This is a genomic window from Humiphilus diazotrophicus (assembly GCF_059726315.1).
Map to the genome: position 1 here is coordinate 1,830,146 of NZ_AP040870.1, position 57,671 is coordinate 1,887,816.

The 57,671-nt window shown below is 51.5% G+C and carries 46 protein-coding genes, 1 tRNA gene and 2 pseudogenes (1 of these 49 cut by a window edge); 27 read left to right on the forward strand and 22 right to left on the reverse strand.

Features of this window, described 5'->3' with window-relative positions:
* The first annotated feature begins 43 nt into the window (after positions 1-43).
* Positions 44-1,531: a DUF1593 domain-containing protein gene (locus tag AC6I7T_RS08740; protein ID WP_497792977.1), complete on the forward strand. Its 1,488-nt coding sequence runs from the start codon at positions 44-46 to the stop codon at positions 1,529-1,531.
* 96 nt (positions 1,532-1,627) lie between these two features.
* On the opposite strand, the gene nuoH is transcribed toward AC6I7T_RS08740, so the two are convergent.
* The 6 genes from nuoH to AC6I7T_RS08770 form a co-directional block, all read right to left on the reverse strand.
* Entirely contained in the window at positions 1,628-2,803 is a 1,176-nt protein-coding gene (nuoH, locus tag AC6I7T_RS08745) for an NADH-quinone oxidoreductase subunit NuoH (RefSeq protein WP_497792979.1), read from the reverse strand.
* A complete protein-coding gene (locus AC6I7T_RS08750; RefSeq protein ID WP_497792980.1) occupies positions 2,800-3,405 on the reverse strand; it encodes a 4Fe-4S dicluster domain-containing protein in 606 nt (201 codons plus the stop codon). The genes nuoH and AC6I7T_RS08750 overlap by 4 nt, the downstream gene beginning before the upstream one ends.
* Positions 3,406-3,454: 49 nt before the next feature.
* Entirely contained in the window at positions 3,455-4,615 is a 1,161-nt protein-coding gene (locus tag AC6I7T_RS08755; RefSeq protein WP_497792981.1) for an NADH-quinone oxidoreductase subunit D, read from the reverse strand.
* Positions 4,616-4,617: 2 nt separating this feature from the next.
* Positions 4,618-5,223 carry an NADH-quinone oxidoreductase subunit C gene (locus AC6I7T_RS08760; protein WP_497792982.1) on the reverse strand — a complete coding sequence of 202 codons (606 nt, stop codon included), beginning with the start codon at positions 5,221-5,223 and terminating at the stop codon, positions 4,618-4,620.
* The gene (locus tag AC6I7T_RS08765; RefSeq protein ID WP_497792983.1) at positions 5,220-5,855 is read right to left on the reverse strand and encodes an NADH-quinone oxidoreductase subunit B; all 636 of its coding nucleotides are present in this window, start codon (positions 5,853-5,855) and stop codon (positions 5,220-5,222) included. The genes AC6I7T_RS08760 and AC6I7T_RS08765 overlap by 4 nt, the downstream gene beginning before the upstream one ends.
* A gap of 111 nt (positions 5,856-5,966) precedes the next feature.
* A complete protein-coding gene (locus tag AC6I7T_RS08770; RefSeq protein WP_497792984.1) occupies positions 5,967-6,335 on the reverse strand; it encodes an NADH-quinone oxidoreductase subunit A in 369 nt (122 codons plus the stop codon).
* A gap of 291 nt (positions 6,336-6,626) precedes the next feature.
* Here AC6I7T_RS08770 and AC6I7T_RS08775 point away from each other — a divergent pair, with 291 nt between their 5' ends.
* The 9 genes from AC6I7T_RS08775 (at position 6,627) to AC6I7T_RS08815 (ending at position 19,183) form a co-directional block, all read left to right on the forward strand.
* Entirely contained in the window at positions 6,627-7,130 is a 504-nt protein-coding gene (locus tag AC6I7T_RS08775; RefSeq protein ID WP_497792985.1) for an NADH-quinone oxidoreductase subunit J family protein, read from the forward strand.
* A complete protein-coding gene (gene nuoK / locus AC6I7T_RS08780; protein WP_497792986.1) occupies positions 7,127-7,438 on the forward strand; it encodes an NADH-quinone oxidoreductase subunit NuoK in 312 nt (103 codons plus the stop codon). Before AC6I7T_RS08775 ends, nuoK begins: the two co-directional genes overlap by 4 nt.
* Before the next feature lie 114 nt (positions 7,439-7,552).
* Positions 7,553-9,610 carry an NADH-quinone oxidoreductase subunit L gene (gene nuoL, locus AC6I7T_RS08785; RefSeq protein WP_497792987.1) on the forward strand — a complete coding sequence of 686 codons (2,058 nt, stop codon included), beginning with the start codon at positions 7,553-7,555 and terminating at the stop codon, positions 9,608-9,610.
* On the forward strand, positions 9,607-11,151 hold the full coding sequence (locus AC6I7T_RS08790; protein ID WP_497792988.1) for a complex I subunit 4 family protein: 1,545 nt from the start codon (positions 9,607-9,609) through the stop codon (positions 11,149-11,151). Before nuoL ends, AC6I7T_RS08790 begins: the two co-directional genes overlap by 4 nt.
* 28 nt (positions 11,152-11,179) lie before the next feature.
* Positions 11,180-12,688, forward strand: a complete 1,509-nt coding sequence (locus AC6I7T_RS08795) for a complex I subunit 4 family protein (RefSeq protein WP_497792989.1) — start codon at positions 11,180-11,182, stop codon at positions 12,686-12,688.
* Positions 12,688-14,181 carry an NADH-quinone oxidoreductase subunit N gene (locus AC6I7T_RS08800; protein ID WP_497792990.1) on the forward strand — a complete coding sequence of 498 codons (1,494 nt, stop codon included), beginning with the start codon at positions 12,688-12,690 and terminating at the stop codon, positions 14,179-14,181. The genes AC6I7T_RS08795 and AC6I7T_RS08800 overlap by 1 nt, the downstream gene beginning before the upstream one ends.
* 131 nt (positions 14,182-14,312) lie before the next feature.
* Positions 14,313-14,918, forward strand: coding sequence for a TetR/AcrR family transcriptional regulator (locus AC6I7T_RS08805; RefSeq protein WP_497792991.1), 606 nt, complete (start codon positions 14,313-14,315; stop codon positions 14,916-14,918).
* A gap of 182 nt (positions 14,919-15,100) precedes the next feature.
* A complete protein-coding gene (locus tag AC6I7T_RS08810) occupies positions 15,101-16,297 on the forward strand; it encodes a hypothetical protein (RefSeq protein ID WP_497792992.1) in 1,197 nt (398 codons plus the stop codon).
* Between the two features lie 45 nt (positions 16,298-16,342).
* Positions 16,343-19,183 (forward strand): TonB-dependent receptor, encoded by a 2,841-nt coding sequence (locus AC6I7T_RS08815; protein ID WP_497792993.1) that lies wholly within the window; start codon positions 16,343-16,345, stop codon positions 19,181-19,183.
* 75 nt (positions 19,184-19,258) lie between these two features.
* Here the strand turns inward: AC6I7T_RS08815 and AC6I7T_RS08820 are convergent, their stop codons facing one another.
* Together AC6I7T_RS08820 and AC6I7T_RS08825 are read right to left on the reverse strand one after the other, a co-directional pair.
* The gene (locus AC6I7T_RS08820; protein WP_497792994.1) at positions 19,259-19,807 is read right to left on the reverse strand and encodes an SAM-dependent methyltransferase; all 549 of its coding nucleotides are present in this window, start codon (positions 19,805-19,807) and stop codon (positions 19,259-19,261) included.
* Between the two features lie 471 nt (positions 19,808-20,278).
* Positions 20,279-20,671: a bactofilin family protein gene (locus AC6I7T_RS08825; RefSeq protein ID WP_497792996.1), complete on the reverse strand. Its 393-nt coding sequence runs from the start codon at positions 20,669-20,671 to the stop codon at positions 20,279-20,281.
* Between the two features lie 427 nt (positions 20,672-21,098).
* Here AC6I7T_RS08825 and AC6I7T_RS08830 point away from each other — a divergent pair, with 427 nt between their 5' ends.
* From AC6I7T_RS08830 to AC6I7T_RS08840, 3 genes are all read left to right on the forward strand, one after another.
* Positions 21,099-21,962, forward strand: a complete 864-nt coding sequence (locus tag AC6I7T_RS08830) for a hypothetical protein (protein WP_497792997.1) — start codon at positions 21,099-21,101, stop codon at positions 21,960-21,962.
* 407 nt (positions 21,963-22,369) lie between these two features.
* Positions 22,370-23,764, forward strand: coding sequence for a glucuronate isomerase (gene uxaC, locus AC6I7T_RS08835; protein ID WP_497792998.1), 1,395 nt, complete (start codon positions 22,370-22,372; stop codon positions 23,762-23,764).
* Between the two features lie 270 nt (positions 23,765-24,034).
* Positions 24,035-25,441: an oligogalacturonate lyase family protein gene (locus AC6I7T_RS08840; RefSeq protein ID WP_497792999.1), complete on the forward strand. Its 1,407-nt coding sequence runs from the start codon at positions 24,035-24,037 to the stop codon at positions 25,439-25,441.
* Between the two features lie 83 nt (positions 25,442-25,524).
* On the opposite strand, the gene AC6I7T_RS08845 is transcribed toward AC6I7T_RS08840, so the two are convergent.
* The 5 genes from AC6I7T_RS08845 to mazG all read right to left on the reverse strand — a co-directional run bounded on the left by AC6I7T_RS08845 (position 25,525) and on the right by mazG (position 30,658).
* Positions 25,525-26,448, reverse strand: a complete 924-nt coding sequence (locus AC6I7T_RS08845; protein ID WP_497793000.1) for a DUF2076 domain-containing protein — start codon at positions 26,446-26,448, stop codon at positions 25,525-25,527.
* Positions 26,449-26,896: 448 nt separating this feature from the next.
* A complete protein-coding gene (locus AC6I7T_RS08850; protein WP_497793001.1) occupies positions 26,897-27,652 on the reverse strand; it encodes a Bax inhibitor-1/YccA family protein in 756 nt (251 codons plus the stop codon).
* A gap of 191 nt (positions 27,653-27,843) precedes the next feature.
* Positions 27,844-28,968 (reverse strand): o-succinylbenzoate synthase, encoded by a 1,125-nt coding sequence (gene menC / locus AC6I7T_RS08855; RefSeq protein ID WP_497793002.1) that lies wholly within the window; start codon positions 28,966-28,968, stop codon positions 27,844-27,846.
* Positions 28,958-29,770: a GNAT family N-acetyltransferase gene (locus tag AC6I7T_RS08860; RefSeq protein ID WP_497793003.1), complete on the reverse strand. Its 813-nt coding sequence runs from the start codon at positions 29,768-29,770 to the stop codon at positions 28,958-28,960. Before AC6I7T_RS08860 ends, menC begins: the two co-directional genes overlap by 11 nt.
* A 6-nt stretch (positions 29,771-29,776) precedes the next feature.
* Positions 29,777-30,658, reverse strand: coding sequence for a nucleoside triphosphate pyrophosphohydrolase (gene mazG, locus AC6I7T_RS08865; RefSeq protein WP_497793004.1), 882 nt, complete (start codon positions 30,656-30,658; stop codon positions 29,777-29,779).
* 71 nt (positions 30,659-30,729) lie between these two features.
* On the opposite strand from mazG, the gene AC6I7T_RS08870 reads away from it, so the two are divergent.
* Complete coding sequence (locus tag AC6I7T_RS08870; RefSeq protein WP_497794578.1) at positions 30,730-31,566, forward strand: prepilin peptidase; 837 nt, start codon at positions 30,730-30,732, stop codon at positions 31,564-31,566.
* A gap of 1 nt (position 31,567) precedes the next feature.
* Here AC6I7T_RS08870 and AC6I7T_RS08875 read toward each other — a convergent pair whose 3' ends face one another.
* On the reverse strand, positions 31,568-32,242 hold the full coding sequence (locus tag AC6I7T_RS08875; RefSeq protein WP_497794579.1) for a tetratricopeptide repeat protein: 675 nt from the start codon (positions 32,240-32,242) through the stop codon (positions 31,568-31,570).
* Positions 32,243-32,345: 103 nt separating this feature from the next.
* Between AC6I7T_RS08875 and AC6I7T_RS08880 the strand changes: the two genes are divergently transcribed.
* The 6 genes from AC6I7T_RS08880 (at position 32,346) to AC6I7T_RS08905 (ending at position 38,719) form a co-directional block, all read left to right on the forward strand.
* On the forward strand, positions 32,346-32,891 hold the full coding sequence (locus tag AC6I7T_RS08880; RefSeq protein ID WP_497793006.1) for an SET domain-containing protein: 546 nt from the start codon (positions 32,346-32,348) through the stop codon (positions 32,889-32,891).
* 42 nt (positions 32,892-32,933) lie between these two features.
* On the forward strand, positions 32,934-33,194 hold the full coding sequence (locus tag AC6I7T_RS08885) for a hypothetical protein (RefSeq protein WP_497793007.1): 261 nt from the start codon (positions 32,934-32,936) through the stop codon (positions 33,192-33,194).
* Between the two features lie 205 nt (positions 33,195-33,399).
* Positions 33,400-35,010 carry an ABC-F family ATP-binding cassette domain-containing protein gene (locus tag AC6I7T_RS08890; protein ID WP_497793008.1) on the forward strand — a complete coding sequence of 537 codons (1,611 nt, stop codon included), beginning with the start codon at positions 33,400-33,402 and terminating at the stop codon, positions 35,008-35,010.
* Positions 35,011-35,016: 6 nt separating this feature from the next.
* On the forward strand, positions 35,017-36,825 hold the full coding sequence (locus tag AC6I7T_RS08895; protein WP_497793009.1) for an ABC-F family ATP-binding cassette domain-containing protein: 1,809 nt from the start codon (positions 35,017-35,019) through the stop codon (positions 36,823-36,825).
* A 574-nt stretch (positions 36,826-37,399) separates the two neighbouring features.
* Entirely contained in the window at positions 37,400-37,981 is a 582-nt protein-coding gene (locus AC6I7T_RS08900) for a phospholipase D-like domain-containing protein (RefSeq protein ID WP_497793011.1), read from the forward strand.
* A 300-nt stretch (positions 37,982-38,281) separates the two neighbouring features.
* Positions 38,282-38,719: a nuclear transport factor 2 family protein gene (locus tag AC6I7T_RS08905; protein WP_497793012.1), complete on the forward strand. Its 438-nt coding sequence runs from the start codon at positions 38,282-38,284 to the stop codon at positions 38,717-38,719.
* Between the two features lie 16 nt (positions 38,720-38,735).
* Here the strand turns inward: AC6I7T_RS08905 and AC6I7T_RS08910 are convergent, their stop codons facing one another.
* Both AC6I7T_RS08910 and AC6I7T_RS08915 read right to left on the reverse strand, forming a co-directional pair.
* Entirely contained in the window at positions 38,736-40,337 is a 1,602-nt protein-coding gene (locus AC6I7T_RS08910) for a sodium:solute symporter family transporter (protein ID WP_497793013.1), read from the reverse strand.
* An 80-nt stretch (positions 40,338-40,417) separates the two neighbouring features.
* Positions 40,418-41,455, reverse strand: a complete 1,038-nt coding sequence (locus AC6I7T_RS08915; protein ID WP_497793014.1) for a glycoside hydrolase family 43 protein — start codon at positions 41,453-41,455, stop codon at positions 40,418-40,420.
* Positions 41,456-41,870: 415 nt separating this feature from the next.
* On the opposite strand from AC6I7T_RS08915, the gene AC6I7T_RS08920 reads away from it, so the two are divergent.
* The 3 genes from AC6I7T_RS08920 (at position 41,871) to AC6I7T_RS08930 (ending at position 46,968) form a co-directional block, all read left to right on the forward strand.
* The gene (locus AC6I7T_RS08920) at positions 41,871-43,775 is read left to right on the forward strand and encodes a heparinase II/III domain-containing protein (RefSeq protein ID WP_497793016.1); all 1,905 of its coding nucleotides are present in this window, start codon (positions 41,871-41,873) and stop codon (positions 43,773-43,775) included.
* A gap of 397 nt (positions 43,776-44,172) precedes the next feature.
* Positions 44,173-46,602 (forward strand): putative bifunctional diguanylate cyclase/phosphodiesterase, encoded by a 2,430-nt coding sequence (locus AC6I7T_RS08925; protein WP_497793017.1) that lies wholly within the window; start codon positions 44,173-44,175, stop codon positions 46,600-46,602.
* A 289-nt stretch (positions 46,603-46,891) separates the two neighbouring features.
* Positions 46,892-46,968 (forward strand) — tRNA-Asp (locus AC6I7T_RS08930).
* A gap of 212 nt (positions 46,969-47,180) precedes the next feature.
* On the opposite strand, the gene AC6I7T_RS08935 is transcribed toward AC6I7T_RS08930, so the two are convergent.
* Positions 47,181-47,330 carry a hypothetical protein gene (locus AC6I7T_RS08935; protein WP_497793018.1) on the reverse strand — a complete coding sequence of 50 codons (150 nt, stop codon included), beginning with the start codon at positions 47,328-47,330 and terminating at the stop codon, positions 47,181-47,183.
* A 68-nt stretch (positions 47,331-47,398) separates the two neighbouring features.
* Between AC6I7T_RS08935 and AC6I7T_RS08940 the strand changes: the two genes are divergently transcribed.
* The gene (locus AC6I7T_RS08940) at positions 47,399-47,683 is read left to right on the forward strand and encodes a hypothetical protein (protein WP_497793019.1); all 285 of its coding nucleotides are present in this window, start codon (positions 47,399-47,401) and stop codon (positions 47,681-47,683) included.
* 396 nt (positions 47,684-48,079) lie between these two features.
* Positions 48,080-48,505, forward strand: coding sequence for a hypothetical protein (locus tag AC6I7T_RS08945; RefSeq protein WP_497793020.1), 426 nt, complete (start codon positions 48,080-48,082; stop codon positions 48,503-48,505).
* A gap of 351 nt (positions 48,506-48,856) precedes the next feature.
* Here the strand turns inward: AC6I7T_RS08945 and AC6I7T_RS08950 are convergent.
* A pseudogene (locus AC6I7T_RS08950) lies at positions 48,857-48,969 on the reverse strand (IS630-like element ISCARN69 family transposase); the annotation flags it as partial.
* Positions 48,970-49,155: 186 nt separating this feature from the next.
* Complete coding sequence (locus AC6I7T_RS08955; RefSeq protein WP_497793021.1) at positions 49,156-49,644, reverse strand: hypothetical protein; 489 nt, start codon at positions 49,642-49,644, stop codon at positions 49,156-49,158.
* 446 nt (positions 49,645-50,090) lie between these two features.
* Between AC6I7T_RS08955 and AC6I7T_RS08960 the strand changes: the two genes are divergently transcribed.
* Entirely contained in the window at positions 50,091-51,323 is a 1,233-nt protein-coding gene (locus tag AC6I7T_RS08960; protein ID WP_497793022.1) for an IS110 family RNA-guided transposase, read from the forward strand.
* 20 nt (positions 51,324-51,343) lie between these two features.
* On the opposite strand, the gene AC6I7T_RS08965 is transcribed toward AC6I7T_RS08960, so the two are convergent.
* Positions 51,344-52,306, reverse strand: coding sequence for a TIGR03435 family protein (locus tag AC6I7T_RS08965; RefSeq protein WP_497793023.1), 963 nt, complete (start codon positions 52,304-52,306; stop codon positions 51,344-51,346).
* A gap of 250 nt (positions 52,307-52,556) precedes the next feature.
* Positions 52,557-53,596 (reverse strand): annotated as a pseudogene (locus AC6I7T_RS08970) (TIGR03435 family protein).
* A 635-nt stretch (positions 53,597-54,231) separates the two neighbouring features.
* Between AC6I7T_RS08970 and AC6I7T_RS08975 the strand changes: the two are divergent.
* Positions 54,232-55,116: a hypothetical protein gene (locus AC6I7T_RS08975; protein ID WP_497793024.1), complete on the forward strand. Its 885-nt coding sequence runs from the start codon at positions 54,232-54,234 to the stop codon at positions 55,114-55,116.
* 58 nt (positions 55,117-55,174) lie between these two features.
* Here AC6I7T_RS08975 and AC6I7T_RS08980 read toward each other — a convergent pair whose 3' ends face one another.
* Positions 55,175-57,671 carry the 3' portion of a transporter substrate-binding domain-containing protein gene (locus tag AC6I7T_RS08980; RefSeq protein WP_497793025.1) on the reverse strand. 473 nt of this gene lie beyond the right edge of the window, so only the last 2,497 of its 2,970 coding nucleotides appear in the window; the start codon falls outside the window, past its right edge — the gene reads right to left on this strand; its stop codon occupies positions 55,175-55,177.

Consider the following 57,671-nt stretch of genomic DNA (forward strand, 5'->3'; position numbering starts at 1 on the left):
TTTCCATTTCTCTTTGTCTGCACAACGAAGCTTTTGGCTCGCCGTGTCTGCAGGAATTCTCTTCTTCAGCAGCTCTCTCCTGGGACAAGATCAGCCTCAGCTGAAAATCGACGATTTTGCAGGGCATCCTCGAGTCATCGTGCTCAGTGATATCGGCAATGAACCAGACGATCAGATGTCTCTCGTTCGTTTTCTACTTTATTCAAATGAATTCGACGTCAAGGGACTCATCGCTTCAACATCTACCTGGCAAAAAAGTGCAATCCATCCGGAAACCATGCATGCTCTGATCGATGCCTACAGGAAGGTGCGTCCTAACCTTTTGCTGCATGCAAAAGGTTGGCCTACCGCTGAACAGCTCGATCATCTTGTCTGGGCTGGACAGCCTGGATACGGCATGGCAGCAACCGGAGCGGATAAAACGTCTCCCGGTTCCGACGCAATTCTCCGTGCTGCAGACCGTGATGATAACCGTCCGCTATGGATATGCATTTGGGGAGGCGCCAACACTCTGGCGCAAGCACTTCTTCAACTGCGTACGGCGCATACTCCTGAAGAAGTAGACAGGGTCGTTTCCCGCTTACGTATATATTCCATCTCCGATCAGGACGATGCAGGAGCTTGGATTCGGAAGGAATTTCCGAAGCTCTTCTACATCGTAGAGCCCTCCACTCAATCGAGTGATGAATACTATTACGCAACCTGGACGGGAATCGCAGGAGACATCTATTACCGCAACGGAACTGGAGCAAATACCACTGTTGTCACAAATGAATGGCTGGATACGAACATCCGCAACAAAGGGCCTCTCGGAAAGGTGTATCCCAAATTCGCCTTCATAATGGAGGGAGACACACCATCGTTCTTGGGCTTAATCGACAACGGCCTGAACGCATACCGTCGCCCCGATTGGGGAGGCTGGGGAGGTCGGTACATCTACCGGCAACCGTATGGAGAATCGCATGCTATCTGGACACAAGGTGGCGGGGTCTTCGACCGGAGAACATCGCAGGACACAGTCACGGGCACAGATGGAAAGCCGTACACCTCAGATCAGGCCACTATTTGGCGTTGGCGGGAAGCCTTCCAGAATGATTTTGCAGCACGCATGGATTGGACAATCAAAGATTATGCCAACGCCAATCATAACCCTGTACTAGAAGTTAATGGCCAGGCAGGAACAGCGCCAATCACGATTGACGCCGAAGTGGGTAAGGCAATAATTCTCGATGCCAGCCGGAGCTCCGATCCCGACGGACAGCATCTGCGTTATCACTGGTTCCACTATGCAGAGGCCGGTGCAAACGATACAAACAACTCTTCTGTAACACTCACCGATGCTGATACATCCAGGGTCACTGTGACACCTACAGCTGTATGCCGCGAACCCTGGCTTACGTTCCCTTCCTATCGCTGTGAAGGTACGGGAACAGCTCATATCATTCTCGCGGTCACCGACGCTGGTGCTCCACGCCTGACTAGCTATCGAAGGATTATTTTGAATGTACATCCCAAGGCTCAGGGACAATAGGGCATTTCGATACTACGGCTGTGACGCGCTGAGAAAGGGCACAGCGGAAGCTGTGCCCTAAAGTTTCTAACTTGCGATGGACAGGATTTTCAGCTCTTATTCTGCAAATCGATAAACGCGCGATTCAAGCTTCTTCCCATGCATTAGGCCCCGCCCCAGTAAGACATACGGAATAACAACAACAAGGCCACAGACAACCCAGCGCACAATACCGGTTGGCAGAAATCTCCAGAGACCTGTATTCACCAGATTCAGCAGTGCCATCGGCAGCATAAACTTCCAGGCAAAGTTCATCAGCTGGTCCATGCGCAACCTTGGCATGGTGCCGCGGATCCAGATGAATCCGACGATCATCATGAGCAATTTGCCAAAGAACCAGAGATACGAGGGGACCCACGTAAGGAACGCAAAGGGAGCTGACCATCCGCCAAGGAAAAGAGTAATGGCCAAACCGCTGATCGCAAACATACCCAGATATTCACCGAGGAAAAACAAGGCGAACTTGAATCCCGAATACTCGATGTAGTATCCGGCAATGATTTCAGATTCACCTTCGGGAAGATCGAAGGGAGAACGATTCGTCTCTGCCAGAGAAGAGATCATGAACAAGATGAATGCGGCAAATCCCCAGGGGGTAAAAACATTCCAATGCGCTATGCCACTGGTAAAGACCGTCTGCTGTTCAACGATACTCACAGTCGATAATGTGCCCGCAACCATCAGAACCGGAACCGCCGAGAGAATCAGCGGCATCTCGTAACTGATCATCTGCGCAATGGCACGCATAGCTCCAAGCAAAGAATACTTATTGCGGCTGGACCAGCCAGCCATGAAGACTCCCAACTCGGTCAGCGAGCTGATCGCAAAATAGAACAACACACCCGCATCCAGATTGGTCAGCACCATATTGCGGCCAAAGGGCAATACGGAATAGGCCAGGAACGCAGCCATCACGATCACTAGCGGCGCCATGAAATGCACCAGCTTGTCTGCAGATCGGGGTACGATGTCCTCTTTGATCAGCGCCTTTACCCCATCGGCCAGAGGCTGCAGAATGCCCCAGGGGCCAACACGGTTCGGACCGTAGCGATTCTGAATTCGGCCCAACCCCTTGCGCTCCAAGATCGTAGTAATGGCAAACAGTGCCGGAAAGACAGCAAGAATAGGCACCACTGAAATCAACAAAGAAACCAGCGTCTGCCACGACGCCGGAACATGCATCACAATCCAGTGCTTAAAGATGACGAAAATCTGATCTATCGTTCCTATCACTTTTCCGTTGCGCCCCCGCTCGCTGCCGCGGCTGCAGCTTTAACCTTTGCTTCTGCAGCAGCCTTTGCCTTGGCCTCCGCCTTTGCTCTTTCTGCAGCAAGTGCCGCATCGACTTGAGCAGCTTCCAAAGGATGAATCTGGTGGTAATAGTTATTCGATTTGGCTAATTGGGACTTCGTCAGCAACAACCCACCGAAACGATCCTCTGTACTTAGCTCAAACTCGTTGTCCATCTTGATTGCATCGAAGGGGCAGACTTCGACACAGATCTGGCAACTCATGCAAACGGAAACGTCAATGTCAAAGACCTCCGGATAGAACTGCGGTTTCCCGACAGCATCGATCTTCTTATCCTTGCTCTTGACGATATGAATGCATTGCGGAGGACACTCCTTCTCGCAGATTTGGCAGGAGACACAACGAAGCCCTTGCTGCCACTCATTTCCGTCGTAAACCAAAAATGGAAAGTTTCTGGAGCTCTCTGCACGAGGAAGCCTCTCCTCGGGAAACTGCACGGTCGTTAACCGTTCTTTGCTGACGAAGCTTCCCAGAAAGTTTCGTGCGGTCTCCGATAATCCTTTGATAATTCCTTCGCCAAGCATTGGCTTTAGCCCTCTACTACTTCAATTCCTGTTAAGTGCTTCGACAGATCTAGCGATCAACCTCACCCAGAACGATATCGACGCTGCCCAGAATAGCTACAACATCGGCAACGTCATGCCCCAGGCACATATCTTCCAAAATCGTCAGATTGATCAAGCTTGGTGGACGCACGCGATAACGATACGGACGAACCGAACCGTCACTGATGACGTAGAATCCTAGCTCTCCTTTCGGAGCTTCGATCCTTCCATAGCATTCCCCCGCCTTGGGACGGAAGCCGCGGCTCTTCGTCTTCGGATCGACAATCGGTCCCTCTGGAATGTCGTTCATCGCCTGGTTCAGAATCTTCAAAGATTCGTGCATCTCCAGCAGGCGAACCATAGCCCGATCGTAGACATCCCCGTGCTCGCCTATCGGCACCTTGAAATCGAAACGATCATAGATACCGTACTTGTCTACCTTCCGGATGTCGTAATTTACGCCCGAGGCACGCAACATGGGACCGGTAACTGAGGCCTGAATCGCCAACTCTCGGGGCAAAACGCCGATTCCCTGTGTGCGAGCCATCAGAATCTCATTCGTCGTTAACAGGCGCTCGAACTCATAGAGAAACTCCGGAAAGCCCGCAACAACTTCTTTCGCCTTATCCAGCCATCCGGCGGGAAAATCTACGCGACATCCACCGAAACGCATGTAGTTACACATCATGCGTGCACCGGTCAGCCACTCGAAGAGATCGAGAATCTTTTCCCGCTCGCGGAAGGCATACATCAACGGCGTACCGCTTGCGCCAAGATCCTGTACAAGGAAACCTATCAAGCAGGCATGGTTCTGTAACCGTGTCAGTTCTGCCGTAATGACACGCATATATTCGGCCCGCTCGGGAACCTCGATTCCGGCGAGTTCTTCAATCGTCAGAGCATAGGCCCAGTTGTTTGTAATCGAGCAGAAATAATCGAGACGATCCGTATAAGGCATTGAACCCAGATAACTGGTGTTCTCGCCAATCTTCTCGTGATTGCGATGCAGATAGCCAAAGACAGGCTTCAGCTTGATCACGCGTTCGCCATCCAGCACCACATCCATGCGGAAGACACCGTGGGTTGAGGGGTGATGCGGCCCCATCGAAATCTCAAGCAGATCCCCCTCCTCTTCACCTTCAGAAGAAGAGGCCTTTTTTAGAAGGGACATTTCACTTGTCATGCTCATCGTTATGCCCTCCCTTCAGGAGTAGCCTGCAATGTCTCGGGTTCCGGTTCAGTGTTTGGATTCACGTAATCCTTACGCATGGGGTAATCGGTAAACCCCTCCCACATAAGCAAGCGACGCAGGTCAGGATGCCCATCGAAGATAATCCCGTATAGATCGAAGACTTCCCGCTCCTGCAATTCGGCGCCCCTCCATACCGGAGTTAGAGAAGGTAGATGCACCTGGTCTGTCCTGTTCACCGTACGCATCCGCAAAATGACAGGCCCATGCTTCTTCTCCATCGAGTAGAGATGGTATACAGCCTCCAGATAACCGGGAACCCTGGTCTTCCTAATCTCCTCGGCCTCCTGTTCCTGGCCGTCGACTATCTTTTTGACTTTGACCTTCTCGGAGGTTTCGCTGTCAAGCCAATCGACCCCTGTAACATTCGAACAGTAATCAAGCTGTAATTCAGGATGGTCTCTCAAGACTTGGGCAACATTAACGGCATGATTGCGATCGATCAAAAACGAATACTGACCACAGGGACTTGCATTCGGCACGATAACCGGATTACTGCCAGGAACGGCAGCCTCTATCTCTGCTTGAATCTGTTCCATCGTCATCATTGCTGACTCGAATTCTCCGTTCCGACATTTCCGGTTAAAGAAATCTGGTAAAGCTTTGTATTTTTGGTCGGAACCAGGTCGTGCTCGCCGCATTCGGGGACGATGTACTCACTTGGTACTTCGGGAACCAAATGCCGTGGCTTTCCCTCACCCGTCAGGTGCTGAGCAGCGATCTTTTTCTGCAACTCCATAAATCCATGAATTAATGCCTCCGGCCGTGGAGGACATCCGGGGATATGGATATCGACAGGAATATATCGGTCAATTCCCTTCACGACGTTGTAGCCGTCGCGAAAGGGTCCACCGGAGATGGCACAGGCCCCCATGGCGATAACGTACTTAGGCTCCGGCATCTGGTCATACAGACGCACTACCTGAGGAGCCATTTTCTTGGTAACTGTCCCGGAAACGATCATCAGATCAGCCTGACGAGGGGAAGGACGAAAGACTTCGGCTCCAAAGCGAGCCAGATCGTATCGAGCCATCGTGGTAGCAATCATCTCAATAGCACAACACGCCAAGCCGAAGGTTAGAGGCCACACCGAATTCTTACGCCCCCAGTTATAGAGCTCTTCGAGAGTAGTTGTAACCACCCCTTGCTTGCCCAACTGGATTTTGAGTTCCTGATCCATAAATGGAAACCTTCTAAAACTGTTAGATGAGCGCCTTACTACTGAGGCCTCCCACGAAGGCCTGCTGTCTTTTCTTCGGGAGAACTCGCGGCAGGAATTCCCCTTTCGTCCTCAAGCCCAGGTCAAGATGCCTTTATGCCATGCCCACACCAGTCCTTCGACCAGGAGGAACAGAAAGATCAACATGGCAACGCAGGCGCCTACAGGTAATCCCGTAAATGAAGCAGCAAAGGGGAGCATAAAAATAGCTTCTACATCAAAGATGAGGAAAACAATGGCGTACAAGTAGTATTCTGCCTTGAACTGAATCCAGGCATCCCCGGTCGCTTCCAGACCGCACTCGTAAGTTGAGTTCTTGGTAGGTCCGGGTTTGCGCGGCGAGTAACACTTTGACCAAATCCAGGCCAGAGCCAAAGGGGAAACTCCAAAGCCGATGGAAGCCACCAGCAATAACAGGATGGGTAAATAGGAACCGGTCATGGTTAACTCTTTCGAGTGCTTTGCACTGCGAACAAATCGCCCTCTGCTATATATCACCAGGAGAGGTCGGTTGTGGCGTTTGTTTACGCCTGATCGAAACGATCACACCCCACCCCTGGCGTTCCATTTGGAAATCAGATTTAAGGTACTCACTGGATTCTACGCATACGGTGATGCAGATCACCTCTATGCACAATATAAATATGAAATGGTGTGACCTGTTACCGGCCGGTTTCAAAGCTCGATACAGGCCCCGGTTTTGACAAGAAGATTTGGACCGATTCTGGGATCATGACTCTATCTTTCGTAGTCCTGTCCGTACTCACGATTGCCGGAGCCGTAGCGGCGGTAAGTCTACGGAATCTGGTACATTGCGCACTTTCTCTGACCTTGGCGTTTGTCGGCCAAGGGGCGTTCTACCTGTACCTGGATGCTCAATTTGCAGGACTTGCCCAAGTCCTGGTCTATAGTGGCGGAGTCGCCATCCTGCTCGTTTTCGCCATTCTCTTGACCCGGGGGACAGAACCAGGCACTACAACCGCACCCTCTTCCTCCGCGATTACCGGAGCCGTGGTGGCACTCATGGTCTTCGGAATACTGGCCTGGGCCACAATCCACAGCAAAATAACCCAATCCTCTCTCCCGACGCCGTCGCAACCAGGGATGAAGCAGGTCGGAGATGTTCTAATGGGCAGATTTGTCCTACCTCTCGAGGTAGTGGCTCTTCTGCTTACAGTTGCCCTGATCGGAGCCGTCATCCTTGCAATGCCTGAGAAAAAGCAGGGGGTAAAATGACCTCCTTATCGAGCTATCTTCTTCTTTCGTCTCTATTGTTCTCTGTTGGTGTGGCTGGCGCATTGATGCGCCGCAACGCAATTATGGTGCTGATCAGCATTGAGTTAATGCTGAATGCCGCCAACCTGAACTTTATTGCCTTCTGGCGCTATCGCCCCAATCCAGAGTTGCTGACCGGAATCATTTTCACGATGTTCTCTATTGCTATTGCCGCCGCAGAGGCGGCCGTCGGATTGGCCCTGGTCATTGTCGTTTACCGACATTACAAGACCACTAACCTGGATCAAATCAATGAGATGAAAGGTTAGACGGGCAATGCCACAGACTTCCCCGACTCCGACCCCTTTCTCCGCCCTGAAGCGTCCCATTGCGGACCGGGCTGGAGAGCTTGCTCTGAACTTTAACTGTATCGTTGAGCTCTCATGACCTGGATCGTTCGTAACCTTTGGCTAATCCCAGCACTGCCCATTTTGGCTGCCGGTCTGAGTGCCTTGGCAAAACAACGCCACCGGCTGTTTTCCGCCTCGCTGGCCATTGGGTCCATGGTGCTCTCGCTGCTGCTTTCACTCTGCGCCTTCTCTCATGCCCTTCTGACTTCCGGGCAGGGAGAAACAAATCGCGAGGTCTTCAATTTTCCCTGGCTGCAGTTCGGCAATGAATGGCTCAAGCTGGGTTGGGTTCTCGACCCGCTCACGGCCATCATGCTGGTCATGGTCACCTTTGTCGGCTTGCTGATTTTCATCTACAGCACCGGTTACATGGCCCATGACGAGAACTTCACCCGCTTCTTCTGTTTCCTGTCGCTCTTTGCAGGAGCAATGTTAGGAGTGGTGATCGCCAACAGCCTTCTCCTCTTCTTCATGTGCTGGGAGTTAGTCGGACTAACTTCCTACCTGCTGATTGGCTTCTGGTATCACAAGCCCAGTGCCGCAGCAGCTGCCAAGAAGGCCTTCATCACTACCCGCATCGGAGACATTGCCTTCCTTTTGGGAATCCTGTGGCTCTATTCGAGAACAGGAACTCTGATTTTCTATGACCAGGGTGCCGGCTGTCTGGAAACTTCCGCATTGGCAGGACTTGTCGCTCACGCGACTATCGCCGGGATGACCGCCGCTACCGGTATCGGATTATTGATTTTCTGCGGAGCGGTAGGAAAATCCGGCCAGCTTCCCTTACATGTTTGGCTTCCGGATGCCATGGAAGGCCCCACGCCGGTTAGCGCTTTGATTCACGCTGCAACCATGGTGGCAGCCGGAGTCTTCCTGGTAGCCCGCGTCTATCCCCTGATGTCCGCATCTGCGGTGGCGGGTAGTTCAACCGCAGCCCTTACGGTCGTTACCTGGGTTGGAGCCTGTACGGCAGTCTTCGCCGCCAGCATCGCTGTTGCACAAAACGACATCAAGCGGATTCTCGCCTACTCTACCGTCTCCCAGCTGGGCTACATGATGTTGGGAATTGGCGTAGGAGGTGTGGCGATTGGCATGTTTCACCTGATCACCCACGCATTCTTCAAGGCACTCCTCTTTATGGGAGCAGGCTCGGTGATCCACGGATGTCATGAAGAGCAGGACATCCGCCACATGGGAGCAATTCGCAAGTACATGCCCATCACCTTCGGGGCCTATGCCATGGGTATGCTGGCACTTTGCGGATTCCCGCTCTTCTCCGGATTCTGGAGTAAAGATGAGATCCTGCATTCGGCACACAACTGGAACATCTCGCATGTGCCGTTCTATCTCGGGCTCATAGGTGCTTTACTGACCGCGTTTTACATGACGCGTCAAGTGGCAGTTGTCTTCTTTGGCGAACTACGGCTGAATCACAGTGAGCACGAGCATCACGGAGAGCCGCACGAAAGTCCAGCCAACATGACTATGCCGCTTGTCATCCTGGCGGTCTTTGCTGTCGGGTTAGGTTTCGTCGGAACTCCGGCCTGGCCCTGGTTCCATGCCTTTCTTGAGGGAGCCGTTCCGACCTTCAGCTTCACCAACCTATTCGCAAATGGCACCGCGGTCATGATGCTGGCCTCAACGATTATCGTTTTCGCCGGACTCACCTTAGGCTGGGTGCTCTATGGGAATAAACCGGTCTTTCAAAATAACCAACCCGACCCTCTCGAAAAGATTCAACCGCAGGTCTTCCGTCTTCTACAGAACAAGTACTTCATCGATGAACTATATGAGGCCACGGTGCTTCGCTTGCACGCGTGGATGACAATCCTGAGCGACTGGTTCGATCGCTGGATATGGAATGGAGCGGTTCAGATCATCTCTTATTTCGTAATTGGGCTCTCCTGGTTCAATCGCGGCTTTGACAACTACATCGTTAATCTCGGTTTCGATAGCAGCTGTCAAACCGTACAACGAAGCGGAAAGATTCTCTCCCACCTGCAAAACGGATACGTCCAAAATTATTTGCGCATGATTGGTATTGCATTGGCGGCATTGGTCCTGTTCTTGATCTGGGGAGGCACGCGATGAACTCCTTCCCGTTCCTGACTGCTTTGACAGCCCTGCCGATCCTCGGCGGAATTGTTACCGCTTGTGTTCCCAAATCAAAGGGAAGGATTGCCCGGACTCTGGCTCTATTTTTCAGCTTTGCAGCGCTGGCGTTTTCCCTAGTCCTCTGCGGACGGATGAATCACGGCTCCGGAGTTCTGCAATGGGAGGAACGGCATACGTGGGCTCCCTCGCTGGGTATCGAATACCATACAGCGGTTGACGGCCTCGGAGTGCTGATGCTGCTCCTTTCAGCAATTCTTGTACCGATGGCCATTGCCGCTTCATGGAAGGTCAAGGAGCGCCAGGGACTCTATTTCTCCCTGATCCTTTTTGTTGAGGCCGGACTCTTTGGAACCTTTACGGCACTGAATTTCTTTCATTGGTTTCTCTTTTGGGAGCTTAGCCTGATCCCGGCCTTCTTCCTCATCCTGCTATGGGGAGGACCTAAACGAGCAGCCGCAGCAACACAGTTTTTCGTCTACACAATGGTCGGTAGTGTTGCCTTACTACTCTCGTTTGCGGCTCTCTATCTCGCAGTCAGAACCTTCGACTTTGTAGATCTGGCAACGCTGGCGCATAACGGGCAACTGCTGCCTGCCCTCGGAAACAAGCTGGGATGGCACCACTTCAGTGCCGAGCAGATAGGGCTGATTCTTTTCTTCGGAGCCTTCCTCGGCTTTGCCGTTAAGGTCCCGTTGATGCCTTTTCACACATGGTTACCGATCACTTATGCAGAAGCGCCCACGGGCACATCCATGCTGCTGACCGGGGCAATGTCAAAGATGGGTGTCTATGGATTCTTGCGTATCCTCTTCCCCATCTTTCCTCAAGAGATGCAGTGGATGCGGACACCGCTTCTATGGCTTGCAATCGTCACCATCGTTTTCCCTGCCTTTGCTGCCTTTGCACAACGGGATTTGAAGAGAATCATCGCCTACTCCTCGATCAACCACCTGGGCTATTGTCTACTCGGACTCTTTGCCGTCACCTCCAGCTACGGCAGTAATCCAGCTTTGATGAACGAACAAGCTGCCGCGCTGAACGGTGTTATCTGGCAGATGTTCAATCACGGCATCACAGCAGCAACACTCTTCTGGTTTGTCGCCATCTTCGAAGAACGCTTTGGTGGGTTGCGAGGACTGGATGACTTTGGCGGACTGAGAAAGGCCGTTCCTGTCTGGACTGGCTTGATGGGAATAGCCGTCTTCTCCTCACTTGGCTTACCTGGACTGAATGGTTTTGTCGGTGAGTTCCTGATCTTCAAAGGAGCCTTCTCCTTGGCGGGATGGGCTGCTTCCATCTCAATCCTCGGGCTGCTCTTGACGGCAATCTTCCTGTTGACGATTCTGCAGCGCGTCTTCTCCGGTCCGTTGAATGAGAAGTGGGCTGGAGTGCCAGATCTGTCGTGGACAGAGCAACTGGCCTTTGCACCTCCGATAGCGCTAATGTTTCTGCTCGGAGTTTATCCCCAACTTCTGCTGTCGTTAATCAACAGCACGGTCATCCAGATGGTGAAGTAACGATGAAGGAACCCTTGGTGTTTTAACTATGCTCGCTTGGACGATCTACATTTCCTTCTTCGGGGCCTTATTCCTGGCTATCTTGCCGAAGAGCAAACCGACGGTTGCCCGCATTGTCGCCCTCACGGCTACAGTTGCGAGTCTGCTCATCGTGCTCCTGAGTATGGGGCATGGCAGCGAAACTATCCGGACGGTCACACGAATTCCCTGGATTCCCTCCCTGGGGCTTGAATACCACCTGGCCACAGATGGAATCAGCATGATACTGCTCCTGCTGACTGGAATTGCAGCGGTAGCGGGAGTACTGTTCTCCTGGGATATCGATCATCGCACGAATGAGTTCTTTGCCTTCTTTCTGGCGTTGATCGGCGGAGTCTACGGCGTCTTTCTGAGCTTCGATCTCTTTCTGCTCTTTGTCTTCTACGAAATCGCTATCGTTCCGAAGTATTTCCTGATTGCGATCTGGGGATCGACCCGACGCGAATACGGAGCGATGAAGCTTGCCCTCTACTCCTTCGTCGGTAGCGCAATGGTGCTGATCGGAATGATGGCAGCCTATGTCGTCTCTGGAATGAAGACGATGAGCCTCATCGAGTTAAGCCAGTATCCCTTTCCCGTCAGTTTTCAGATGTGGGCCTTCCCTTTGGTCTTCCTGGGATTCGCGATTCTTGCAGGCCTGTGGCCTTTCCATTCCTGGGCGCCAACCGGCCACGTTGCAGCTCCTACAGCAGCGTCTATGCTGCTCGCCGGAGTCATCATGAAGCTTGGCGCTTACGGATGCTTGCGTGTGGCCATGAGCCTTTTCCCACACGGTATGGACCCATGGAGATTTCATGTCCTGGGCCTCGGTTCGTGGAGAGATGTTTTTGCGCTACTGGCGATCATCGGCATTGTTTATGGCGCAATGGTGGCCTTAGTCCAGAAAGACTTTAAGTTTGTTATTGGCTTTTCCAGCGTCAGCCACATGGGTTTTGTCCTGCTTGGACTCATGACGCTGAATCAGATCGGAATGGATGGCGCGGTACTGCAGATGTTCTCCCATGGAATCATCGCAGGGCTGCTCTTTGCTGTGGTTGGACGCATGGTCTATAGCCGCACCCACACCCGTGATTTGACGCAACTGCCGGGCTTTCACCTGAGCAAGACTATTCCCTTCGCGGCCTTTACTTTCGTAATCGCCGGAATGGCATCCATCGGATTACCTGGCTTTAGTGGGTTTGTTGCAGAACTTCAGGTGTTGATTGGCACCTGGCGTTCCTTCCCTGGCTTCGCCGTTCTCGTTGGTGTTGGCATCGTAATCGGCATTGCATATACATGGCGGGCCTTACAGAAGGCGTTCTTTGCCGAACCCGATCAGGCCGCCCAACAAGAAGAGCATCCTCTACCACCTATTTCCATTGCAGAAAAATTAGGCGCCGCACTCCTGATAGGAACAAGCGTTGTAGTTGGCCTCTATCCTAAGGTACTTCTAGATCTCATCATGCCAGCCTTGAACTCTCCCTTATTCGATGGTCTACGGAAAGGAGGCTGGCAATAATGTCAATCAATTACACATTGCTCTTCCAGCTAACGATTCCGCAGACGATTCTCGTTATCGCGGCATTGGTAACACTGGCAGTCGATCTGATGGCTCTGCGGCACAAAGAGATAAAGCATCGCTTCGGTATTGAAGCTCTCATCGCTTGCCTCGGGTGCGTACTCTCAATTGCCTGGATCTGCTTTCACCCGCAGCACGTCAACGTCCTAAATGGGATGCTGGTATTGAATCCGCTTATCCAGCTGGTACAGATGGCACTGCTGGTATTGGCAATTCTGACCATCGGACTTTCTGTATCCGCTACCTTTACAGATCATATTGGGGAATACCTACTCTTCGTATTGCTGGCGACAACAGCCATGCTCTTCCTGGTGGGCACGCAGGACATTTTGTTGATCTTTGTGTCTCTCGAATTGCTGAGCTTGTCGCTGTATACGATGACGGCTTTCAATAAGCGAAATATCCGATCCGCTGAAGCAGCTATGAAGTACTTCCTCTACGGAGGAATGTCCGCAGCTTTTCTGCTCTTTGGCCTTAGTTTCCTTTATGGAGCCTCCGGCTCAACCAATCTGGTAGATATCGCTCGCTCCATTCAGGGTTCCCCTCTCGATCCCTTGGTGATGGTTGCCATCGTCACTACTATCATTGGATTTGGCTTTAAAGTGGCGGCCGTACCATTTCATCTTTGGGCTCCCGATGCCTACGAAGGAGCACCAACACCAAGTGCGGCATTTATCGCCTCAAGCTCCAAAGTAGCAAGCTTCTTCATCTTCTCTCAGGTCATGATGATTGGGTTTGCCAATGCACAAGGAAGCAATTCTCTGCATGACCGCACCGCGGGATGGGTCCTAACACTTGGCATTCTTGCGATCGCATCGATGGTACTGGGCAATCTGGTCGCGATTGTTCAAAGCAGTGTGCGGCGGTTATTGGCCTATTCGGCGATTGCACACGCCGGATACATGTTGCTTGGCATCATGGCCCACACTCGGCAGAGCATTGGCGGACTGATCTATTACGTCATTACCTATGCGCTAACTACAGTAGGAGCCTTCGGCGTAATCGCGATCGTGGAACAAGCTACCGGGAGCGACAAGCTTTCGAACTTTGCAGGCTTCAGCAAACGCGCTCCCATTCCAGCCTTCTGCATGTTCATCTTCCTGCTCTCCTTGGCTGGGATTCCTCCGTTAGCTGGCTTCTTTGGCAAGTTCTACCTCTTCACCGGAGCACTTGGTTCCAGCTTTGGAAGGTTAGGCTTTCTCTGGCTGGTAATTCTGGCTATCGCGATGAGCGCGGTTTCCCTCTATTACTATCTGCAGGTTCTGAAGAAGGTTTACGTGGAGGCGCCGCCTGAGGAAGCAGCAGAGGTGCGGGTCCCCTTTCTCACCCAATGCATTCTGTCGTCTATCGCGTTGGCAGTGATTCTCCTCGGCTGCACACCGAATCTGCTACTGAATCCGATACAGAAGGCACTTCCCATTCTCGGTTTCTAAAATTCCTTATCACGTTTGATATCCAGGGCCTCAGTTCGAGACCCTGGAGGGCCTTCCCTCTCCCTTAACCAACACTTGATGCCTAATAAACAGGTGACGCCCATCTAACACATCCCTGGTAAAATATTGATGTGGTGAATTTCGACATTGGAGAAGAGAAGCTAGATCCTCGAATTCGTCGGACCCGGCAGATGTTGCGTGCGGCTCTGGTTAGTCTCCTGAAGGAGAAGCCTTTCGACGATATCTCAGTTCAGGACATCTCTGAGCGATCGACGGTGAACCGTGCGACCTTTTACGACCATTACACCGACAAATCTGCTCTTGTAGAGGATCTCGTTCGCCAGGAGTTCGTTGCACTTTTGCGTGCACGCAATATCCACTATGACGGAAGCTGCCCGTCTGCAATTCGTACCCTGATTCTTGCGGTATGTGACTTCCTTGTTCAGATTCATGGCAACTGCCAGCAGAAGCAGCGGCATCTGGAACCCTTCATTGAATGCATCATTCAAGACTATGTGGAGAAGATTCTGCTTGAAGGACTAAGCAAGGTCCCGCTCAAAGAAGAAACAGCACCGGGCTTGTCTGCAACCGCGGCTAGCTGGGCAATTTACGGAACCGCCCAGGAGTGGCTGCACCGAGAAAACCGCCCTGACGCAACAGCATTCTCTAGCTCGGTCTTTTCTCTGATCCTCCCACTGCTTGGGACAGCAGATTCATCGAATTCTCCGAATAGCTGAATTACTCCTCTGAAATTTCAGGCAATTCAGCCTGGAAATATGCAAAAGCGGGAACGCCTGTTCTCCGCATATCTCCCTGGTGAAACTTTTCTTCAAAGTACGACGTCTGAGCCAGAAGACATCCTCTCGATTTCTATGTTCCTGAAACGGGAGTTTGTAGCGCTATTACGAAAAGAAAGAACATGAACACTGCCGCAAAAAGTGTCTTAGCCATAACCCTCGGTATCTATGTTGGTGCAACTGGCTCTCAAGCTGGTCTGGCATCTGTAACTCTTGAGGCTTCGCAGGACACGCAGCAAGCGGGCAAAGCTGCATCCCGCCTGATTGGAACGGTTACCGCCGTCCAGGGAAATAGCATCACGATCAAGACCGATACAGGTGAAACGGCAACTCTTGTTGTTAACGATCAGACCCGTATCGTACGCACACTTCCCGGCCAGAAGAGTCTTTCCGGAGCCGCTGCAATTGCAGTAAACGATATCCAGGTGGGCGACCGCATCCTCTCGAAAACAACGCCTTCCGATGACGGAAAGTCTTATCTTGCTTCCTCCGTTATCGCAATGAAGCAAGCCGATATCGCGCAAAAGCAACAGCAAGAAAGAGAAGATTGGCAGCGCAACGGTATTGGCGGCTTGGTTCAGTCTGTGGATGCTGCAGCCAACACCATAACGGTCACGAGCCATCAATCGGGCGTCATGGTGATTCAGATCACCCCAAATACAATCCTGCGCCGCTATGCCCCCGATTCAATCGAATTTAACGACGCAAAAGCTGCGCCACTTAGCGCAGTCAAGCCAGGCGATCAACTGCGGGCACGCGGAACTCGTGGAGATGAGGGCAAAGCATTTTCTGCCACCGAGATCGTCTCAGGAACATTCAGGAATCTGGCAGCCACCGTTCAGGCTGTCAACGTTGCGGATAACACCTTGATCTTGAACGATCTGATCACCAAAAAACCTGTATCGCTGCACCTGAATGCCGATTCGCAACTTCATAAGCTTCCGCAGGAAATGGCTCAAATGCTTGCCATGCGCCTCAAGGGTGGAGCACCCGGAGCGGCACAAAGACCAGCTGCAGGTGGACCACCCGCCGGAGCAGCACCTGCCGGTCCTCAGGCCGAGGGGATGAGACCTCCAAGACAGGGCGGCGATCTGCAACAGATGCTGTCACACGCACCAGCGATTTCTCTTGCTGAACTCAAAAAGGGCGATGCACTCATGATTGTCTCCACAGAGGGATCAGCAACCAAGCCCGCTTCGGTGGTCATGCTTGTAGCGGGGGTGGAACCAATGTTCCAGGCGTCAACCAGTGGCAGCCAAAATTTGCTTTCCGGCTGGAATCTTAGCTCCAGTCAGGGCGGCGGAGCTGACGCGCAGTAAATCCACCTGAACTCGAATTTGTATTCATTAGTTGTTGGGAGAACTGTGAAAACACACTCAATCTCGCTTTATCTTTTGTTGTTCTTTCTGCTGGTTCTCTGCCCCTGCAAATGGGTACAGGGACAGGCAGCTATGGGTTCCATTCATGGCCAGGTGGTAGATCCTGCTGGAGCGGTCGTGCCAAATGCAACGATCACCGTACTTGGCGCGAATGGACAAACCGTTGCAACGGTTAAATCTTCTGCTTCCGGTGGATACGAGATCCAGAACCTTCCGGCTGGGACATACACCCTGCAGGCAGCAGCCCAGGGCTTCGCTGTTTACGCTTCCAAACCAATCGCCATTGCAGCCGGACAAGCCCGTCAACGAAATATCTCTTTAGCAATTCAGAGTGACCAACAACAAGTTGTCGTTTCCGATGAAAATGCCGGAATCAGCACAGAAGCATCGAACAACGCCAGTGCTATTGTCATCAAGGGCAAGGATCTGGATGCTCTGTCAGACGATCCGGATCAACTCTCGGACGAACTCAACGCACTCGCCGGTCCCTCCGCAGGCCCGAACGGGGGGCAGATCTACATCGACGGTTTCAGTGGCGGACAATTGCCTCCGAAATCCTCGATCCGTGAGATCCGCGTCAATCAGAACCCGTTCACTCCGGAATATGACAAGTTAGGTTATGGCCGAATCGAAATCCTGACCAAACCAGGGACCGATAAATTTCACGGATCTCTGATGGTGAGTGGAAACGATTCTGTATTTAACTCCAATAATCCCTTTCTCAAAACCCGCCCGGATTACTACTCCTATTTCTTCCACGGGAATGCCGGAGGAGCAATCAACAAGAGCTCTTCTTGGTTTATCTCTGCATTCCGGCGTAATACCCAGGATGTCTCGGTAGTCAATGCCACTGTCCCGACTCCAGGAGCTACAGGCGCAAAAGAGGATGATGGAGTGCAGCAAGTACAAGCGGTTTCTCATCCCCGGACCCGCTTCGAGATCAATCCAAGACTTGATTTCCAGCTAACCCCGACAAACACACTGACCGTCCGTTATGAATACGAACGGAGCACCTCTGAAAACAACGGAGTGGGACAGCTTTCCTTGGCTGAGCAGGCAAATAACCAGGAGAGCCAGGAACACACCTTGCAAATCAGTGATACGCAAGTACTGGGACCACACCTTGTAAACGAAACCCGCTTCCAATATCGCCGGGACCGCAGCAGTCAAATCGCCCTCAACCGTACGCCTACAATCAGTGTGCAAGGTCGCTTTACAGGAGGCGGCAGCAACTCTGGGGACTCTCGGGGCAACTCCGATTTCTTTGAACTTCAAAATTATTCGACAGCATCTCTAGGAAATCACACCCTTCGCTTTGGCACGCGTCTACGCACAGATAGAGAAGCCAGCTACAGCATCTCCGGATCGAATGGACGCTACACCTACTCCAAGCTCAAAGATTACGAGCAGGATAAAGATCTACAGTTTGATAAGCGCACACACTACGCGCAATACCAGATAACGACCGTCAACCGTGCTACCACACGCGCAACGCTCTTTGACGGAGCGGTGTTTATTGGCGATGACTGGCGAGTGAATCCCAGCTTCACAATGAGCTATGGATTACGTGTTGAAGGGCAGAGTCGAATTAACAATCACTTCAGCTATGCCCCTCGTATTGCATTTGCCTGGGCGCTGGATGGTCATGGCAAGACCCCCGCAAAGACTGTGCTGCGTGGTGGCTATGGATGGTTCTATGACCGCTTCGACGTCGACTATGTCATGCAGGCCATCCGGCTCGATGGTCTCAACCAGACAACAGCGAGATACTCAAGCGATGGCACCGCCGTTAATAGCAAGGCTGCTGTGATCTACAATATAAATCCCAACGTGCATGCTCCCATTAACATGCAGGCTGCGCTGGTATTGGAACGTCAGATCGCGAAGGGTTCAACAGCCTCCGTAACCTACATCAACTCGCGGGGCGTCCATGCGCTATACACCAACAACATTTCTGCAATCAATCATCCGAATGCCTCACTGCTTTCGGAGAACACTTACCAATTCGAATCAGGTGGCATCTACAAGCAGAACCAGGTGATTGCAAATTTCAGAGTCAGCAATCGCCGGGTTTCAACCTTTGGCTTTTACATGTTCAATCATGCCGATTCGAATACCTCCGGGGCCAACTACTTTCCATCGAATCCCTCGGCGCCAAGCGCCGATTATGGACGCACGACCTTTAGTGTCACGCATCGTTTTGTACTTGGCGGAAACGTGATGCTTCCATATCAGTTCTCGTTGAGCCCGTTTGTGGTTGCCGCCTCCGGCACGCCTTACAACATCGTCGTCAGTGACGATCTCAACGGAGACGGACAGTTCAACGATCGTCCCTCGTTTGCTACCTGCAATGCGAGCAATTCCGATCCCAAGTTCGTTTACAAGGGACGCTGTTTCAACCTGACTCCAAGCGTGAGTGACGCTCGTATTCCGATCAACTATGGCGATGGCCCGGGACAATTCAGCATGAATCTACGCGTAAGCAAGACCATCGGCATCGGCCCCAAAATCGAAGGTGGTCAAGGACCTTCCGGCGGTGGAATGCACGGCCCCGGTGGCGGCAGACATATGGGTGGAGGAATGGGCCCTGGAGGATTAAGCGGAAACGCTGGTGGACCTCCACGGCTCGATGCTACAGTTCCCCGCCGTTATAGTCTGACCTTTATCGCGGCAGGACGAAACATCTTCAACAACGTGAGCCTCGCCCAACCCAATGGGGTGCTCGGAGCAGACACCTTCGGTAAATCGACAGCACTGGCAGGAGGCTTCTTCGGTGGAGGCTCCGCCAATCGCACCATCGATCTGCAGATGAACTTCAACTTCTAGGCTCATTGATACAAAGCAAACGGGGCAGGTTCCTCAAGGAATCTGCCCCGTTTACTTTTGTAAGCTCGTTGTTCGCTACCGAGTGATGATGACCTCATAGACATTGTCTTTGGCCAGAAAGAATTTATATCCCGAGAAACTCTCAAAGAGCTTTTCAATACTCCTATTGGTAAAGACCCGCTCAATCGGGAATGGCTCACTCTCCTGCATGACGATCTCATCCCCTTCAGTCAGGTGATAGCGATAGAAGGAAGTATCCCCACCTGTTTTGCGCGTATGGAAGAGAGCCAAAATCCTGCCACCCTCATTCATGCTTTCGTGAAGACGGGTAATTACGGGAGCGATGAATGCCTCGGGAAGATAATCCAGGGTGGTCCATAGCAATACCACATCGAACATGCGGCCGGAGAAATTCAGGTTCTGTTCCAGAAAACCATCGATATTCCATGCAGGCTCTTCCCCTTCTGCGGAAGGCAATTGCCAGTTACCGACCCGTGATTCATGAACCAAGTCGGCCATGTACACCGAATGTCCCATCCCGGTCAGGAAATTGATATTACTCGGCGAAGTCGGTCCAATATCCAGGAAGCGAAGCCCGCTGTCCTCTTTGAGCTGTTTCTGCAAGGCAGACCACCCGCTCGAGTGTCGAGGAATCCGAGGGCCAGAAAGAACAGTAGGCGTGATTGATTTCTCAGATTCGGGCCTTGACTTACCAAAGATGTTGCGTAACACCGTGACCTCTTCTCCCTCTCGATTCTCTCGGCTATCGCGTTTTCACATCTGCTGTACTCAAGCAAATGCAACCAACCAGCGTCCACTGTGAAAAAAGCACCAGTCCAAAAATGCCAATGAAACCGTACTACCGCATTAACACTTGAGACGTAAATGTAGACCAAAATCGCCAGCCGCATCGAGAAGAAGCGATTCCGGCACACTAAGGCCTCAACTGCTACATCGGCACCGAAAGCAAACGGTCAACCTGTACAGAGACATTTTCATCGTTGTCGATCTCGAATCAGGCCGTTCTTTCTCGTCTTGGAACCACACGAGAATTCCAATTCTCCACAACCCCGATGAAAATGCTCTACGAGAATCCTACCCCTGACGGGCAGCCACAGCTGCCGCCGGAGTGCCGATCTCTTTGCCAGCTTGAGAGGTCTGCTGAATCAAGTCTACCTTGCCATGGAAGATGGCATTGTCTTCAATGGAAAGGCGGGCTGTCCGAACATCTCCGGTAACCTGGGAGCCCTGACGCAATTCGACCCGCCCTGTTGCTTGAATATTGCCCTCCAACACACCCATAACTACGATGTCACGAGCCGCAACGTTTGCCTTCACGTGTGCATTTGCACCGATGGTCAGGCGGCTCTCGGTAAGCGTAATGTTTCCTTCCATACGCCCCTCAATTAAGAGGTCTTCACTGCCCTTCACTTCACCTTTTATTTCAACAGATTTCCCGATTACGGCAGTCGTGCCTTCTCCAGCCATGTAGTTTCTCCTAAAGAGCTTTTGAGCCTTTATTCCCTCCGGATTCGTGCCGATGGAGGGCAAATTGACTCAGGATGGGGCCGAAATCGCGGGGCAAACGCTTTGTCCCAGAAATAAGAATTCTCTGAGGAAGCCCCGTTTTTCTCGTCGCTTAGGTCGATCATCGCACTGTACCCCTTCACTGCTTGGATTCAAAAAAACTTGCCGTCGCCACTGTTATCCGAGAAGTTCATAACAGGCTTTCCAAGTGCGCTGCTATGCCCGCACTATACGCAAGGTGGTAAGAAGGAGCAATATCCGGTCCAATAACGGTAATAGAAGCGTGAAACAGGGACCAAACATCTAATCTCTGAACTAGTTGCGGAATCGCAGAAGAGAGAAAATAGGAATCAAGAGAGGTGCACCCTGCGGGTGCGGGAAATAGAAGATGACGATGCAAGCTTTTCGTGTTCTTTTGAGGACTTCTACGATAGCCCTCCTACTTACCCCACCAGGAGTGTTCGGCTTTCAACAAAGTCCCGGAACCGGACCCGATCCGAACGCTTTGGTTCGCCGCGCCACTCAGAATGAACTGGCAGCCTTTGGCCCAGGCCAGCCTGTCCGCTTCAAGCTTCGTAAAGCAGACGAGAGAAACACTACAACCAAAGAGATCATCGAAACCAAGGATGGCAATGTCGCCAGATTGATCGCAATTGCCGACAAGCCGTTGACCAGCGAGCAGGCAAAGGCCGAAGAGGATCGGCTGGAGACGCTGCTAGCCGATCCCTCCATCCAGGCCCGCAGGCAAAGAAGAGAAAAGGAAGATAGCAGCCGGGCGAACAAGATGATTAAACTCCTGCCGAATGCCTTTCTTTACACCTACGCAGGCATGGCAGAGGGCCATAACGGGCCATGTTACCGCCTCACTTTTCACCCCAATCCCCAGTTCGTCCCACCGGACCGGGAGGCCCAGGTCTATCACGGAATGTCAGGAGAGATCTGGGTAGATAAGAATCAGGAGCGCCTGGTTAAACTCGATGCCCGATTAATCGAGGATGTCGATTTCGGCTGGGGCATTCTAGGCAGGCTCTATAAGGGCGGAACTCTGGTTATAGAACAATCCGATGTAGGCAACCACCATTGGGAAACTACCCATATGAAGCTGAATATCACCGGCAAAATTCTCATGCTCAAGACTCTTCGTCTGAATACGACGGAAGACGCCTTCGATTTCCAGCTCATCTCGCAAATGGGTTATCGCGAGGCAATCAAGATTCTACAGGCAGACAAACCACAAGTAGCCCACCGTTAGGCCTCTCCCGCAAAGAGGTAGACGAAGCCACAGAGGCACACGCAGCTTTCCGCTAAAGCCCGGGGCCCCCAGCAAACCTGCCTCTGGTTCCCTGAGATTGCCGCGACTGCCAACCTCAGGGTATCTATGCTCGATCAGATCCTTTTGAAGGTTTGGTTACACAAAACCCAGGCACAATTTCCACCGGCGTCCCAAAGAATGCATATGCAGTTTCGCAACATGAGAATGCGGCTGCCATCTTAAATTATTCCCAATAAAGAATTTGACAGGCATCACCAGCCCGACAGAAAGCAAATCCTTGAATTTGTTTGATATTTGAATCATTGTGTTCGAATTACGAAACGAATAGCCTTATTGCGTAACACAGAACACAATTTTCAAGTAAAGGCAGATTTAGACTGATCGCCATGGCACTGCTGAATCCAGATCGACTCTTTCCTGCTGATCCAAAGACACGTGACGTCGCACGGCGTCTCTACATCAGCGTGCGTGAACTACCCATCATCAGCCCGCATGGCCATACAGATGCGCGTTGGTTTGCGTATGACGAACCTTTTCCCGATCCATCGACTCTGTTTATCAAGCCGGATCATTACGTCTTCCGGATGCTGTACTCGCAAGGCATCGAGCTAGAAAGCCTGGGAGTCGGCAAAGCGAAGATCGAAAATCCCCGCGAAGTCTGGAAGATCTTTGCCGATCACTACTATCTCTTCCGCGGAACGCCTAGTCGCATGTGGCTGGACTTTGCCTTTAGCGAACTCTTCGGTATCGAAGAACGGCTGTCACCAGACAATGCCGACCGCCTCTTCGACATCATCAGTGAGAAGCTTCAGCAGCCATCTTTCCGTCCCCGTGCCCTCTTTGAAAAATTCAAGATTGAAGTTCTCTCAACGACCGACTCTCCTCTCGATACCCTGGAACACCACTTGGCTATTAAGCAGTCCGGATGGAAGGGACGCGTAATCCCGGCCTTCAGGCCTGACCCGGTGGTCGATCCGGATTTCTCAGGGTTTGCCGAAAACGTCGCGCGTCTTGGAGAACAAACCAGAGAAGACACGACAAAGTGGTCCGGATACCTGGGTGCCCTACGTTGCGCCCGCAAGCGCTTCCTGGCAGCCGGAGCTACTTCCACTGACCATGGACATCCGACGGCCTTAACCGCAGACCTGAGCCGCGATGACGCCGAGAAGCTCTTCCACAAGGTTCTGAAGGGGCATGCAGCCGCTGAAGAGAAAGAACTCTTCCGGGCACAAATGCTGACCGAGTCCGCCGGTATGAGCATCGAAGACGGGCTCGTAATGCAATTGCACCCAGGAGCCAGTCGTAATCACAATCATCTGATCTATGAGAAATTCGGTCGCGATATGGGAGCCGATATCCCCTCTCCAACCGAATATGTCCAGGCGCTGAAGCCCCTACTCAGTCGCTATGGCAATAATCGCAACCTTACGTTGATTCTCTTCACATTGGATGAATCGACTTACAGTCGCGAGCTTGCGCCTCTAGCTGGACACTATCCCGCACTGCGCCTTGGTCCGTCATGGTGGTTCCATGACAGTCCTGAAGGCATGATGCGCTTCCGTGAACAAGCCACAGAAACTGCTGGCTTCTACAACACCGTAGGCTTCAACGACGATACCCGGGCTTTCCTATCCATCCCGGCACGTCACGATGTAGCACGACGCGTCGATTGCTCGTTCCTGGCAAGGCTGGTAGCCGAACATCGTATTGAAGAAGACGAAGCTTTCGATCTCGCTTATCAGCTGACCAACGGATTCGTGAAGAAGGCTTACAAACTCTAAACATCGAAGTTCTTGATCCGCGAAAGAGAGCTCTTCAAGGGGCTCTCTTTTTTTGCCTATTCGAGCGCCAGGAATACACAGAATCCAACTGCAATTCCCGCCAAGAAATAAGTTCCCATTTGCATTTAGGAAGCGTATAAAACATTCGCGCTATGATTCCGGCGGAAGTGTATGTTCTGCTTTGAATTCAGGAAAGTTGAATACATTCTCAAGTAACTTCTCCGCCGGAATCGCACCGGATTTTAAGTGCCGAAGGAGCACGCTTCTCTAATGCATCGCCTGGCTTTTAAAGCTGTCGTATTTTTCGCTGCCGTTATACCTATGCTTCACGCCGAGAACCCTCCGGCCACCTGGATAGACAAAGACACGGGACATCGAGTTATCCGCCTTACCGATGAACCCGGTTCTTCCGGCTTTTACTTCAACGTCAACGCTTATACGCCAGACGGTAAGCGGATGGTTTATAACGCCCCGGATGGAATTCACGTTTTGGATATGGCGACAAGAAAAACACGTTTGCTTGTCCCCAATCCACCACGTCCCGCCGAAACTGCTCCGGGGGCGATGCCGTTCTTCTTCCGTAACGTGCACGCAATCGTCGTCGGAAGAAAGACAAACTCCGTCTTCTTCTCGAAATTCGATATAGATACGAAGTTAAGTACGATTTACAAAGCGGATATCGATACCGGCGAAGTGAAAAAGTTAGCAACACTTCCTCCACGTGCCAATATTGCTTCCATCAATGCCGATGAGACTCTCGGAGTTGGCACCTACGCAGAAACAGACGAGGGAGCGGCACAAGACTACGGAAGGAACCGCCTTCCTCCCGCACAAAAAGCGGGAACCAAGGAACAGGCACCGCAATCGGGATTCCTCGTTCAGCCGGAAGGCAAAGGCGAGATGATGGAACGCCGCTTGGCTGCACAGATTCCAATTGTTCTCTTCACCGTCAATCTGGATACAGGCAAGGTCAATACCCTTTTCCACTCCACGGATTGGATCGGGCATCTGCTCTTTTCTCCTACGGACCCCAACCTGCTCATGTACTGTCATGAAGGACCCTGGCAAAAAGTCGATCGCATCTGGATGATCCATACCGACGGCACTCATAACGAACTCATCCATAAACGCACCATGGCAATGGAGATCGCGGGCCATGAGTTCTGGGGGCTCGACGGCAAGACCATCTGGTATGACTGGCAATATCCCAAGGGAGAGGACTTCTTCCTGGCGGGCTATAACTTGGAGACCCATAAACGCATTGCTTACCATATGCAACGCAATGAATGGTCGATTCACTTCAATCTGACGCAGGGCGAAACCTTATTCACCGGTGATGGCGGCGATCCGGGACAAGTGGCTAAAGCCCCGGATGGAGAATGGATTGAACTCTTTCATCCTGAGATATTGCATGTTACCGGACTCAACCAGCCAGACTTCTGGCAACCGGGAGCCTTCCACTCTGAACATCTGGTCAATATGGCGCACCACAATTATCGACTCGAACCCAACGTGCGCTTCTCTCCGGACAAGAAGCTGGTTATCTTCACCAGCAACATGTTCGGCCCCAGCTATGTCTTTGCCGCCGAAGTGGACAAAGCTGTAAACCCGGCACCATCGGAGATTCAATCCACACCTGAGCTTGCGGCTAAGTTTGCTCAAGCTCCAACTAAGTAACATAACAACAAAGGCTGCCCCCACACAGGAGTAGCCTTTGTTGTTGCTTCTTCTCGACGAAAGTTCTGATTCCCTAATCAGGTCTAGACAAAACTGGAGTCATCGCCACCGGAAAAATCCCCACTATCATCGGCGAGATCATCCATACCGGCATCCTCGTCCTGAAGATCATCCTGATCCTGAAAATCGTCATCCTGGGAGCTACTATCCCCGGCAGGATCGTAGCTGGCATTTTCCAGGTGAGCGGAATTTCGGTCAGGCTCATACTCGGAGCGGTCCAATTGTTCATGCCCTCCCGGACGCTCGTCGAAACTCGCCTCATGTTCGTGATGCTCGCGATTGGGATCAGACGAATCGTAGTAATTGTTGATGACTGTCTCTTCCACAGGAGCGCTACCAAAACCGCTCATGCCCATGGGAGAACCAAATCCTCCAAATCCCGAGCCATAGCCAAATCCGGATGGATGACTCATTCCGTGAAACAGAGCCTGAATCCCTTCAAACGCCAGAGCACCGGCAGCAACGCCAGCCGCAGTTGTTGCTGCTGAGCGCAAGAAGCTCGATCCACCTCCGCCGGACATAGGTGGAGCCGGTTGACCGGCATAGCCACCCGCGGGCACAGCTACCGGCTGATACTGAGGCTGCTGCTGATATTGAGGCTGACCAGCGAATCCAGGTCGTTGTTGCTGCGGAATCTGCGCGGCAGGGGCCTGCTCCGGCTCGTCACGATGGCCTAACAGGCCGCTGAGGAAGCTTGTAGCACGCGACGGACGTTGTTGTTGGGCCTGCTGGAGCTGCTGCTTCAACTGTTCAATCTGCGATCCAGCCTGTTCGAGCGCAATGTTCTGTACTAAGGCAGTCTGGGCCAGAATGTAGATAGCATCCGGCTGACTGGCTAAACCATCACGGAGTAACTGCTCAGCTTCCGGATCTTTTTCGGTGAGCCTGGTTTCGCGTACACGCCGTAACAGATCATTCAGCAGCTGGTTTTCTTGCGGAGTCATCATTTCTCCTCGGCCGTAAATTCGACTTCACGGCCTCTCGTGGGACTACTTCCACGGCTATCAGACTTAGACGCAGCCACAGCCCGGGAGTCGTCCACAGAAGATCAATACGCTACAAATCTTTCAGAAGTTTCAACGCAGCAATATTGTTTGCAGCGACTAGAGCATTTTTCTCATATGTATAGACTTGCCGACGATCGCGAAGAGCGGCTTTCTTTAGCGGAAAGCCGCATAAGCTGTTGTGTCTTGGTCTACGTCTTTGCGAAAAATGCTCTAGAGCAAAACCAGTGTAGGTGTATCCCGAGCCACAACTCCCTACGCAGGTTTTTCGTCAAGAAAACCTGCACATCGCCGACTTTGCATAGGACATAGTAACGCTGGTTTTGCTCTAAAACAGAGAACGCCAAACCTGACGGGTCTGGCGCTCTCTGTACAACTGTTCAAACTTGCTTTAGCGATTGCGGCTATTCAGCTTGGCAAGCAAGCGCAAGATCTCCAGATACAACCAGATCAGGGTCACCATCAGGCCAAAAGCGCCATACCATTCCATGTACTTTGGAGCGCCGGCGCGTGCCCCGTTCTCAATAAAAGCAAAATCGAGAATCAGGTTCAAAGCAGCCACAATCGTAACCACGACGCTGATCCCAATACCCAGCGGTCCCGCTCCGAAGACTGAGTTGAAGTGCATACCGAAAAAGCCCAGGACCATCGTAAGCAGGTAAAAGACGGCGATTCCGCCGGTTGCAGCTACAACTCCCAGAGTGAACTTTTCGGTGGCACGAATAATTCCTGCCCGATATGCAATCAGCAGGGCAATTAACGTACCGAAGGTGAGACCAACAGCCTGCATCGCGATCCCGTGGAATCTAACCTCCAGGAGGGCCGACACACCACCCAACACGAAGCCCTCGGCCAACGCGTAAGCCGGAGCAGTTACTGCTGACCATTCCTTTTTGAAGACCGTTACCAGGGCAAGGATGAGACCTCCGATACCGCCCAGGAGCACGTAAGGCCCAACGACGGTGGGATCTTCAGAGGTCATAAACTGGCTCCACGTCCAAGCCGCCGTAGCCAGGGCACAAAGCATCAGGATTCCCGTCTTGTTGACGGTTCCCGAGATTGTCATCATTTCGCTAGTGGCTACATAGCCATTGCCACGAAAGACTTCCCCATTCAGCACGGGATTGGATGTTTTCATTAATGCCATCGAATTCCTCTTTATCGGCCACTTGCATGGCCTGTACCTATTATGGATGTTGCTCCGCTGAAAAAGAACCGAGCGGCCGACAGATGGCCTCTTCCCATTCCTATAGCCGGAGCAGAGACAAATTCCCTGCCGTACGCTCATTGGACGAAAAAAAGCCTTAAATGTCTATGCAGAGCGAATCAGTATTCTTGCTAGCTGACCAGTTCCAGAGCTCGAATCTCTTCCTTGCGAACCGTGAGCCGGTCGATAAGGTCGGTTCGAACCTCGAATCCTCTTCCTGCTGCCGTCGGCACCGTAATCTCGCCATTCTTCGAAACTTCTACCTCGGGCTCGATAATGTCCTCGGCCCAGTAGCGCTTCGAAGCAGAGACGTCCCCCGGCAAGGAGAAGTTTTCCAGGGACGAAAGGGCAATGTTATGACTCCGCCCGATTCCCGTCTCCAGCATGCCGCCGCACCAGACGGGAATTCCCCGCTCGTGTGCAGCATTATGCACGGCAATGGCCTCACTGAAGCCACCAACTCGACCACACTTGATATTGATGATCCGGCAGGATTCCATCTCGATGGCAGCCAGAGCGTCCCGGCGGTTGTGAATGGACTCATCGAGGCAAATTGGTGTTTCCAGGCGTTTTTGCAGCATGGAGTGGTAGTAGAAATCATCCGCCCAAAGAGGCTGCTCGATCATGAGCAGGCGGAATTCGTCAAAGGTTGCCAGATGATCGCTGTCCCGCAGACGATAAGCGGAATTCGCATCGCAGCTAAGCATGACTTCGGGCCATCGGCTGCGAACGGCAGAAAACAACTCAACATCCCAGCCCGGTTTGCATTTCAGCTTGATCCGCTGATAGCCAGCCGCCAGTTCCTTATCAATAACATCCAGAGTAGCTTCAATGCTTGGCTGAATACCGATTGAAACACCGCAAGGAATTGTGTCCCGGACGCCACCAATCAGCTTGGACAGGGAAACCCCCTCCATCTGGGCTTCCAGATCCCACACAGCATTTTCCAGAGCCGCTTTCGCCATACGATGACCACGTACCCTGCCGAAAATATGAGGGCACTTCCCGGCATGTTCCGGATCAGCCGAGGCCAACGACGGGCCAAGCTCTTGCAGCAGGACGGTCCAGGCGGTATCAACTGTCTCTTCGCTAAAGTAGGGGTGTTCTCCCGCGACACACTCACCCCACCCCGTCAAACCTTCGGCGCGAATTTCGGCTAGCAAAATGCGACGCTCAGTTGTGCGTCCGAAACTGGTTTCAAACGGCTTAACTAGAGGTATGTGCAGTTCGCGTAGAAGGATTGCATCAATTTTCATGAGAGTCTGATCTCGCTTGTGAATTGGGAGTAGGGTCTTGCCACTTCCCTAACTGAAAGGTTCCGTTACCAGTTGCTTCCCGGGTAAAACCTATGACTGCTAAACCATTGGAAAATGCATGCATGAAACGTTGCCGGTTTTCGGACTGCACGCTACAAGCCTTCTCCTGATCATCAGGAGAGCTCTTCCATTCGTAAATCGCGCCCGGCACCGTAATCGTTTCTTGGACCTCAGACGCAAGGGGGAGCTTGCCTGCGATAGCTTGCCTGACTCGAGAGGTATCCATCCACCATTCCGCATGTAGACGGTCGGTTGGCAAACCACCTTGTAACCGAGATGAGGATACACCATAAAAGTTCGGGGTGTAGCGCCGCACTATGGCTCCGAGCTTGTGGATATTGAGGAATGCGTTCTTGATCTCAAGTGGGTCAAACGTCCATTCCATCAATAAGATACCTCTAGCCAGAGCATCCTCACGTTGAGCTAGCTTTAATTGTTTTCCGAGTCCCCGATTCCGATACGCAGGACGCACTGCAAGCATGTGCGAATGCAGGTAAGCGTGGCCATCTCGAATTCCAGGAAGAGCCATGGCAAAACCGGCCATATTCGCCGCTTCGCCTTCACTTGAGGTACCGGGTATGCCGGTGTCAAACGCGGCAAAGACCTGCCCGCCTATCTTTTGCGCCAGTAGGAACATGCGACGGGGAACAACATCCTCATCGTCATATCCCCATACTTCAATCTGCAGAGCAACACATGCAGCTAACTCCTCGAAACTACGTACTTCACGTACAAGAATCATCGTTGGCTACTCAGGCAGTTCCTTTTGTTTCGCTTTAATCCAAAGCTCTTCCAGCTCATCGGCGGAAAGTTCTTCCAGAGCCCGGGAAGACAGAGCCTCCATAGAATGGAAGCGCTTCCGAAACTTCAAGTTGGTCTGGCGAAGAGCCATTTCCGGATCGACATGAAGATGGCGGGCCAGATTGACGAGGGTGAACAACAAATCTCCAACTTCACCCTGCACAGCCGATTTTCTGGCTTCGGCAGACTCGGTTGCCATCGCTTCCTTGAGCTCGGCTGTCTCTTCCGACAGCTTGTCGAAGAGCCCCGAAGTATCCTTCCAGTCGAAACCGACCTTTGCAGCGGCAGAGCCCAGCTTGGAGGCTTCCATCAGCGCCGGCATAATGCGCGGCACCCCGGATAAGCGAGATTCCTTCTCTGAAACATCTCCCTGCTGCTTGGAGGCCTTTTCAGCCTTCTTGATCAGCTCCCAATTGCGCAGAACCTGGGCCGATGCGGTCGCATTGGAATCCACATCTGCGGAGTTTCCTGCCGCAGCGGATGCTTCATCGCCGAAGACGTGAGGATGGCGCCGAATCAGCTTGCGATTCAAATGCTGAATCACATCGGAGATAGAAAAATGGCCTTCCTCGGTCGCCATTTGCGCATAGAAAAGAATCTGCAACAGCAGATCTCCCAGCTCTTCAGCCAGATCGGGCCAGTGTCGGCGCTCAATTGCGTCGAAGACCTCGTAAGCTTCTTCCAGCGTGTATTTGCGGATAGAGTCGAAGGACTGCTCCCGATCCCAGGGACAGCCTTCGGGAGAGCGTAAACGGGCCATGATGGCCACCGCCTCGGCAAAAAGGGACGCAGCACGAGCAGCATCAGGCAATTGAGCAGCGGTTTCCATACCTTTAACTCTACTCGATTGTCGGTCAAGAATCGTAAGAAGAAGACTTACAAGGTAATCTGGACCGGATGATGCTCTGGGAAATCAGCTTAGTCGCGGTTCTCGGACTCGTTTTCGGCAGCTTTCTGAATGTCTGTATCGCCCGTCTGCCCGAAGACCAGTCAATCGTGAGCCCAAGGTCGCACTGCATGCATTGCGGGGCGATGATCGCTTGGTACGATAACCTGCCACTGATCAGCTGGATCGTGTTGAGAGCACGGTGCCGCTCCTGCAAGGCCCCCATCAGTTGGAGATATCCACTGGTCGAAATTGGGACAGCGGGGCTCTGGATTGCATGTTTCTTGAAGTTCTATGCCCAGGATACACAGCTAAGCTTTCCCTTTTCCGCAGTGGCGGCAGCGGGAAGCGCACTCCTCTGCTTCCTTCTGTTGGGCCTTGCTGTAATGGATTGGGAGACATTACTCCTGCCAAACGAATTCACCTGGACAGGTATTGTGCTGGGAATGGGGTGGCAAGTCTTCTGGCGATGGATCTGGGAAACAACTCCCGAAAAAAGCCTAAGGGAAATTCTTTTCGCACTGGGAAAAGTTGTATGCGCAGCCTTGGCAATCCTGCTGATCCGGTGGATTTATCAGAGCATCCGGCACCGTGAAGGGATTGGACTAGGCGACGCCAAGCTGGTGGCTATGCTCACGGCATGGCTGGGCTTGAAAGAGATGCTGCTGATTTTCTTCCTCGCTGTCGTTACCGGAGCGCTGTTTTCGTTACTTCTGCTGAGCTTTCGCCGGGATGGCCAAGAAACATGGGCTGAGCGCCAGATTCCCTTAGGCACATTCCTATGCCTAGCCGGGCTTTACGCCATCTTCTTCGGACCAGCCACTCTGCATTGGTATGAAGGGTTTTTATAGGCTACTTTCGGGAAGATTCCTTGCCCGGTCCTTCCAGGCTCTTTAGTGCCTTCTGAGAGGCCTTCGCATGAGGGCCATCCGGATCCAATTCCAGGCACTTCTTATAGGCCGCAATCGCTTCCGGAGTCTTTCTCATCTTCGAAGCAGCTTCCGCCAATCCATACGCCGCGTCTGCATCGTCCGGCTCGAACATTAAGGCATCTTTAAAGCGGTTATAGGCGGCAAACCAATTTCCCTTGTCCATATAGAACTTGCCGATCCGGTCATCCTCGGCCGCTCGCTTAGGATCGCGAAACTCTGCCGGAATCTGGGTGTTTCCAGAGCTTTTATCTTTCGATCTGTCGGCATCCCAGTCGCCAAGGTCCATAAGGCGGGTTGCGCTTGAACTCTCTCCGGGAGAGACAGGCTGCACCTTAGGAGCATCGGCATCGTTCTCATTTCCCTGTTTTGTGGCATCTTCAGCAGCCTTGCGAGACACATCCTCCGGGAAAGGATTGTCGTCTGCATTGGTGTTCTTCTTTGGTGCAGTCTTGTCCTCGGAAGGCTTCTGCTGGTTGGAATCCGTCTTTGCGGGTGCAGGGGTAGACGGCTCGGCGTCCTTTTGCTGCTGAGCATAGATTTGCCCGGAAAGCAGCAAGCCTGCCGAGAGTGCGATACTCATCAGGGAACGATGCATAGCCACTCTTATTTTAAGCCTCCCATCATGCAGTGATACGATGCGTCCAAAAGGTTTCGATACTTCCATACAATTTCTTTAAAAAGGAATGTAAGCACTTTCCATGGGTTTAATGATCCGCTCCTCAGCCATTCACGCCGCCGGCTGCTATACAACCACCCCAGTTTCCAAAGGCGCCCGCGTAGTCGAATACACTGGTCGCCGCATCTCCAAAGAGGTGGCTGACGAAAAATACGAGAACTCCCCTACAACTTACCTCTTTGGTATCGGCGACGGCTCTACCGTAATAGACGGACACGGCACAGCAATGTTTATCAATCATTCCTGTGATCCCAACTGTGAAACGGAAGAGATAGACGGGCGAGTCTGGATTACGGCCATCCGCGATATCAAGGCTGGAGAGGAACTTACCTACGACTATTACCTCTACGATGGAGGAGAGGACGAAGCATATTGCAACTGCGGTTCCAAGAATTGCCGCCAATCGATGTACTCTCCTGAGGAGCTGAAACGCCGGGCCAAAGAAAAAGCGAAACAAGAACGGAAAGCCAGGGCTGAAAAGAAGCTTCTTGCTTCCAAAACCAACAGGAACAAGAACAAAAAGGCTTCGGGAAAAAGCTCTGGCCGCAAAAAGATGGCCCAAAGATAGCGTTGGCAATGTAACATCTGGGTCAGCCGGAAAAGGGATTCTATGAGCAAGGTGCGACAGATCCTGATAGCAAATACAACCGCGCTCGTTGGCTGTGCGCTACTGCTGGCGATAATTCCAGGCTCTACCAGTTCAGCGGTGTGGCTGGTCCCGGTTATTCTCAGCCTGGGGCTGGTTAACGCCGCATATTGGCTTCTTCCGCATCTGGCGGAAAACAAGATGCGGCATCATGGTCAGGCGCTCTTGACCCTGGCTCTTATTCTTCTGGCAGGTTTGATCTCCTGGGTCTGGATCCGCCACTGAGTCAGGCCATCCCAGTTTTCTCGTCCCCACATCCCCCGATCAGCCAAGCAAATCTGGATTCAAGCAGGTAAAATAGTAGCTGATTACTGCGGAACCCCTCTGAAATTGAATCGCGACAACATCTAATTGGGCACCGGCGGAATGCACGACCGCGGCTTATGGGGTCTCCTACGGCTTTTGTGCGGGAAACGAGAAAAAGATAACGATGATTTCAGTCAACAACGTGAGCATGCGATATGGCTCAAAGATCCTCTTCGAGGAAGTCACCACAAACTTCATTCCTGGCCGTCGCTATGGTCTGACCGGACCGAATGGTGCCGGAAAATCGACCTTTATGAAGATCCTCACCGGCGAACTTGAGCCGCAAAAAGGATCGGTTGTACGCCCCAAACGCATGGGCGTCCTGCGCCAGGATCAGTTTGCTTTTGACAGCTATCGCGTGATCGACACGGTCATCATGGGCAATGCCGCATTATGGGCTGCCATGGAAGAACGGGACCGGATTTACGAAAAGGCAGAGCTGACCGACGAAGACGGTATGCGCCTTGGCGAACTCGAGGGCATCGTCGGAGAGGAAGATGGCTACACCGCCGAAAGCGATGCGGCGATTCTGCTTCAGGGACTGGATATTCCCGACGAATTGCACGAACGCAAGATGGGCGAACTTCAGGGCGGACAGAAGGTTCGCGTCCTATTAGCCCAGGCACTTTTCGGTAAACCGGGAGCGTTGCTGCTGGACGAGCCTACGAACTATCTCGATTTGGACTCGATTCATTGGCTTCAGGACTTTCTGACCTCGTTTGAAGGAACGCTGATCACCATCTCCCACGATCGCCATTTTCTGAACAGCGTCTGCTCTCACACAGCCGATATCGACTACCAGACCATCATCACCTACACCGGTGGTTACGACGACATGGTTCTGGCCAAGACGCAGATCCGTTCCCGTTTGGAAGCCGAAAATGCCCAGCGCGAGAAAAAGATTGCCCAGCTCAACGAGTTTATTGCCCGTTTTGCCGCCGGCACCCGCTCCAGTCAGGTAACCAGCCGTAAGAAGGAAGTGGAACGTCTGCAGACCAACGACCTGGCTCGTTCCAACATCCAACGCCCGTATATCCGTTTCGAGCAGAATCGCCCCTCGGGGAAACACGCTCTCGAATTCGAAGGAATCGGAAAGGCTTATGGAGATCTGAAGGTTATCGATGGATTCTCTGGCCTGGTGATGCGCGGAGAAAAGATCTGCTTGATGGGCCGTAACGGTGTGGGCAAAACGACTTTGATCAAGGCACTTCTAAGCGTGATGCCGGATGTGGCCGAATCGGACTTTACGTTGGACGAGGGCAATATCAAGTGGGGCCACGAAGCCCAGATCGGCTATTTCCCACAAGACGTCTCCAATATCATTCAGAAGGGCATGACGGTTACCGACTGGCTCTATCAGTTCGATCCTAAGGCCACAAAGGAAGATATTCGCGGCCTTCTGGGACAGATGCTCTTCAGCGGAGAAGAAGGGCTAAAGATGACCGATGCGCTTTCCGGCGGCGAAGCAGCCAGACTGCTGTTCTGCAAGTTGATGCTGACCAAGCCCAACGTCCTGGTGCTGGACGAACCGACAAACCACCTGGATTTGGAATCCATCAACGCGCTGAATATTGCAATTCAGCGCTACGAGGGCACGGTGCTGCTGGTAACCCACGATCACGACATGATTGATGAAGTGGCAACCCGCATCTGGCACTTCGACCAAAACACAATTGACGACTTCAAGGGACCGTACGAAGAGTACGTCTCTGCTGCAGGGACTACACGCAGGTAAGGAAAAGTGCCTCCCATTTTGAACGCAAAGGCCCTGACGAAAAGCTTCGGGGCCAACTCCCTTTTTCGTGATATCAATTTCGTGGTGGAAGAAGGTGATCGTATCGGTCTCATCGGGCCGAATGGTTCCGGCAAATCCACCCTTCTCGGTATCCTTGGCGGCAACATCGAGCCGGACGCAGGCGAAGTTGCCTACCGTCGGCATACAAAGCTGGCCTATGTTGCTCAAGTTTCGGATTTTGCGCCGGGCGAGACGCCCAGAAGCATCCTGCATCGAGCTCTCTCCCGGGCGCAGGTTCCCGAGAACGAATGGGAGGGACGCACCGCCGAAACTCTGGGCCGGGCAGGCTTTGAATCGTTTGAAACCGAGGCGGTTACCTTTTCCGGCGGATGGAAAAAACGGCTGGCTATTGCCGAAGCTCTCGCGCAACAGCCAGACATTCTCCTCCTAGACGAACCGACGAATCACTTGGACCTTGCCGGAATCGAATGGCTCGAAGAATTGTTATCTTCGTCCCCTTTTGCCGCCGTCGTAGTAAGTCACGATCGCTATTTCCTGGAAAACGTAGCAACCAGCATGGCAGAGCTGAATCGTGCATATCCCAGCGGACTACTCCGTGTTACCGGAAATTACAGCGAATTCCTTGTCCAGAAAGAAGAATTTCTATCTTCGGAAGCAAGACGCCAGGATGCCCTCGAAAATAGAGTAAGACGGGAAATCGAATGGCTCCGCCGAGGTCCCAAGGCCAGAACAACCAAGAGCAAGGCGAGAATCGACAAAGCTCACGAGCTGATGTCTGAGTTAGCCGATGTAAGCTCGCGTATACGCACCCAAACTGCCGCAATCGACTTTACAGCGACAGACCGCCAGACAAAAAGGCTAGTAGAATTAGCATCGGTAACCTACTCGGTTGGCGACCGCACCCTCTTTTCTAACCTTGATTTCCCATTGGTAGCCGGGATGCGCGTTGGACTGGTTGGCCCCAACGGAAGTGGCAAGACCACACTTCTGAGGCTATTAACAGGCCAGTTAGAACCTTCAAGAGGCGAAATCAAAAGAGCCGCAGCATTGAGAATCGTCTATTTCGACCAGAACAGGGTTCTGGACCCGGATGTTACTCTGCGTCGCGCTCTTGCTCCCGATTCTGATTCGGTTATCTACCAGGATAGGGTTATCCATGTCGCTTCCTGGGCTGCAAGATTCCTATTTACGGGAGATCAACTAAACCAGCCCGTGGGTCGCCTATCCGGAGGAGAACGGGCACGAATCCTGATTGCGAAACTAATGCTGGAACCGGCCGATCTGCTCTTACTCGACGAGCCCACAAACGATCTGGACATTCCCACACTTGAAATCCTTGAGGAAAGCCTTCTGGAATATTCCGGAGCTGTAGTTCTCGTAACCCATGATCGCTATCTACTCGACCAGGTATCTAATGTTGTTCTCGGCCTGGATGGAGAAGGAAATGCCGCAAGGTTTGCCGATTATGCACAGTGGGAAGCATGGCTCCAAGAGCTCAAGACAACAAAAGAAGTCGATACCTCGGCTAAGCCCGTTGAAGTATCTAAAAACGAAACTTCAGCCTCTGCAAAAAAGAAACTTTCCTATCTAGATGCCCGGGACTATGCCTCTATCGAGGAGCGGATAGCGGAAGCAGAAGCAGCCCTAGTTACTAAAAAAGCACTTCTGGAGTTACCAGAGGTTGTAACCGATGCGGTACGTCTGCAATCGGCTTTGGCTGAGACAGAAGCCGCACAAAAGGTAGTAGATGACCTGTATGCACGTTGGGCGGAATTGGAAGCTAAGCTAAATTAACGCCCTATTCAGGTAAATTCAAAGAATTAAGGGCTGTTCCTATTCCGAGAAAGCGAACAGCTCCCCCCTCCATCCAACCCAGACAAGGAAGTAGAAAAAAGCCCCTAAGTGGGAGGAAGCTACCTCCCGGACCGGCATCCCGCCTATCCTGTCAGGTCAAAATTTTTGGCATAAACCGATGGTAAGCGGATAAAGAAAACTTTTGTCAGTTGGCTATCTTTCCACAGATAGGTATGCTATTAGCATTATGTCCCTAGAGAACGTTGTTCAAGAAATTGATAAAGAAATATTCCGGCTCCAGGAAGCACGGAAACTCCTCTCCGGAAGCACTGGTGTCAACCTACCAACCTCGCTGAAAGCTGGAGCAACCAAGACAGCCGGAAAGCGCAACCTGTCACCCGCAGCAAGAAAGCGGATCGCTGACGCTCAGAAGCGGCGTTGGGCAAAACATCACGCAGCTAAGGCAAAGTCATCGTCCTAGTCTGCTACCCGATATGGCCCAAGAGAATAGGATTTGATTCCTGATTCTCTTGGGCCATAAAGCTGAACCAAACTTGTTATCTTAAGGTTCAGTATGAGATCGTCTGTCCGTTTTTCTATCCTTATCCTTCCTATCCTTCTCGCTGGATGCCGCACTTCCACTCCTTATCCATCCACCGCCTACAGCCAGCCAGGCAAAACAGAGATTCACTACTCTCCAGAGGAAGACCTGGAACGCATCGATATCAACCTGATCCGCGGCGCTCAACATTCCATCGACATGCCGATGTATGCGTTTACTGACAGATTTCTTGCAGAAGCCGTTAGGGATCGTGCACAGCATGGGGTGAAAATTCGGCTCTATAGAGATCAGGGACAGTTTGAAGAAGAAATGGGACGTGCCTCCCAAAAGAATACCGGGGACGATCCTCTCTCCCTCTTCAAAGGAGAACCCAATATCCAAATTCGCGTGAAGGGCAGTTCTACGTTGCAACACCTGAAGTCCTATTGCGTCGATGGCAAGATTCTCCGCGACGGTTCTGCCAATTGGTCTCCTACAGGGGAAAAGCGGCAGGATAATTCCCTGGTTATCGTCACCTCCCCGGCAGCTATTCAGCATTTCGAACAAGTCTTCGATCAGATCTGGAACCGCACCGATAACCAAATCATCCAGTAAACAGGCATCCTACCGAACCGGCTTGCTTTTGAAAGGATCCGGTATTGGGGGTAACGGAAGCAGATGTTTGTTACCGAAAATGTTTTCATTCTTAGAACGAAACCAGCGTAGGTGTATCCCGAACCACAACTCCCTACGCAGGTTTTTCGTCAAGAAAACCTGCACATCGCCAAATTAGAACAGGACATAGTAACGCTGGTTTTGCTCTAGTTCTAACCTTCGTGGAAACTTCAATGTCCTTTCCAAGGATGGGCAACGCTCTCCACTTCTCGACCTTCTCTTCAACAGAAAGGGGAAATCATGGCAGCACATGCATGGACTTTCGATACGGTCAGAGATCGGGTGGAGAGAATTTATCGAGAATGGGATGAAGCACTTTCTCGCAATGATGCCGAAGCCTTATTAGCCCTCTATGCGAAAGATGCCACCATTGAGAGCCCACTAATTCCTCATCTGATGAATACTGAGATCGGCGTATGTCACGGCCATGACGAGATGCGGCCATTCTTCAAAGAGGTAGCAACCCGCAAGCCCACCTTACGCCATTACTACCGCACCGGTTACTTCACAGATGGCAAGCGGATCATATGGGAATACCCGCGTGTAACTCCTGATGGAGAACAGATGGACTTTGTCGAATCCATGGAACTCAATGATGCCGGGCTGATTCAATATCACAAAGTCTACTGGGGCTGGAGAGGATGCAAGGTCCTAAAGGAAGACATGTATCGTCGGTGACTAAGGGCCTCCACCTTCAACGAAGAATTATGTTGATGGCAATACAAAAGGCAAGAAGGATTATCGCCAACAGCCAGGTAACTCCGCTGCGTTTAGCCTCATTTCCATTGTCGGAAGGATAAATCTTAGGACTGCTGGGTAGCTGCACCCAAGCAGGTTGATTGATACTGAACAACCACGCCAGAATTATGGTCGTCGTGAATCCCAAGACTGCCCCGTAGAAATCCATCGCCATACGACTGCCATAGAACTTTCCGTAATAACCAGCGATAGCGTTATGTGCTAAGGCAACTGCAACGCCTATCGAAAAGCCCCGGAAAGCACCCTTCGCTGTAACCCGGGTAGAGAAGACACCCAAGATAAAAATCGCGAATAGTGGCGCATTGAACAATGAAAACAGGAGCTGGATGTATTCCATCAGGTTGGAAAAGTGCAAGGCAAAGTAGGAGGTAGCAAAGCTGAAGACCACAATCACTACTGTGCTAAATCGCCCCATGGCTATATAGCTGGATTCCTGACGTTTCGTACTCAAAAAAGTACGATAAATATCATTTGTCCATAGAGAACTCAAAGCAGTTACATTTGCTGCGAGACTGGAGGTCAGGCTGGCCAGAAGCGCCGTAACGCCCAGCCCCATCAGACCGTGCCCCAGATACGACGACATTAGCGTCGGCAGCACTTGATCGTAATTTCCCTGAAACCGCCCAGGGAGCAGAACAATGGAAGCGACGCCAGGCAACACGACCAAAAGAGGAAAGAGAGATTTCCCACAAGCGGCCCAGAGAGGAACCTGTGTCGCAGCAGCAACGTTGCGTGCTGCTAGAGCTCGTTGCATGAGGACAAAGTCAGTGCACCAGTAGCCGAAACTCAGGATAAAGCCCAATCCAAAAACGATACCGACGCTGTCCATTTGAGAAGTAGGAGAAAACAGTGGCAGAACACTCCACATATGGGCTTTGTCTGCCGGTATCTGCTGCAGCAATCCGTGAACGCCATGGACACGTCGGAGAATTACAACCACGAGAGGGATAATTCCGGCCAAAATAATCCCGAGTTGCAATACCTCGTTATAGATCGTGGCTCGCGCTCCTCCGAGGTAGACATAAGTAAGAACGACTCCAGCTGCAACCAATGCTCCGGACTGAAAGCTCCACCCCAACACCACCTGCAGGATTCTTGCAACGGCATAGAGACTTATCCCGGAAAGCAGCTGCATCGTAAGCCCGAGAGCTATCGCTGTCGCTAAGCGCGTTGACTCGTTATACCGCTTCTGCAGAAACTCCAATACACTCTGCGCATTGCTATTCCTGTATGCAGGAAGCATCCACAAGGAAAGAAAAACCATCGCCGGAACCGCACCGATGTAATAAAAATGCGCGGCTTTCAATCCATACTGAGCACCCATTGCAGCCATCCCCATCAGTTCCAGGGCGCCGCAATTCGCTGCAAGGAAAGATAGAGTCACAATCCAAACGGGCAGCGAGCGACTCGCATTCAGGAATTGCGCGGAGTTCTCGCTTCTGCGCTTTGCGATCCAGCCAATGAGGATATTGATTGCAAAATAGATTCCAATAATCGAAAGATCGAGGGTGTTCAGTTGAATACCGGACGAATTCATTTAGCTCTGGACACACTTTCTCGACCACATTCCAATCATCTGCGGTGTACGGTGGATATCCTGTTTATTTTTACCGCAACTCAGCGACGGGACGAATCAAAATAATGCAAATCCCATTGCGAACGCCAGGTAATCGAAAAAGTATCGCCCTGCATATCGATTGGCAGCCACACATATCTGCCGTCAATTGCATTCTTTGGACGCCAACGATCCGCGATGAAGATGAAGGCTCCAGGCTTTCCCTGAACAGGAAGCACATAGGTGCTCTGGGCTCCAAACGTAAGCTCGGCGTTTTCACCCCGGCATGGATTCCCAAGCTCTTTCCACGGACCAGCTAACGAATCGGCTACAGCGGCAAATGCAGGATTCGGATTCCAGCCGGTAGTATGCGAGCCGATGTAGAAATAGTGCCCGTTTGCCTTGAAAACCGCTGCGGCCTCCAGAGACTTCTTCTCCAGAATGCGAACGAAATGCCCGGTTGTATTCAGATAGTCATCGGTCAATTGCGAAAGATGCTGCGTCTGATTGTCCTCTGAAGTAGTGATCAAATATGCCTTACCATCGTCGTCGGCATAGAGTGTCATATCACGCGACATTTCACCGTCAGGACGAAAGCTTCGCAGAAAAGAATAAGGACCTGCGGGTCGCTTACTAACTGCCACACCGGCACGAGCCGCTGAATAGCCCTTTCCTTTCAATTCCAGATGGAACCACATGACGTAGGTCTTGGTCTTCTCGCTATAGAGGACCTTGGGACGTTCGATAATTGATCCCTTCACAATATCGCTGGTCGGATCATCCGAAACTTTGAGCGCAATTCCCTCATTCTTCCAGTGATAGAGATCTTTCGATGAGTAGCAGGAGACTCCCACGTTAGCGAGATTTCCCTGTGATCCCTCTGTTTTAAATTCTCCGAACCAGTAATAGACGCCGTTACGATACAGAAAGCCACCGCCATGCGCGTTAATCGGAACACCCTTCGTGTCATTCCAAAGCTCGCCGGGAGCAAACCCAGGTTTATCCTTTTTCGCTTCCGACCAACTGGAGACCACTGCTCCCGCAAAGACCAGGCGAGCAACTAGAAGGTATTTCAGACGATTCATTCTGGATCTGTTCATGATTGATTCTTTTTTGGGTTGAGAATTGCCTCAAGATTTATCTGCACTTCTTGGAGGACCTATCATGCTGCGTTTCTACGCACCTGGATCACGGCGGTAAACGTATACACATGAACGCGGAACATAGTAGGTGCCCGAAAACGTCATTGTCAAGAAAAGGTTTTCAGACTTATTTCTGTAGGAAGATGTAGCCGGAGGGGTAATTATGCGCAGCAGAATACGACAGGAAAGAATACGAAATCCAAGTTGGCCATGATTCGCCTCGCAAATTTATCTTCCTGAAAACGCTAAAGCATAGGCCAATTAAGCGGACAGGAAAATGAAAATAATCGTAGAATGAAACGATTCAATTATGGGATACGTCTCTAGAACAGTACGGAACTTGCGAATCAGCTGATGGGAGTGATCCAAAATCGTGCTCCAACTTCACCATTTCTTTTGCTTCATCCTTCTTGGCTCATCGCCATTCCTTCCTATCTCACCTGGAGCCAACGCACAAGACCTTCCATCGGTAACATCTGTACTTGAGCGCCAGCTTGCTCCGACACACCCCCGATTGTTTATCAAAGACAGCGAATTGCCGGCAATCAAGCAGAAAATTGATACTGATCCATTCGTCAAAACTCTTTACCAGGATCTGCTCTCTCGTGGTGAATCGCTCCTTCTAGTGCCTCCTCACAAATATGCTTTGTGGGGTGCGGACTCTACTCTTCTTCCTGTTGCAAGAGATGTAGAAAATCGCATCTTCACTCTTGCCGGAATTTATCGCATTACAGGCGATAAACGTTTCGCAGAAAGAGCAATCCAGGAAATGCAGGCAGCTGCGGCTTTCCCCAACTGGAATCCCGGACATTTCCTCGACACTGCCGAGCTCACCGCGGCGCTCGGTGTGGGATATGACTGGCTCTATCCCCTGCTCGCTCCCGAAGATCGCACAGCAATTCGAAGCGCCATGATCACCAAGGGGATTCTGCCCTGGCTGGAACGAGTTCGCGCCAATCATGTGCACTTCAGAAATAATTGGTCGCAAGTCTGTAATGGAGGAGAAACAGTTGGCGTTCTTGCCATAGCAGAACAGGACCAGCCCGAAAACCTCTCTCTGGCCAAAGAGGTTGTAGATAGTGCCCGTTCTAATATGGCTGAAACGATGCAGCTCTTCGCTCCCGATGGAGGATTTGAAGAAGGCCCTGTCTACTGGAATTACGCAACCATCTATAACGTTTTGTATCTTGCCGCTCTCGACACCTCTATCGGCACCGATTTCAATGAGGCCAATGAGCAAGGATTCTCTCACACGGCCGAATATCGCATCCAATCGCTCGGACCGATTGCACTCTATGCCAATTTCGGCGATGCACACCCTGCGGCGTTTCCAGCGCAACAAATGTTCTGGTTTGCCCGTCGCTTCAATCGCCCTGAATACGCAATGCAGGAACGGCAGCTGGAACTGGCAATTCACGGAAATACTCCAAGAGCAGCCGTAAGAGAGAGCATTCGCTTTGCGACTTTCGGACTCTTCTGGGCGGCTCTCGCGCCTTCTCCATCCGCAGACACACAGCTTCCACGTATACAAAGCTTCTCCCGCATTGCTCAGGCATACATGCGCTCCGCCTGGGATATTCCTCAAGCATGGTTTATAGGCTTCAAAGGCGGAGATGCGCACGCAAACCACGGACATCTCGACCTCGGCTCTTTTGTATTGGATGGGCTGGGGGAACGATGGGCAGTCGACCTGGCATCCGACAGCTATGGACTTCCGGGATACTTCGGTAAGGAACGATGGACGTATTATCGAACTCGAACCGAGGGGCACAATACGCTTACCATTGACGGCCAAAATGAGGATCTGGATGCTGTTGCACCTCTCCTCATGACAGAGGACACGGGTTCCAAGCTCTTTAGTATCGCCAACCTGGATACGGCATATAAAAACAAATTGCAGAGATGGAGACGAGGCGTAGCCATTCTCGATGGACAAAGAGTCCTCATCCAGGATGAGGTAATACCGTCACGCGCGGTCGATATCGTCTGGAACCTGCATACAGATGCAGAGGTAGAAATCGCGCCGGACAAACGAACAGCTACGCTGAAGAAAGGAGCAGCCACGATTCAGGTCCGCCTGCTCTCTCCGTCCAATTGCACCTTTGCCTTGGCCAGTACGGAGGTGCCTCATCCGCAGACCAGTAATCCGGGTATCAGCAATCTGGTGATCCGGCAGTCTCAGATCTCGACTCCAGAAACCATAGCAGTGGTCTTTTCATCCCTCAAAGACGAGGTTCAGGTCCCAATACACCCTATGGCTAGTTGGGCACAACGATAGCCATTAAAAGTGATGGGAATAGATACATTAGTCGAGTTCGAGTCATGAAGCTGTTAGTTTGACGACCGACGCGAGGCACTTCGAGGATTACTAGTCGTACGCAACCCTGGGAGATAGATTACAAAGAGGTAGAACCACCGTATGACATTGTAGATAGAGCTCCTCTCAGGACTCTCTTCGGAAGGGACATAGGCTGGAGAGAGCGGGCGTATATCCCAGCCACAGAAACCATATAAGACTATCTGAATCAAATATTTATGCCATAACGACCTAGTCGACCATTCCGAGTATGGGAAACGTCATCTCTTGAACTCCAACCCTCTTCATTTCCCCGTATCGGATCAAAATCGTTTGCCGATACAACAAAATAAGATTTGTTCAAGAAAATCAGCTAGGCATGCAGGCAGTGTTTGTGAATATCGTAACGCTGGGGCTCCTGGTGTTCCTGTTTGGAGCTGCTGCGCGCTTGCGCCCAAATCGGCAAGTACGCCTTTGGGTGGTGGCGTGGCTTTTTGTCATGTTCCACTTCTGCGCAGGACTATGGAATCCCACCGCGCCGCTGTACGAGCACCTGCAGAAAAGCCTTATTTTTAGTGCACTGGTCTTAAGTGGCATCTGCTTTGTCCTGTCGAATATCTCCGTCCATGAAACCCCACAGCAAACCTTCCGCATGGGTGTGTGGATAGTCGCGACAGATCTACTTTGTGTAAATCTTCTGATATTCGGACCACCGCCCAACGGAGTGCTATACGCACTCGTAATTTGTCAGCATATGGGAGTGCTGAAAAGCTGCTGGACAACTTTGCGGCATCGGACGTCTATGCTGTCGGCCATAGGCTCAGTCCAAATCCTCGGTCTGGTATGGATGATTGGAGCCGTATGGACTAACCGCCCGCAGGAGGTTATCTACGCTATCCTCGCAGAGTCCCTTCTATGTGCTGCGCTGGATTTTTGGTTCGATCGAAAGCAACATGCTGGATTGGGGCTCGTAACAACAGTCATTGGCCTCGCATCCTGGGGCCTTTTATTTCCAATATCGCTGTTCATCCAATACTTGTGGCCTGATGTATCTCTCGATCATGAAATCTGGAGTGCATCAAAGTTTTGCACGGCTATTGGCATGATCTTGATTGTGCTCGAAGAGGAAATTGCCTCAGCACGAAACCTTACCGACGAATATCAGCTTCTCTTTCAAAGCAGTCCCAATCCCCTCTGGATATTTGACATCCACACTCTGGAGATTCTGAACGTCAATCGTGCCGCACTGGAAAAACACCAATATACACGTGAAGAATTTCTCCAATTAAAAGTTACAGATCTCGTTGACCCGGCCTTTGTCCCCACAGTGCTTGAGGAGATTCATGCTCCGCAGGCTCGGCCAAATCATGCTTCCCGTCATGTTCGAAAAGACGGCAGCATTCTGCCGATGGATATCACAGCACACGACATTGTCTTTCACGGCAGAGAATGTCGCTTTGTCCTGGCCATCGATGTAAGCGAACGGGAACTGCTCAGTCAGCAACTCGTACATCAGGCTCGGCACGATATTCTTACCGGGCTTCCGAACCGGATGCTGTTTCACGAAAAGCTTGTGGAAGCAGTCGCTCAGTCTTTTGAGTCCCAGGAAAAACTCGCAATCATCTGTCTGGACATCTACCACTTCAAGCGGATCAACGATACATACGGACCAAACATCGGCGATGAATGCCTCAGGCGTGTCGCCAGCCTGCTTCGTGTTCATGTTCGGCCGGAAGACATCGTAGCGCGCACGGCTGGCGAAGAATTCACGATCGTCCTGACTGAACTAAAAAGTCTCCTCACCGCAGAACGCACAATCGCTAATCTGCTCGAAGCATTTTCCAAACCTCTCCTCATTAACGAACACAAGATCTCTATCCCGCTCAGCATCGGAATAGCAATCTGTCCGGATGACGGAGAGACAGTCCCTCTTCTTTGGCGTGGAGCGGAGAATGCGATGTGTCAGGCCCAGGAGTTAGGAAGTGGACAGGTCGTATGGCTCTCTCCAGAACTGAGCAGTGCCTCCGAAGAAGAGCTTGAGCTCGAGGCTTACATGCGGATACAGCTAGAAGAGGGAGGATTCCATCTGGCCTATCAACCTATTTACAACTTCAACGGCAAAGTACATGGGTTGGAAGCCTTGTTGCGATTGAACCATCCAAGATACGGAACAGTCAGTCCCGCTAAATTTATCCCCATTGCTGAAAAATCCGGTCTGATCGTTCCGATTGGGGAGTGGGTCATCGAAGAAGTCTGCCGTCAATTACAGGAATGGACAAAAGATGGCATGCATCTCGTTCCTGTAGCCATCAATGTCTCAGGAATTCAGCTCACAAGCAGCACCTTTGCAAACCGGATGCTCAGCATCTTGGAGCGGAGTGAGATTGCACCAAAGTGGATTGAGCTGGAGATCACCGAGTCAGTAGTGATGTTCAATATGGCTGAAGTAGCCCGTCAGATGAAGGAGCTGTCCACGCAGAAAATTCGTTTCTCGATCGACGATTTTGGAACCGGCCATTCTTCTCTGGGGCGTCTTGATCGCCTGCCAATTTCCACTCTGAAGATCGACCGTTCATTCACGGAAAGACTGGGATCTCACGATGGGACTTATTCCATCGTGCAAGCCATCATCTCGATGGCAAAATCGCTCGGCCTGGAAGTGGTAGCCGAGGGAGTGGATCGGGACGAGCAAATCGTAAAGCTACGAGAGCTCCACTGCGACTACATGCAAGGATTTCTGCTCTCCCGGCCGCTCAAGCCTCAAGCAGTTCCGCTGGTAGTAGGTGGAATCTGCCCCATCTCCGCATAAAGGATCCGGGCAAATTTCGCTACAATCCGTTTTCCTCAGGTTACTGATCCTGCAGGAGAAAATTGTTTCTCCACCAGCCCGATGGCAACAGAATTCTTTGCTACAATCTGATTACGGGACAGCAACAAGTTTCGTTTTGAAGTCGCTTGCGACTGGCAGTGAAGTGTGGTCAGATTCTTTATCCCTCACACTGTCCATAAACGCCGAAATTGGTTATATTCATAGAGGCGGTTGAAGCAAGCAAGTAGTAAAACCGTTGATCCTAAATCGACGGTAGTTGTTGAAAAGTGGGGACGTAGTTCAGCTGGTTAGAATGCTGCCCTGTCACGGCAGAGGTCGCGGGTTCGAGCCCCGTCGTCCCCGCCATCATTCCAAAGAGTTTACGGAACGATGGCATCCCCCAAAGACAGCATCCTTAGGTTTGATATAGGTGCAATAAGCTCCCTATTCAGTAATTTGAAGGTTGTATTTTCCCCTTCGTCTCACCCAAATCTGGAACCATCACCTTTACAATTTTGCTTTGTGCGGCTCGTTTGTTGGAGGTTGTTGCCTGCGTGTAAACCTCGATTGTGATCCTGCTATTGGCGTGCCGTAAAAGCTCCTGGACCGTCTTCACATCTTCCCCGTTCGCTTTCCAGCAGCGTACCAAAGGTGTCGCGGAAGGTGTGCCAGCCGATACGTTTGTGAATACCATTTACTTTTGCAACCGGCCGGATGTGACGTTTCATGAGGTTGTCCGGCCAGTAGGGCTGCTTCCCTGTCATGGTCTTGCTGGTGAAGATGCACTTCGGCTGGAGTGCGAACGCTTCTTCCGGACCTTCCAGACCTCGGAAACCCAAAGGCTAATTGGGCGCAGAATTCCAGCATACTGCGTCCGACTATGGCCAAAGGTAAGCCCATTCGCGATGTTCACGTCGATGGTTCTGGAAAGCGGATTCGCGATCCCGCTAATTCTATAGGTCCTAACGTCCGGAGTATGAATCTCTCTGGGGCCTTTCTCAGGTCGGAACGTGATCTTGTCGAGAGCCACGGATGGACTTATGATCCATCTACAACCTATTGGTATCCACTGAGCAAATAGGAGGGTCTTTATTGTTCACGGCAACTCCAGGACCTAATCGTTGGCGGCTCGGCTTCACTGAAGCCGTGAAATCGGGTTTGCGTTTGTCGAAAAATATGGTTTACAGCTCGTAAAGGAGGAAGTCACCCTAGCCTGCATTATTCATGAATTTCGGATCTGGATTCTCGGAAACCCGCTTCCTATGCACACTTGAGCCCTGTTTTCGCATTCGGCCGCGACTGACAGACTGTTTGGCGGTCAAAATCCTGGAATCGAAAGAAGTGCATCATTGCTGCTTTTCAGAGACCGACAGCTATTCATGAATAATGCGGGCTAGTCCGATATCAATCCGAGAAGGTGGCCTTGACTATTTACCATGCAAGAGGTTCGTATGAAATAGGAGTTGAATTCGAAAGGGTGGGGACTCCCCAAGAGAGGTTCAATTTATACGAAACGCTTAAGTGGGCTAAGGAATCCGGGAAGATCGGAGAAATTCTTTTCGCTGGCTATCAGGCTAGTAGCCGCGATGCCGTTCAGAAGATAATCCCTCAAATGGCCCAATTGGTGAAAGACTATGGCGAATTACTTCTTCAAGGAGACGTGGAGACATACCGAGCTCTTCGAGAGCAGCAAGCCTTAGATGCTGCAGAGTACACGAAGGAAGTTCGTTTACGGGCAACACGAAAGCAGGTTGAGATTGCATGGCATAACAAAGACTATGAAGCTGTGGTAAGACTCTACCAAGAGATGCAAGACAGTCTGACTTCTTCTGAGTTCATGAGGCTCCAATACGCCGAGAAGCAGGTTCTTTCGGTTCAGAGTAGTCGTACGAAAAACAACTAGAAGCCGCGGTATGGCCTCGGCAAAGGGGGACAGCCTGAAGGATTCAGCGGGCACTTCCTCCTTTTCTTCGTCGATGAGTTCGTTGAAATCCTCGCGGAGGTCCATGCTGCAAAGCTCTGTTGCGTAGATCTCAGTAACGTACACGGCCACATCCTGCTTCTTTCTCATTAGCCAATTCATGAGCGATATCGTCATTTCTACCCAGACTGTTGATTTTGCTGCCTATTGTTAAGTTACCCAAAGATTGTTAATTCTCTCCTTGGTTGAGTTCATTGAAGACATTATGCTTGTCGGTGTTACGTTGGAGCTCAATCCCGGATTTTCTGCGAGCATTTGTGGCAGGCTCAAGCCCTTTTCCAGGACGTTCTTAGCCTTAGCGACACAGACGAAGGGCCCAGGTTGTGGTTATGACGGTCGATGTAGTCGCCAATCACCATGATGAGTTGCTCGAAATCGAAGAAGACTAGTCATTGTCCCGCTCTGCGAATTGAAACACACCAACTCAACTCATCTCAAGACGTTACGGCCTCTCACTTATCGCGCAGTTTTTCCCCTAAAAATCAGCCCGTCGGTTCCAGTTCAAATCATTGAGGGAACCGACGCCTAGAAGAATCGTGTTGTAAATTCTCAACTCTCGGGATAATACTCACCTATTTAGCAAGCATCACCTGTGTTCTCCATATGCCTGACTGGTGTTTAGCCGGATCGAGTACGGTAATCTGCAGTTCGTACTGCCCGCGTGCTAACGTGTCGCCATCAATTTCGAAGCTGAAGGGAACCTTACTAAGGGCGTTGACGGCGGGCACGGCGACCGATTTAGGTCTCGTCTCGTAAACCTTTTTGCCATTCGTATAGAGACCCACAAAGGCGTAGAGTGGCAGCCGCGTGGTCAATGTTATTGCGTTGGTCGTTGTTGGCGATGCAGCAGCGGGAACAACATCATCTGCGTACTTTCCTTTGTATGCCTGGAAGTAGACGTAGATTTTGTGCCCAGAAGTGAAGACGCGCGTGACACTGGGGATGAGCTTCTTGCCATCCTGAACGAGCGGGTTAGCAGCTTCGTCTTTTGCCCGAGCCTTTGCCTTCTCCGTGTCATGGAGAGCGTCCTTCAGATCGACGCGCTGGCTGGAAAGAACCACCGAACTGATAGGAACGCGGTCCTTAACTGAAGCAAGATTCGGAATTGAGAAAGTTGTCTGGTAAGTTCCGATGCGCCCCGTCTCCTCGTCCCGCGCCAGGAACTTAATACTGTAGTCGCCTGGCAGCAGGGTGTAGCCGAAATCGTATTCGATGGGCCGGTGTGCCAGTTCCGCGGCCGTTGCATCGCTGAGCTTGATATTGTGTCAGTCCCGCACCGGTGATTCCGACCCACGATGGATGAAACGAGAGCCAGCAGCGTATAGAGTGGAATTGCGCAGAGGCACAGAGGTCGTCAATTCCCTGGTGCAGAACAAGCCCGTGTGTCAGTCGGACCCGGAACCCTAGAGCACCCCGTATTGTCGCCTAAAGTGTTGCACCAGACCTTAGAGCACGCTTATTAGAGTTTCTAACAACGGGGTTCCAAGCCAAGCGCAGAGGAGTGACGATGGAAGTTCTCTACTCGCATTGTGCTGGACTGGATGTGCATAAAGAGACGGTGGTGGCCTGCGTTCGCCATATGAGCCAAGGCAAGGTTAAGACCATAGTCCGCACTTTCAAGACGATCACGCAGGAGTTGATGGCGTTATCGGATTGGCTAGCCGGGAAAGGTGTTACGCATATCGCCATGGAGGCGACTGGGGTCTATTGGAAGCCGGTCTGGCACATACTGGCCGATGGCGAGTTTCAATTGACACTGGCCAATGCGGCACAGGTGAAAAATGTGCCCGGTCGCAAGACCGACGTCAACGATGCGATGTGGTTGGCCGATCTGATAGCGCACGGTCTGATCAAAGCCAGCTTTGTTCCCGATGAACCAACCCAACAAATGCGCGACCTGCTACGCACGCGTAAACAGATCGTACGGGAGCGAGCTGGTCACATCCAGCGTATCCAAAAGACGCTGGAAGACGCCAACATCAAGCTAGATAGCGTAGTGACAGACATTGTGGGGCTCAGCGGCCGACGCATTTTGGAAGCGCTCATCGCTGGTCAAACCGCACCACAAGCTTTGGCTGCGTTAGCTCACTGGCGCATTCACGCTTCGGCAGAGGAGTTGGAGGCGTCGCTACGCGGTCGGCTTACCCGGCATCACCGCTTTCTGCTCAAACTACATCTGGATCAGATCGATGCCTTGACGGCTAGCATTGCCAGCCTCGACGAGGAGGTGAACACTAACGTGGAACCCTTTCGCGCCGCCGTCGAACTGCTGAACTCTATTCCCGGCTTTAGTCCCCTCGCGGCTCAGGTGCTGGTCTCTGAGATCGGCATCGATATGACTCGCTTTGAGACCTCCGGTCACTTGATCTCGTGGGCAGGACTATGTCCCCGCAACGACCAAAGCGCTGGTAAACGCCGTTCTACGCGCTTGAAGAAAGGGGCACCATGGCTGAAAACGACTCTGGTGCAGTGCGCCTGGGCAGCCAGCCGCACCAAAGGAAGTTATTTCCAGGCCCAGTACCACCGTTTGCGAGCACGACGGGGTTCGAAAAAAGCCGTCTGTGCGGTAGCTGCTTCTTTACTCACTACCGCCTATCACATGCTCAAGAATGGCACCGTCTATCAGGACCTAGGTGCTGACCATTTCGATCCTCACAATAAACAAAGACACGCCTTGCGTTTACTCAAGCGGCTCGAAAATCTCGGCTTCGCTGTCCAGATTCAACCCATCCTCGCTTGATATACAAGACATGTTTCTTATTAGTTCTGCGAAGGCCTTTCGATATGGTCGATAATATAGACGTCCATCGACACCCTGCGCTTTTCGAGCTTCAACCCGAGCGCATCGAGAGAGCGGTTCAACGATTTACCTCCCTGCGGATCTGAAGCTGTCATATCGGAAGCATTTTTATGTATCGATGGCCCCGAGCTAGCAAACGGGCAGTCGATTGCAACCTGAAAATCCCCTTTCAGCCCAGTCTCATCGACCACATTGGTCCCATCCGCACTTCCCAGGCAGTGAACCAACAGTAACGCCAGTTCCGGCATGGCCATCTTGTTGCGCTCATAATGCCAGGACTGATTTTCCACATCAAACTTAGACGTCTGCGTTCCTCTGTTCCCCATGTCATTCGTGATACTTCCATCCTTATTCCTGACCGTCTGAGCCTCCCATTCGTCGCCCTTTTCCATCTCACTTCTTCCGGACTTCAAAGGTACGTCCGTATCGGACTTCGGCAGATCGGGAAGAGAAGGCTTCAGCTTTGCTCCATGTTTGCCAACAACCAATACATAGCTTTCCAATTCCTTCTTCTGAATATGAAACGCGAGCTTGAAGCGCTCTTCGAGGAGCGACTGCAGCATCTTCCGTTCATTCTTCTCGGTGGCGCCCTTGGGGAATCTTGCCTCAATGTCGTAGAGATCAGTGTCCATCCAGCCCGGGCCTGACACCTGGAACGATTCGATTCTATAGGCGTATCTGACAAGCGCCTTCAGCGTCATAGCCCGGTAGTAAGCACGCGCTTGGTAAACGTGAACTCCGGCATGCGCTGCATTGGAAAGATGGAGGCGATCTATGACGACCGGCTTGATCGTTGCTGCATCAAAAACTGGATTAGGGGAAGCTGTCTGCGCGCCTGCAGAGTTCACGACGCCAATGAGCATGCTGGAAAGAATGCATGCGCCACAGCAGATGCGCGGGAGGAGGCCACGGACGAATTTCAAAAGAATCTCCTTGCTTAGTGATTAGTGCGCAGACATGACTTCGTTCGAAGGAATTACGACAACGGGTTCAGCCTTCCGTAATCCCCGAAGGGGAAATCACTTCGGACCGAAACCATCAGCACGAAAACCGGCGGAGTGAGGCCGTCGATCTTCCGTCTTTTCAGGAAATACCGCTGCAGTTACAATATTCCCTGTTGCTCACCTTCGCATTTGTAACCAGTGATTCGCAGAACAAGAGACGAGATGATGTCTAGTCTTCCGAAGGCTTTTCAGCGTGATCGATAACATAGACATCCATTGGCGTCTTGCGTTTCTCGATCTTCAGTCCCAGCGCATCAAGAGAGCGGCTCAGCGATCCACCGCCCTGCGGGTCAGAGGGCACAGCATCATCGGCATCTCCGCTTCTGGTCGATCGAATCCCTATCAGTGGGCAATTCCATGCGACCTGAAAGCTCCCTTTGATTCCGGTCTGGTCGTAAACCTTGGAAACCCCCTTCCCGAAACAAGTGGACAACGAACTCGCAAATTCTTCCATTGTTATCTTGCTGCGCTCAAAATGGTTGGCCCAATTTTCCGTATCGAGTTTTATCGTCTGGGTTCCCCTTCTCCCCAAATCAATAGTGCTTGAGCCATCAGGGTTCCTGGTCAACTTCGGCTTCGTATCACCTCCCCGTTCAGACCTTTCTCCTTGTTTCGACGACGTGTCCGTCCCAGACTGCATCGAATCGGGAAGCGCCGGCTTCAATTTCGCTCCGTGTTTGCCAATCACCAGTGAATAAGTCTCCACATCTCTCTTCTCAATCCGGAAGGACAGCTTAAAACGATCTTTCAAGAGAGCCTGAAGCATCTTCTTTTCGTTATCCTTGGTGGCTCCCTTGGGAATCTGGCCTCAATATCGAATTGGTCTGTTTTTATCCATCCGGGGCCGGTGACCTGGTATGACGGAACATGGTAGGCGTATTCAATAAGGTTCGTTAACGTCATAGACCAGTAGGAAGAACGCGCTGGATAAACGTGAGCCCAGAAATGCTCTGGGTTGAAAAGATGGTCACCATCCCGAAGAACGGGCTTTATCGTTGCTACTTCAAAAGGAAGGTCAGAGGAAGTTGTCTGCGCGCTAGAGTAGGATCCCGTGCCAACCAGCATGATCAAGATAGCAGATGCGGTATAGCACACGCGGGAAAAGTAGTTACAAATACATTTCACGAAAAGCCTTTCTTGTGCATGAGCGCCTTCTGAAACGCGCAAAGCAATCTTCATGAGCACTTTGAACTTCATTGCTCCGTGCATCTCAATGCACACTTCACAGCGATACAGGCCCTCGAAGATTCAAAATTCATACATGCCAAACAAGACCATGTATTTATGAATTCACTCTACTCACAGTTTGAGATATTGTTACACCCACGAGCACAGTCAGTAGCAACATTACCGCACGCTGTATAACAATTTGCCTTTAGCATCTTGACTCGTCATTTGAAAGCAATAATTGTAGTTAGTTTCACATTTTTATATATCTACAACCATGACTGTCAAGACAAATTATATGATATATATGTCTGAGCCATTCATCTCTTTGAGAAGTTAGTAACAAGGTATCGAGATTTTCGATCTATATCTGACATTAGCGTCCGGTCTATTTAAGGAGAGAGCGGAGAATCGGCAATAATGATGCGGTCACAAGAAGATATTCCAGAGCCCACAATTTGAAGAACGAGGATTATCTAATTAGGGATATTTTCCGAGAGGGGATTAGCAAAGGGGAACGGATGAACCTAGGCAAGATTCGCTTGGCTTATCGAAAATGCCTGAATTCTTTCTGGGAAAAACCAGATCATTTCCGCCTCCTGATTCGGCACCTAAAAACACTGCAAGAGCGTTGGAGTTAAGATGTTCGTATTCTTGAAATGATGCGGATTTGATCTATGCGGAAATGGGTTTACATTTGTCTTGGTCTCGGTATGCTGCTTTCTCTGCAGGCAAAAGCGGAGGAATGCGCTTCCGTTCCCGGCACCGAACAACTCTGGTCAAGAACACAACTTCATTGGATCTTGGTCGGAGAACTCCATGGTTCAAATGAAACACCGGAAATCTTCTTCGATCTCGTGTGCGACGCCGTCACAAGAGGTAAGAAGGTAATCGTCGCTCTCGAGCGATCAACAGTCGAACAGGACTCACTGGAGGGAATTCTCTCTGCCGAAGATCTCCCAGAAGCAAAAAGAAAACTCTTGAATTTACACGATTGGCAATATGGCCTGGATGGCAGATCAAGTAAGGCCATGCTACACCTGTTACTTTCCTTGCGCACTCTTCGTCAAGAACATCCTAAACTTGCCATTGCGGCATTCGACGCGCCCTATACAGGAACAGCGCCAGGCGCACGGGATAAAGCGCTCGGACACGCACTCCTATCCATCGGGGGACAGAACCCCGATAGTCTAGTTCTGGTCCTGGTCGGGAACGCTCATGTCATGCTGGCGCCGCGATTCGGCTACAATCCCGCCGCTATGTATCTGCCAAAAGAGCAACGGTTGAGTCTAGAGGTCACTGACCTCGGAGGACAATCCTGGTCCGGGATTGGTGGCGCATGCGGTCCATTTGAAGGTGGGGTTGGGAATAAGGGAATCATCAAGCCTCGCGGCATTTTCCTTAACTCAACTCTCGCGCCTTTTGGAAAGGTAGATGGCATTCTCTCACTCGGTGTTCCCCTCACCGCCTCTGAACCTGCATCGGGAATCCCTTCCCCCTTGCCCTCCTGCCGAGTAAGCTTTTTGCAACAGCAGGAAGAGCAGTCTAGGAGGCAAAACTGACTGCAGCTCTATTGCAATTCTGATGGAGTCTAGTTAGCTAAGACTGAAGTTACAAATCTCAAGCAGTCCGATAGCTATCTACGTCATCGCCAGCTATTCCAGAATCCAGCACTTCGCGAATCTTAGAGATCAGGATCGATGGAGTAAACGGCTTTTCAATATATGCGGAGTCTGGCTCCATTGCTCCATGGCGAACCAGCACATCGTCGGTATAACCCGACATATATATGATCTTCAGATGTGGGTACATTGGGCGCAACTTGCGAACAAGTTCGATACCTGTCATTGCAGGCATAACAATATCAGTAAGAACCAGATGGATAGGTTCTTTTTTCCGCTCGGCAAGAGAAAGAGCTTCAACCCCATCAGAAGCCGCGATAACTCGATACCCACAATCCTGGAGAATTCTTGTAGTCAGCAGACGAATGCCAACTTGATCTTCAACAAGCAAGATGGTCTGATTGCCCGCAGCTACCTCCACCCTCTTTTCTACGACATGCTTCTCCAGCATGGGCACTTCTACCTGCGGGAAGCAGACCTTAAAGGTGGTTCCTCTTCCCGACTCACTGGATAACCAAATGCTTCCACCACTCTGCTGAATAATTCCCCAGACTGTCGAGAGCCCTAAACCGGTTCCCTTCCCGACGGCTTTTGTTGTAAAGAAAGGTTCGAAGATGTGACGTTGTATCTCCTCATTCATACCCTCCCCGGTATCGCTGATCGAAAGGACGATGTGAGGTCCCGAACCTGTCTTCATTCGCCAGCCACTGTCGTGATCACCCGGACTAATGCTTCCAGTGGCAATTGTCAGGTCTCCGCCTCTCGGCATGGCATCTCTGGCATTCACGAGGAGGTTAATGATTACCTGTTTTAGCAATCCAGGATCAGCCTTTATGAAACCGATTCCGCTATCCAGGATAATTCGAAAGTGGATGTCTTCGCCGATAAGGCGTTCCAGCATATCTTTGAGTTCTTCCACCACCTCATTCATATGGATAAACTTCGGCTGAAACACCTGTCTACGACTGAAGGCCAGCAACTGACGAGTAAGAGCCGCCGATTGATCGCAAGCACTGCGTATCGCGTGTAAGCTCTCGGCCAGTTCCCCTGAGCTATCCCTCCGGCTAAGTAGAAGATCGCAGTGGCAGTTGATCACGGTGAGCAGATTATTGAAATCGTGAGCCACACCGCCGGCCAAGCGACCAACGGTCTCCAGCTTCTGTGCTTGCAGTAACTGACCTTCCAGGAGCTTTCGCTCCGTAATGTCCTGAAGCTGTAGCAGCACGTGCAAGGGTCTTCCGGCTGCATCGCGTACTAACCCAATCACTACCTGAGCCCATACGAGATGACCGTCTTTATGTATGTGGCGACTCTCCGCACATATTCGCGGTAACTCACCCCGCAACAATTTTTCGGCTAAGTCCCGGATGGAAGGCAGATCGTCTTGCGCCATCAACATGGGGGAAAGAAAACCGATGCCTACAAGTTCATTGCGTGTGTATCCAAGCATCTCGCAGAAACTTGCATTTGCGGCTTCGATCTTCCACTCAGAATCGCTTAGCACCATCCCTACCCCCGCCTGCTCAAAAGCAATGCGGAAGTACTCCTCGCTTTCCTGAAGTGCTCTCTCTGCCCGTTCCCGCTGTTCTTCCTGGTGCAAGGCATCCAGGGCAAAAGAAATGTCATTGGTAACACCATCCAGGAGCGCGATCTCCTCAGCATCATCGAAGAAGTGCGGCTCGGCAGCATAAAGGGTGAGGACCGCCACGGTCTCTCCCTGTAGCTTTAGCGGAAACGCCGCGTTCGAACGATATCCCCGTTCAAGAGCAGCATCCTTCCACGGCCCCATATCGGGATCAGTACTAACATCACCAATAATGCAATGCTTTCCTTCGCGAGCTGCCGTGCCGGATGGACCTAGTCCTTCGGGCACAAGACCGAGAGTCGATGCATGGACGTTTGCCACATAGTCATAGTCTTCGCCAGCATGAGCCACGGGCCGGATAGAATGAGACTCTTCATCGACACTTCCCACCCAGGCAAGTGGCAGATGTCCAAACTTCACAATGATTTTGCAAATCTCTTGATATAGATCCTTGTCATTACGAACCCTGACAATCGCCTTGTCCACCTGAGTAATCACTGAATACAGGCGGTTGAGCTTCAGAATCCTATATTCAGCGCGCAGCCTTTCGATGAGCTCGCTTTGTAGAGATGCAGTCCTTTCCCGCACTCTTCTCCGTAATGTCCAGGTCCAGATAAAAGCCAGAAGCAGTAAAGCAATTACAGGCGCCGCACCAATGAGGACATAACTAATTACCGACCTCTCTCCCTGCCAGGGACCGAGCCACTTTTCCGCTATACGCTGCTGAACTCCGTTGTAGCGAAGAACTGCAAGACCTTCATTCAGTTGTTGAAGCAGTTCGTTTTGTCCGCGACGGACGGCAAAGCAGTACTTCAGTTGGACGCCAAGATTCGCAGCCTCCTCCACGTTTCGGATTTTCGCCTGATGCATCGCATATAGCCCAACAACTTTGGAGGAGATGACAGCATCG

Bases quoted from the DNA above. Each gene is read 5' to 3' on its own strand.
- AC6I7T_RS08885 (WP_497793007.1), top strand. From the start codon at position 32,934: ATGAGCAAGGTGCGACAGATCCTGATAGCAAATACAACCGCGCTCGTT.
- AC6I7T_RS08830 (WP_497792997.1), top strand. From the start codon at position 21,099: ATGACGATGCAAGCTTTTCGTGTTCTTTTGAGGACTTCTACGATAGCC.
- AC6I7T_RS08840 (WP_497792999.1), top strand. From the start codon at position 24,035: ATGCATCGCCTGGCTTTTAAAGCTGTCGTATTTTTCGCTGCCGTTATA.
- AC6I7T_RS08880 (WP_497793006.1), top strand. From the start codon at position 32,346: ATGGGTTTAATGATCCGCTCCTCAGCCATTCACGCCGCCGGCTGCTAT.
- AC6I7T_RS08935 (WP_497793018.1), bottom strand. From the start codon at position 47,330: ATGAAACGTCACATCCGGCCGGTTGCAAAAGTAAATGGTATTCACAAA.
- uxaC (WP_497792998.1), top strand. From the start codon at position 22,370: ATGGCACTGCTGAATCCAGATCGACTCTTTCCTGCTGATCCAAAGACA.
- AC6I7T_RS08770 (WP_497792984.1), bottom strand. From the start codon at position 6,335: ATGACCGGTTCCTATTTACCCATCCTGTTATTGCTGGTGGCTTCCATC.
- nuoK (WP_497792986.1), top strand. From the start codon at position 7,127: ATGACCTCCTTATCGAGCTATCTTCTTCTTTCGTCTCTATTGTTCTCT.
- AC6I7T_RS08975 (WP_497793024.1), top strand. From the start codon at position 54,232: ATGCGGAAATGGGTTTACATTTGTCTTGGTCTCGGTATGCTGCTTTCT.
- AC6I7T_RS08905 (WP_497793012.1), top strand. From the start codon at position 38,282: ATGGCAGCACATGCATGGACTTTCGATACGGTCAGAGATCGGGTGGAG.
- AC6I7T_RS08825 (WP_497792996.1), bottom strand. From the start codon at position 20,671: ATGGCTGGAGAAGGCACGACTGCCGTAATCGGGAAATCTGTTGAAATA.
- AC6I7T_RS08800 (WP_497792990.1), top strand. From the start codon at position 12,688: ATGTCAATCAATTACACATTGCTCTTCCAGCTAACGATTCCGCAGACG.
- AC6I7T_RS08925 (WP_497793017.1), top strand. From the start codon at position 44,173: ATGCAGGCAGTGTTTGTGAATATCGTAACGCTGGGGCTCCTGGTGTTC.
- AC6I7T_RS08755 (WP_497792981.1), bottom strand. From the start codon at position 4,615: ATGAGCATGACAAGTGAAATGTCCCTTCTAAAAAAGGCCTCTTCTTCT.
- AC6I7T_RS08900 (WP_497793011.1), top strand. From the start codon at position 37,400: ATGAGATCGTCTGTCCGTTTTTCTATCCTTATCCTTCCTATCCTTCTC.
- nuoL (WP_497792987.1), top strand. From the start codon at position 7,553: ATGACCTGGATCGTTCGTAACCTTTGGCTAATCCCAGCACTGCCCATT.
- AC6I7T_RS08750 (WP_497792980.1), bottom strand. From the start codon at position 3,405: ATGCTTGGCGAAGGAATTATCAAAGGATTATCGGAGACCGCACGAAAC.
- AC6I7T_RS08760 (WP_497792982.1), bottom strand. From the start codon at position 5,223: ATGATGACGATGGAACAGATTCAAGCAGAGATAGAGGCTGCCGTTCCT.
- AC6I7T_RS08850 (WP_497793001.1), bottom strand. From the start codon at position 27,652: ATGGCATTAATGAAAACATCCAATCCCGTGCTGAATGGGGAAGTCTTT.
- AC6I7T_RS08890 (WP_497793008.1), top strand. From the start codon at position 33,400: ATGATTTCAGTCAACAACGTGAGCATGCGATATGGCTCAAAGATCCTC.
- AC6I7T_RS08775 (WP_497792985.1), top strand. From the start codon at position 6,627: ATGACTCTATCTTTCGTAGTCCTGTCCGTACTCACGATTGCCGGAGCC.
- menC (WP_497793002.1), bottom strand. From the start codon at position 28,968: ATGAAAATTGATGCAATCCTTCTACGCGAACTGCACATACCTCTAGTT.
- mazG (WP_497793004.1), bottom strand. From the start codon at position 30,658: ATGGAAACCGCTGCTCAATTGCCTGATGCTGCTCGTGCTGCGTCCCTT.
- AC6I7T_RS08915 (WP_497793014.1), bottom strand. From the start codon at position 41,455: ATGAACAGATCCAGAATGAATCGTCTGAAATACCTTCTAGTTGCTCGC.
- AC6I7T_RS08875 (WP_497794579.1), bottom strand. From the start codon at position 32,242: ATGCATCGTTCCCTGATGAGTATCGCACTCTCGGCAGGCTTGCTGCTT.
- AC6I7T_RS08960 (WP_497793022.1), top strand. From the start codon at position 50,091: ATGGAAGTTCTCTACTCGCATTGTGCTGGACTGGATGTGCATAAAGAG.
- AC6I7T_RS08910 (WP_497793013.1), bottom strand. From the start codon at position 40,337: ATGAATTCGTCCGGTATTCAACTGAACACCCTCGATCTTTCGATTATT.
- AC6I7T_RS08870 (WP_497794578.1), top strand. From the start codon at position 30,730: ATGCTCTGGGAAATCAGCTTAGTCGCGGTTCTCGGACTCGTTTTCGGC.
- AC6I7T_RS08845 (WP_497793000.1), bottom strand. From the start codon at position 26,448: ATGATGACTCCGCAAGAAAACCAGCTGCTGAATGATCTGTTACGGCGT.
- AC6I7T_RS08765 (WP_497792983.1), bottom strand. From the start codon at position 5,855: ATGGATCAGGAACTCAAAATCCAGTTGGGCAAGCAAGGGGTGGTTACA.
- AC6I7T_RS08795 (WP_497792989.1), top strand. From the start codon at position 11,180: ATGCTCGCTTGGACGATCTACATTTCCTTCTTCGGGGCCTTATTCCTG.
- AC6I7T_RS08810 (WP_497792992.1), top strand. From the start codon at position 15,101: ATGAACACTGCCGCAAAAAGTGTCTTAGCCATAACCCTCGGTATCTAT.
- AC6I7T_RS08860 (WP_497793003.1), bottom strand. From the start codon at position 29,770: ATGATTCTTGTACGTGAAGTACGTAGTTTCGAGGAGTTAGCTGCATGT.
- AC6I7T_RS08790 (WP_497792988.1), top strand. From the start codon at position 9,607: ATGAACTCCTTCCCGTTCCTGACTGCTTTGACAGCCCTGCCGATCCTC.